Raw genomic sequence first — 57,671 nt, forward strand, 5'->3', positions numbered from 1 at the left:
GATAACTTTCCATCAAAATATTCTTTGCATGCTGCTAGCCTTATTTCTGTCGTATATTTGGACATAAAAATTTCCCCCTAAGTAGATTTGGTTATTTACCTTGTCTACTTAAGGGGAATCATATCATTTGATCCTGCGCTTTCTTTATAGACTTAAGATTATACTCTCTTAAGGTATTCTCCTGTACGTGTATCGATGCTAATTTTATCTCCTTGGTTAACGAATAAAGGAACATAGATTGTAGCACCTGTTTCAACTGTAGCTGGTTTTGTAGCACCTGTTGCAGTATCACCTTTTACACCTGGTTCTGTTTCTGTGATTTCAAGTTCAACAAATAGAGGTGGTTCAATAGCGAATACATCTCCATTATGTGAACACATCTTAACCATATCGTTTTCTTTAACGAATTTCAATGAGTCACCTACTTGATCTTCATTCATTCCGATTTGGTCGAATGTTTCTACATCCATGAAGTGATATAAATCACCATCTGAATATAAGTATTGCATATCTTTTCTTTCAATGTGAGCTTGTGGACATTTTTCAGTTGGTCTGAATGTTCTTTCCACAACACCACCATTTTTAATATTTTTTAACTTTGTTCTAACGAACGCTGCACCTTTACCAGGTTTAACATGTTGAAATTCAATTACTTGATAAATTCCATTATCTAATTCGATAGTCAAGCCGTTTCTAAAATCGCCTGCTGATACCATTATAGTATTCCTCCTTAATGTGTCCTGATCTTAATTCTATTGCGTGATATGGCTTATTCTCAATTCCATACTAGGACAATAGATAATACGTGATAACCCATATTATCAACTCATTTAAGTTTATAATATTATTCGCTATTTTTCAACTGTTTTTTTTAAGTATTACATATTTTTGGTTCCTTTACAAAAAGTTGCAAGGATCAAATACTGCTGATAACACTTACATTATTATAATTCAATTAATTGTTTTTCAGAATGGGTGAAATTCTCAAAGCCATTTTCTGTAACAACTACCAAGTCTTCTATACGAACACCACCAAAATCTTTGATATAGATACCTGGTTCAACTGTTTCTGTAACACCAGCTAAGATTGCATTGTTTTCTCCAGCGGAGAATCTAGGCTCTTCATGAATGAATAAGCCAACACTATGACCAAGTCCGTGACCAAAACAACCTTTGTATTTGGTTGAATCAATTAAATCTCTTGCTACTTTATCAACATCTTTTCCAATTACACCTGCACGAATGACTTCCATTGCAGCTAATTGCGCCTTTAATACCGTATTGTATACTTCTTTTTGTTCTGGTGAAGCTTTTCCAACAACGATCGTTCTTGTCATATCAGAACAATATCCTTGATACAGACATCCGAAGTCCATTGTTACGAAATCGCCTAATTCAATCTTCTTGTTTGATGGAGTCGCATGTGGCATTGAAGAATTCACACCTGATGCAACGATGGAATCAAAGCTTAATCCTTCTGCTCCATTGGTCTTCATGAAAAATTCCAGATAAGCAGCCACTTCTAATTCTGTCATTCCTGGCTTAATTACTTCAAGTATCTTCGTAAAGGCGATATCTCCAATGTGTTCTGCCATTTTTATCTTCTCTAATTCATCTGCAGTCTTAACGATTCTCAATTTGGTTAAGGCATCTTTTACTGGAACCATTTCTTCTTTATGAAGTTTTTCATTCAATGAACTATAATTTGCATAAAGTAAATGATCATCTTCAAAGCCTAGTCGTTTCGTTTGATCAGCGTCAAGTAAATCATTAATTGCAGCTGTATAACCACCTTTACCGATCTCAATTACTTCAAAACCTTGGCTTTGGTTATTTGCTTGAATGGTATAACGGAAATCGGTTAAGATGACACTGCGATTTCTTGATACATATAAATATCCTGTTGCACCAGTAAATCCACTGATATAACGCATATTATAGCCATCAGATACTAATACTGCATCTAAGTTTAATTCATCTAAAACTTTGATAACTCTTTCTTTCATATTCATTAGTATTTCCTCCAATATATAAAAATATAATACCTATTTCTGTTTACTAATCATTGATTTGATTGCTTCTAATGCATAGAGATAACCATCTAATCCCAAACCAACGATCTGACCTGTACAGGCTGGTGCGGTTACTGAAACATGTCGAAAATCTTCTCTTTTGTGCACGTTTGAGATATGTACCTCAATCTTAGGCATTTCTACCGATGCTAGTGCATCACAGATTGCATAACTATAATGAGTATAAGCACCTGGGTTAATGATAATGCCATCCATCTCTTCAAAATATGCTTTTTGAATTCGATCGATGATTTCTCCTTCCCCATTGCTTTGAAATGTTTCAATTTCAATGCCCTCTTCTTTTGCTTTTTGTTCAAGATTTTTTAATAGTTTTGCAAATCCTTCATCCCCATAGATTCCCTTTTCACGAATGCCAAGGAAATTAATATTTGGTCCATTAATTATCAGTATTCTCATCGGAGTGCCATCGTCCTTTCCAAATTCGTTAACGTTTTTTTGACAAATGTTTTCTATAATAGTGCAACACAATACGCTCAAGATAACGTTTGAGCACAATTTGGATTTCTTCTTTTGGATCGATCGGTTTTGCGAGATATGAGGTCATACCAGCACGTTTTGCTCCATATACATCAGTAAATAACTGATCACCAACAAATACAGAATTCTTTGGCGTCGTTCCCATGAGTTCCATCGCCTTATAATAATTCTTTGTACTAGGTTTGTGCGCATTATAGATATAATTAGCTTGAATATCTTTATTAAATCTTTCTACTCGCTCTTTTTGATTATTTGAGATCAGACATACAGAAAAACCAATTTCACGAAGCTTCTCAAACAGATCTTTTGCACGTTGGCTGGCGTCCGCCCCATGTTCTACCAATGTATTATCGATATCAAATAGGATTCCTCTATATCCCATATCATATAATGTTTTATAATCGATTGAATACGCACTATCCACATATTCATCAGGATAAAATTTCTCTAGCATTGAAAACTCCTATCTATTGTAGAAATAAAGCAACTTTTTCCCGTTGCCAAAGGTATTATACAAGCTATTCTCTATTATAGCAACATATTTGTATGAACTCAAGGCAGAAGGTTGTATTTTATCATAAATTTCTTCATATCTTCCGTTAATTGTTCCAAACAGGCTAATGCTTTTTCTGGGTGACTGCTTTCCATAATCATGGTTTCTATTTGTTTGATCTTTTCTGGTAGACGTTCGCATTTGTCTAAGGCAATGGATAACATACGTTTTTCCCCCGGATGAAGGACTTCATTTGCTGCAAATACAAGATCAAAGTACGAAGCCACATATTCTGTTATCCGATGATTAACACTAATATAATCTTTTCTTTTATATGCTTTCTTTATCTGTTCATCAAAAGAAGGAATGTAGCCGGTTAATAATTCATAATTTTTTCGAATGATTGCCTCCTTAAGTTTTCTAGGATAAGGGACACGATATTTCTCTACTAATTTTGAATAACATTTCTCTTTTTCATAAAGTATCTTACTGGTTAATAAATTATTCCACATACAAGTAGTATAACCATTATTCGCATTTCCATAAATCACGGTTTGTATTAATTGTCGATCAAAAGAAGCATAGTCCCGATATATGATTTCCATAACGGTCCCCGTCTTCAATCTGCAATCATCTTCTTCTTCCCAATATGTATTTCCCAATTCTATATAATTACAATAGTTTTCTAAAATCTTCTTCCGCTCCTCTTTTGGAATTGGTTCTTGACAATAAATATAAATATCATAATCCGAATCTTTGTCACTCAATCCTGATGCACGTGAACCTCCTAACGTTATTGCCATAACTTGTTCAAGCTTTGCTAATTCCATCATACATTTTTGAATAATTTCCATAGTCATTCATCCTTTCTCCCCAAACTTATACTTCTGTTGTTACGGTTTTGTGAATACAATGATATCATACCGGTTATTAGTAGTCTATTATGTACTACATATAAGAACAGTATACTATTTCCTAATGGTTCTGTCAATTTTACGTATTGGGCATTTCATCCTTCTCATTTCATCGTTCCCATTTCTTTTTCTGTTCTTTTCCTCGTATACTGTCATATATCGAATCCACTCAACAATATACTAAACTATAATGGAACGAGTTAAAGGATGGTGCTAAATTGACAACTTCTCCTGTTATTGGCGTTTTAGCCAATATAACATTTGCTGATCATATGGGGACCGATCACATGTATGTAAATGATGAATACGTTTTGGCATTGGAAAAGGTTCACGCTACACCAATTATCATACCACCGATTATGCATTATGACCTATTAGATACGTATATTAACTTATGTGATGGTTTTCTCTTGAGTGGGGGGATTGATATCAATCCTATTTATTTTAATCAAGAGCCTTCCAAACGTCTAGGTACGGTTAATAACAAATTAGACGCTTTTCAGATAGCACTTGTGAAGAAGATACTACGTACCAAAAAACCATTTCTAGGCATTTGTAGAGGCATTCAGCTGGTCAATATCTGTTTAGGTGGCACGATTTATCAAGATTTGGATGACGTAGATACACCAACAATTCTTCATATGCAAAAAGCGGAACGATATCGTGGCATCCATAAAGTTACACTTACTACAGGTTCAAAGTTGCATTCGCTTTTTGGCGATGTGATTTTTGTAAACAGCTACCATCATCAAGCAGTTGCTATTCCTGGTAGACAACTGAATGTTGTTGGTGTCACCTCGGATCATATCATTGAGGCTATAGAATTACAGGACCATCCTTATGGAATTGCTGTACAATGGCATCCTGAGATGATGTTCGCACGAACCGATGAGATGCGAGAACTTTTCGAGTCATTTGTAAATGCATGTCATTCTAGATAAGTACAATTAAGTATAGCCCGTAGAAATTGTATCTAAATTTCCTCGGGCTACTTTTTCATTTTCATTATTTACTTTTCCATCATAACTAAGTGTGCTATAGCAATGTCACCACTATCCTCTGTACTGTAACCAAGCGTCATTGCGATGGTATTCACATATCCCATATCCATCTGTAACACCTCTGCTATCTCTGCTACAGTTTTTCCAGTAGGAAGGAGTTCTCTTACACGTTTTACATCTTCAATCGTCTGTAAAAGTTCCTTATTCTCTTTATCAATTCCTTGTACATCTTCTATTGTAGGTTCTTCATCACCTAAATCATACTCTTCTAGCGACTTGATCTTCTTCTCAGGGCCTTCTTCATAAAAGCCAGACATATATTCCCAATCCAAGGTTTCATCAAGATTATTATTATCGCTCATGTTAACACCTCTTTCCTTATTCTTTCTTTTATGATCAGAGCAATCCTTGTAAATCAGACGCTCCTAGTTTGTGAAGCTTAATGTAATAATTATTCTTTCTCGCTAAGGATATAATAAATATTCATGCAAACATGAGTATTATCACCTTTTAACCCTTGTATCATAAAATAAATATGGGAAAAATGCAAGAAAAAAAGAGAAAATCTTGCGATTTTCTCTTTTCTTCCGACTTACCTACTCAGTTAATTTTGGTTTTACTACTTCTTCAAAAAACGTGTTCACTGTCTTTTTGGTCACACTGTATATATGCTCTTCTTCGTTAATCTTTACGGACACCCCATTTTGACAATTTCCTAGGCAAAACACCGCTTTCAGTTCTACTTTATTACCAAGATTATTATCTTCCACTAATTCCTGGAGTTTATCAATCACATCATACGAACCTTTTAAGTGACACGCACTCCCAATACAAACACTAATTAACATAAGCAACAGCCTCCTCAACTCTGGTTACCCCTTATACACCTGTAACCGATCACTCATTATCAGTACGATATTCCACATGCAGTAATTCATGTGTACGATGCTTTAACATTCCGTCATATAAAGCCATCATTAGTGGATTTTCTTCACTTCTCTTGATTTGAGATACTTTATCTGTTTTATAGATTCCTTTTGCACGTTCCTTCTTCTCTGGTTGATGAGAGAATGGTTGACCAGCACCGCTGATACAGCCTCCAGGACATGCCATAACTTCTACAAAATCAAAGTGTTCTTCTCCACTTTCCATCTTTTGAATGAGTTTTTCTGCATTGCCAAGACCACTGACAATACCGATTTTTAATGATGTATCTCCAATTGGTAATTCGCAGACTTTCACACCTTCTAAACCACGAACACCAAGGAATTCAATTTCCTTCAAAACTTGCTGACTCTTATCTTCAACAACTCGACGGATAACAGCTTCTGTAACACCACCTGTTACACCAAAGATTACGCCTGCTCCTGAATATAAGGAGAATGGCATATCTGTTGCTTCTGGTTCCAATTCTGTAAACTGGATACCGATTTCCTTAATCATCTTAACAAGTTCTGTAGTTGTGATGACATAATCTACATCTGGTACTTCATTTCTTACGAATTCTTCTCTTGCTGCTTCTGCTTTTTTCGCTGTACAAGGCATAACAGCCACAGAAATGGTTGTTTTATGATCCATTATATCTCTGGATTTAAAATGTTCCTTGATTACGGTACCGAACATCTCCATAGGTGACTTACAAGTAGAGACGTATTTGTTCAACTCTGGGTGTTTCGTCTGGACATAACGTACCCAAGCTGGACAACAGGAGGTAAAGAGTGGATATGTATTATCACCTGATTCCAATTTTTTCAAGAACTCTTTTGACTCTTCCATAACCGTTAAATCTGCACTGACAGAAGTATCATAGATTTCATCAAAACCTAAACGTCTTAATGCTGCTACAATCTTGCCCATAACATTCTCACCAGCAGCTATGCCAAACTCTTCTCCAAGAGCAACTCGTACCGCTGGAGCTACTTGTACAACAACACGTTTGGAATCATCGTATAAAGCTTTCCATACATCCTTTAAACTACTCTTAACAATAATTGCACCTGTTGGACAGACTGCCGCACATTGACCACAGTTTACACAATTGGTATCTGCTAAATCTCTACCAAAAGCAGGGGATACAACCATCTTTGCTCCACGATGTGCAAAATCAATTGCTCCTACATTCTGCACTTCATTACACATTCTTACACAGTCACCACATAGGATACATTTGCTTGGATCACGAACAATTGCTTTTGAAGAAGTATCCAATTCTACTTCCTCTACTGTATTCTTAAAACGAATATCTTTTAATCCAAAACGATGTGCCAACTCCTGCAAACGACATTTTCCATTTTTCTCACAAACGGTACAATCTCTGCAATGTGCTGCTAATAATAATTCCAGGATCATCTTTCTGTGCTGATGCAACTTTGGTGTATTAGTTTTGACCACCATCTTATCCTTTGGTGGAGTGGAACAAGAAGCAATAATACCGCCGCGTTCATCCTCCACAACGCACATTCTACATGCCCCATAAATGGATAAATCCGAATAGTAACAGAATGTAGGTAAGTCGATTCCAGCTTTACGTACTAAGGCTAAAATGTTCTTCTCGTTGTCGAATTCAACTCTGTTACCATCTATAATCATATACTTTGACATTGTATTCTCTCCTTTCGCACCCTATACTTCTTTAACAGCATGGAAATTACAGCCATCTCTACAAGCACCACACTTAATACATTTGGTCTGGTCAATCTTGAATGGACTCTTAATTTCACCAGATATTGCTCCAACAGGGCACATTCTTGCACATTTGCTACAACCCTTACATAATTCAGGGTCGATTTGAAGAGAAATCAATGCTTTACATTGTCCAGCTGGACATTTCTTATCCACAACATGGGCAATATATTCATCTCTAAAGTATTTTAATGTACTGACAACTGGAGATGCAGCTGTCTTACCAAGTCCACACAATGCTGTAGCAGAAATTGTTTGCGCCAGTTCTTCCAACATATCAATATGTTCTAAGGTACCTCTTCCTTCGACGATATCCGTCAACAGTTCTAACATACGTTTTGTACCTTCTCTACAAGGAACACATTTACCACAAGATTCATTCTGCGTAAAATTCATAAAGAAACGAGCAACTTCAACCATACAGCTCTTGTCGTTCATAACAACAAGTCCACCACTACCGATCATAGCTCCCACTTTCTTAAGAGAGTCGAAATCCAGATTCATATCTAGATGGTCTTCCGTTGCATTGATACATAAACATCCACCTGATGGTCCACCAATTTGAACAGCTTTGAAATTACCGCCCTTAACGCCACCACCAATATCGAAGATTACTTCTCGTAATGTCGTTCCCATTGGAACTTCAATTAAACCGGTATTCTGTACATTACCAGTTAATGCAAATGCTTTCGTTCCATGGTTATTCTCTGGTCCCATTGTTGCATACCATTTTGCTCCCTTATTAATAATTGGAGGAACATTACAATATGTCTCAACATTGTTAAGAACAGTTGGTTTTTCAAATAATCCTTTCTCAACTGTACGAGGTGGTTTTACTCTTGGCATACCACGATTACCTTCAATTGAAGCTGTTAAAGCACTACCTTCCCCACAAACAAAGGCTCCTGCTCCTTGGCTGATACGAAGATCAAAATCAAAACCTGAACCTAAGATATTCTCGCCTAATAAACCGTATTCTTCCGCTTGCTCAATGGCTCTTTGCAATCTTGCTACAGCCAATGGATACTCTGCACGAACATAGATATAACCATGGGTTGCTTTCGTTGCCACACCGGCAATAATCATTCCTTCAATTACACGATGTGGATCCCCTTCCATCATGCTTCGATCCATGAATGCACCTGGGTCTCCTTCATCACCATTACATACAACATATTTTGTTGGTTCTGTCTGACGTAATACTTGTGCCCATTTTCTTCCTGTTGGGAATCCACCGCCCCCTCTACCACGTAAAGAGGATTCTGTGATTTCATCCACGATTTCTTCGGAAGTCATATCGAATAATGCTTTTGCTAAAGCAGAATATCCACCAACAGCTATGTACTCTTTAATTGATTCCGCATTAATGTGTCCACAATGTTCCAATGCAACACGGGTTTGTTGCTTATAAAATGGGATTTCTTCTTGTTTTTGATATGCGTTTCCATCTTTGTCTTTGTATACAAGACGATCGATTACTTCGTCTGCAAGAATACTCTTCTCTAAGATTTCTTCGCAGTCATCTACTTTAACCTTGATATAGAGCCAACCCATTGGTTCAATTCTAAGAAGTGGTCCCATCTCGCAAAAACCATGACAACCACTCTTTTTCAGTCCAATAGATGGTTCATGTGGTTCTTTTTCCAATCGAACTGAACATTTCAAGCCTTTCGCTTCGATCAATTCCTGCATTCTGGCATATATCTCCAGAGAACCACCAGCAACGCAACCGGTACCAGCACAAATCAAGATTTGTTTATATTGGCTATTTAATGCCTGTTTGTATTCCTGGCGTCTTGCTTCCAATTCTTCTCGCGTACTAATTTTCATTTGCGGCTTCCTCCTTCAACTGCTTGATCAAATCTGCTGCTTTTTTTGTTGTCATTGCCGCATGTACGACGTCATTCACGGTACATACAGGTGCTAGTCCACACGCTCCTAGACAAGAAACGGTTTCTACTGTGAACAGCATATCGTCTGTCGTTGGTTTCTTTTCACTAACACCTAATTGTTTACGAAACTCCTCTAAAATTGGTATAGATCCTCGAACGTGACATGCTGTTCCATCACAGCATTTAATAACGTATTTACCTTTAGGTTCCAATGAGAAATTCTCATAAAATGTTGCTACCCCATAAACTTTCGCTTCACTAAGCTTTAAACCTTTGGCTATGTAGCATAATGCATCTTCAGGTAAGTATCTATATTCTTTTTGTACTTCCTGTAAAATAGCAATTACTGCTGTCTGCTGATACTCGTGAGACTGCATGATTGCATCCATTTTGTTCATTTCGTCTTGCGTTAACATGGTAAGCCCCTTTCTCATGTCTTTGATATTTTTTTATCATTTATATGTTATCACTATACAATTTATTAATCAAGATATTTCGTTGGTTTTATTGTACATATTTTGTCGTTTTATCATATCATTGATAGACAGATTTACCACTCCCCATTCCATATATTGTTTTTATCGTTCATATTATATATGCAATTAGCATTATTAACACAGATGTTTATTTTATCATAACTGTCCACGTATCAGTATTTACTAGGATTACATTATAACTTATGACAACCAAACTGCTTTTTCAATTTTTCACAAATAAAAGAAAACTAAATATTTCTAATCTTAATTCTTTTATGGAATATATTTCGCAAATTGTCAAACAAATAAATTTTTCATAAATTTATTTGATAATAAAAAAAATCCTGTACAAGTCATGCGTTCATTCTCTTTCATTCGAATCTGCATACTTGTATAGGACTATATTCCTTGTTTATTTTATAACAAGCTTTACTTTCATTCTTTGATCGATAACCAAAACGGTTATAAAGTATTTTAGGTGCTATACATCCAACTGTAATTGTACCTCTTCTTCCGCTTCCTGCTTGAAGTCTTCTACTACTTCTGGATTAATCACAGGTAGATCTTCCAATGATGTAATACCAAAGCTTCTTAGGAACTCTTCTGTTGTACCTACTAAAATTGGACGTCCTGGAGCATCTAATCGACCAACTTCACAAACCAAATTATATTCGATCAACTTATTAATTGCATGATCTGTCTTTACTCCACGAATCTGCTCAATCTCTAATTTCGTAATCGGCTGTTTATAGGCAATAATCGATAAGGTTTCCAATAGTACATCCGTTAATACATGTTTTTTCGGAATATGCGTCAACTTGATAATCGTTTCGTACGTAGAAACCTTCGTACACATCTGAAAGGAATTATCCAGTTCAATAATCTGAATTCCCCGGTCTTCTGCATCGTATTTGTCCATCATATTGCGGATAACCTTACGAACGGTTGCTTCATCATGACCGACTGCTACTGCAATTCGATCAAGTTCTACTGCTTCTCCCATTGTAAATAAAATTGCTTCAATCGTCGCTTCTAATTTACTTATCTCCATCTTCCTTACTCTCCAACTTCGTTTCCATATTCTGCGAACCAGTGTATTCAATCTCGATGTCTTCAAATACATCTTCCTGAAAGATATGAATTTTCCCCACTTTCATTAATTCCAATATACCAAGGAAGGTAACGATTATCTCCATCTTCGACTGGGCATGTTCTAACATTTTACGAAAACTAAATTTTTTATGTTCTTTTGCATACCGTTCGATATCAACCATCTTGTCACCAAGCGTAATTTCTTCTTTCTCTATCTTTCCGAAATTACTTCGAATCGGGTCAATCTTCTCTTCTTGTCTACGTAAGACAGAATCAAAGATCTCATGCAGTTTTGCGAGGGTTAAGTCTCCCAGTATATCTTCTATACGGACCTCTTCTTTGTATGACGCTATTTCTTTTGGAATCGTCGCATCCTTAAATAAGACTTTTTCTGCATCTACCTGCTTGTCCTTAAGTTCAACGGAGATATAACGAAACATCTTATATTCCAACAGCCGTTCAACAAGTTCTTGTCTTGGATCAATCTCTTCTTCATCTTCATTCTTTTCTTTTGGTAAAAGCATCTTTGCCTTAATATTCACTAAGGTGGCAGCCATTACTAGAAATTCACTCATTACATCCAGGTCTTTTGTCTCCATTGCCTGAATATACTCCATATATTGCCTTGTAATCTCTACGATTGGTATATCGTATATATTAACCTTATTCTTGTCAATCAAATGAAGAAGTAAATCAAGTGGACCTTCGAATGCTTCTAACTTAACGGGTATCCCCATGTTTACACCATCTTTCTTATGTTTTCCTGCAAAGCCTTTCCTATATTTTCTTTGCCTCCACAATACCCATATTCACTCTATATAATAACAAGCAGCGTTTCCATTACCAAACTGCTGATTGTGGAAATTACACCTACCAACACAGTAAATAAAAGAATCATCTTTATATAATGGTCATTCTTAATGATTGAAAAGTATTTACTTGGCGAATATCCCGCAATTAAAAGACCAATATCAAAAGTAGACACTGGAATCAGATTAACCAAAAGCATATTCATACTGATATATGCCATAAAATAAAAAAAGTAAAATGGGATTACGATCGTACATACCTCATGTACACTTGTTAATTGGTTTACATCAACATTAACATTGGTATATCGTAGGCGCAAAATAAAAAGATTTAAGACCACAAGAAATAGTAACGTAGCAAATCCACTTATACCCGCAATTTTATTGGTTTTCCGATCTTTCATTCGATACATATAAGGTTTGGAAAAGCCCGAATACGTTGTCATACATAGCAACAATCCAATGGGATCAATGTATTTCCACAGTTTCCCGATTTCTTTTCGAGTACGTCTTATCCTTTGTTGATAACCTGGTTGTTCTCTCCATTCTGGGCAGCTTCTTACGTAATATATGATTGATTTGGGTAATTCATGTAAGATCATGACCACAATCCCCGCAATCATTGCTGCTCCTACACTAAGTAACGCCTCTCTCATCGCAACCTCCAAGTTGTTATTTTAGTTACACATTATCCATTATAGTAAGAGAACGTGGTTTACGCAATATCCTAATTCTCTTTTTTCCACGTAAATACCATCATCTCTGGGCGATTAAAGATTCTCACCTTAAGTGTATGCACCCCTAGTCCTCTCGATAAAAGCATTGTTGCATGATCCTGTTCAAAACGACCACTATCAAATTTGGGGAACAGAATATACTGGGGAGATATAACGCCACCCAAGAAAGGCAATCGCATGATTCCTCCATGAACATGACCAGACAAAACCAAATCCGCTCCCCATTTTGCATATTCTTCAAAGTACATTGGATTGTGTGCAAGCAATACTGTATAGGTATCTGGATCACACGTTCCAATGCACTCTTTTATATACTCCTGTGTCATCTTTGGTCGGCTTAATTTATTATAATACTCCAACCCAATCTCCAATCCCGTCACTACGATGGAATCATTCTTTCTTTTCAACTCAACCGAATCATTATGCACAAAATGTATCCCATACGCCTTCAATATGTCATGATATTCTTTATAGATGGAATCTTTTGTTTCCTCCATCTCTGCCAACTTTTGCTCATGATTGCCATTCACGTAATAGATGGCATATTCTTCACTTAACGATTCTAAAAAATTTAATGTATCATAGAAATCTGCCTTTTTATGACCAATAAGCATGTCACCTGCTACCATTATATAGTCCGGATGTTCCTGTTCTATTCTACGAATTAGATTTTCATTGTTCTTGCCAAAGGTATTATTATGCAGATCCGTTAAGAATATAACTTTCACATGATCAAAAGCCTCTGGTATCTTATCCGAGTGAATCACATATTTTGAGACAGTCAAATGATGATTTTCTCTATGCATTAGGAATACAAATAGGATTAATAAACAACCAATTCCAATACCCAATTCTACCATTGCAAAACCTCCCTACTATTACACATTTGACTCCTAATGCTACATTATATCATGTTATCACTTACTTGATAAGAAAAACTTCTGAAGAACCTTAGTAAAATAGTCTTTAAATTTTGCTTCTTTCACCTGTTTAGCGGCTACGATCTCAACCGAACCAATCTTCTTATCTCCATATCGATATGTGATTTCACCAATTGTGCATCCTTCTTCAATTGGCGCTTTTACTTCCTCCGCAAGTGTAACTTCTCGCTTAATCTCATCAGGATTCGTATTCGTCAAACACAAATAATGAAATTCTCCATTTACTTTCCCTTCCACCGTTTCTTCTAATCCTCTTTTAACAGGAACAGCTGGTAGTACAAGATCTTTGTGATTATCTACATACAAACTACAATTTGCAAATCCATAATCCAATAATTTCCCCGCCTCAACAAACCGTTGTAATGGGTTTGGATTGCCCATAACGACTGCAATCATATCCATACCATTTCGATTTGCAGATGCAGATAAACAATACTTCGCTTTACCTGTAGAACCCGTTTTTAGACCTGTAATTCCTTTATATGTACGCACTAATTTATTTGTATTAGTAAGTCCGAATTCACTTGACCCTTTTTTAGTTACGTGGGTAATCGTATCCATCCATATTGTTGAATATTTACTAATCTCTGGGTGTTTGATAATCAATTCTCTAGACATTAAAGCAACATCGAGTGCACTGGAGTAATGTCCATCTACGTCCAAACCACAGCAGTTCACAAATTTCGTATGCTTCATACCCAGCTCTTCTGCTTTTTGATTCATTCTATTTACGAACTCTTCCTCTGAACCTGCCACATGCTCTGCCATAGCAACACATGCATCATTGGCACTTGCAATACTGATACATTTGATCATATCATTCACCGTCTGTGTTTCAAAAGGTTCTAGATAAACCTGTGATCCTCCCATAGAGGCTGCATGTTCACTAACACTAACGGGATCTTCTAATTTGATCTTACCAGAATCAATTGCTTCAAATATTAAAATCAGTGTCATGATCTTTGTTATGCTTGCCGGTTCAACTTCTTTATCCATTTCTTTTGCATATAAGATGGCTCCGGTTGAAGCTTCCATAAGTACGCAACTAGATGATTCTAATTCAAAGCCAACATTTAACTGCATGTTCTCTTGTGTAACTGCTTCTTTTTGTGTATCTGTCTTGTCGCTTTGCTCATTTTGTTCATTTTCTTGTTCGTTTTTCTGATTTTGTTCCGTTTTCTTTTCCTTTTTTTCTGTATTTTCTTGTGTATTTACTTGTGTATTTTCTTGTGATAATAAAGTGTTTCCAAAACTTGTTTGCTGCAATGGTATGCTTTTTGCAAATACCGTATTAGTAGCTACCATTATAAAGAAAACTAGGAACGATATCCATTGATACGCTTTCTTCTTACTCATTTTTCCCTCTTCTACGATTTGTAGGTATTACTATATTTTAATCAGCTTATCTTAGAAATATGACTAATTAGGAGATAACTTTTACCCTACATACAAGTTTCTTTCCATAAATGTTTGCAATAATATTGACACGCCCCTTTTTTTTCGCTACTAATTTTCCATTCTTACTTACTGAAACTATACTCGTATTGTCTGAACTCCAACGAGCCTTATGAAATAAGCCATCTCCGTATATTCTTAATTGAAACGATTCTCCCTCTTCCATCGTAAGTTTTTTCTTTGAAAGGGCAATCACTCGAACTTTACAGCGAAATGTTTTCTTTCCCACCTTGGCGGTAATATAAGCAATGCCCGTTTTCTTGGCAAATACTTTCCCATTCAGATTTACATAAGCAACCTTAAAATCACTAGTATGATAAGAGACTCTCTTATTGATTGCATACACCCTTAAGCGGTCCGTTTCTCCACTTTCAAGTACAAGATTCTCCTTATTCAAATGCATAGAAAATGGTAAACGAGGCATTATCATATAATAAAGTGAGGTTTTTTTATATAGAAAATTTCCAACAACCAACAAAACGAGTAAACCGATTATCACTTTTAATCCATTTCTCATACCTTTTTCCCGTCTTTCCTATTTTTTAGATTTTTACTGATACGTTTTGCACAGTATTTTGATTAATTATGCGAAACCCTTGACATTAATTTCTATTCCTTTTAAAATGAAATTTGACTTTCCTATATATGATGCATACGTTTGTCAGGCGATAGCCTAGTAGAGTAATATACTACTGGTTCATGCATCATATAGGTATCCAAAATACATTAGAAAAGGTGGAAATTATGCAGATTATTATTCAACTATTCCTTCTTGTACTGGGATTTCTCCTCTTAATCAAAGGTGCAGACAAGTTTGTAGAAGGATCTTCTAAAATTGCAGACAAATTTCATATTCCCCAATTAGTTATTGGACTAACCATTGTTGCATTCGGAACAAGTGCTCCTGAGGCTGCGGTTAGTATTACTGCTGCACTTAACAAAAACGCTGATATTGCTATCAGCAATGTATTAGGTAGTAATATCTTTAACATTTTAGTCATTATCGGAATAACAAGTATTATACTTCCTCTCACCATTCAAAAGTCCACATTGAAATTCGAGCTTCCTTATGTCATTCTAACAACTTTGGTTCTTTTACTTCTTGGTTTAGATGGAACATTAGGTATTGTTGACGGTATTATTCTCTGGGTTATGTTTATTATCTTCTTTATTTATTTAATCCGTTTATCTAAATCCGGATCTGCTCAAATGGATGATGTCCCAGAAGCTAGTGCAAATGATAAGATTCCTATCCTTTTGTTGATTACAGTTCTTGGAATGGCTGCAATCATCATTGGTAGTGATATAACAGTTGATAGTGCTACAAAAATTGCTGAAATATTGGGTATGAGTCCTCGTTTCATCGGATTAACGATCGTTGCTTTTGGAACGTCCCTTCCAGAATTGATTACTTCAATCACTGCTGCGAAGAAAGGCAAGGATGATATCGCAGTTGGTAATATTGTGGGAAGTAATTTATTTAACATTTTATTTGTATTATCAACTACTGCTTTAATCACTCCTGTACCTTTTGCCAAGAGCTTCATTATTGATGCGATCGTTGCAATATTTGCCGCGGTATTATTATTACTCTGTGTTATTCGAGATCGAAAAGTTGGCAAAAATGGTGGAATTATAATGATTATAAGTTATGTCGCATATTTTGCTTATCTTGTATTTTTAAAATAAGTAATTTTATTAACCAATTCATAAGTTAATATACGGAAACAAACAAAACAATTTTCAATGAATGGCATGTCAAAGGCGGAAATCTTCTCTTCTTTCTTTGGCAACGTTCTTGAAAATTTTTTTGTATAATAATACTATTTATAGATTATGTTATAAATTGTAATTGGGGATAAAATCCATCTTTATATGTATATATTTTCTATATTTTATAATCTGTTACCATTTTATCATTTCAATTCTTATCTATTTTTTGTATAATAGAATGAATCAAAACTACAAAATCAACTACAAAGGTCCTTACCTTAGCAATACCGATTATTCTTATAAAATATATGGGAGTAAGGAGGAAGCATATGAAGATCGTTACCTATCATAACGGACAGAGTTTTTTAGCTATTCATAAAGATCTACTAATTGCCAACGAATCCATTACACAACTTATAATCTTTCAATCTTTAAATAAAAATAATCACTCTGCAAATACGGATTGTCTATTTGGTTCTATACAGCAAGCACAAAAACCTGTTTTGCTTTTTTCTAATGTCTTACCATACAGTCTTCAATTATTTTCACCAGAAGGTGAATCTCCCCAACTCTATAAAGCAATTCATTTACTTGTTACTTATCTAACGAAACACAAGATTCCGATTTACGGAATCAATGCAACTGCAAAAATTAGTCATGTTTTTCTGAAAAGTTATTGCCTGTTGAATCCTACCTTTACATTTAAAGAATATTTTCGTAGTAATATCTTAGAACTGAAATATTTACAATTAACCACGATCAAGCCTGGAATATTTCGTCTTGCTACAAGCAATGACATTGAACTCATTACTTATTGGAATGTACTGTTTGCAAGAGAAACACTTGGGCTTCATTTTGAATATGATCGTCTTTTCTCATCCATAGAGGAACAAATCAAGCTAGGTCAATACTTTTTATTTCTTAATGAGCAACAACAGCCTGTTTCTATGGCATGTTTGACCAGAAAACTTATTCATGGATATTCCATTAGCTATGTTTATACTTCCCTTCCTTATCGAGGAAAGGGTTATGCCACTACAATCATTTATCATCTAAGTAATACAATCTTACAAAATGGTAATCATTATTGTACTTTATTTGTAAATCAAAAAAACCCTATTGCAAATAGGGTTTATGAAAAGGTTGGTTATTCTTACGTTGTTGAAAATATCGAATATCGACACGATTAATTATTGGGTTCATTCGGCTGATTCGGCTCATGTTCGGTGTTGTTTTCATTCTTTACATTCGTAGACTGGGAGGTATTCGGTGTATTAGCTTCATTCGTAGCATTACTTGCATTGGACGCATTTGGTTCATTTACTGTATTTGCACGGTTCGTATCATTCGGTTCATTCACAGCATTGGGATTATTTGCCGCATTAGGATTATTTACAGTATTCGATTCATTTGGTTTATTTGGTGAATTGGGTGTTTCTTTCTCATTCTCACCGTTGGGCGTATTTCCTTCATTTGGTGTGTTGGAATCTGTATTTTCCACCTCCAATGAAGTATTTTCTTCAGATTGCTCACTTTGCTGTCCTACCGTTGTTACTCCTTCATCCGTCTGTACCCCTACGTCTGTTTCCTTATCTTGCGTTGCTTGTTCAATCGCTTCTGCTTGATTATCATTTGAACTCTTTCCTTTTCCATTACTCTGGCAACCAGTTAAGAGAAGCATTGCTGCCAAGCACAATGTAATCTTCCTTCTATTCTTCTTATTCATAATAATTTCTATCCTTCCTATCTAATCAGATGAACCTCTATGGTAAATAATTTGACTTATGATGAAAAACCGTATACAATAGACTTCGACGTATTAACGCATTATTATACGCAATTATTGTAAATTATACATAATATATTACCAACTAACATACTCTTATATATTCAATTGAGAATAGTTTCTAATATTTTATCATATTTTTTATGTATTTTAAATAGCAAAGGAGAATCAGTATGAGTTTCAAACTAGTAAAAGAAGTAATGACACCACAACAGTTAAAAGAAGCTTTACCTATGCCTGCTGAGCACGCCAAATGGAAAGCCAATCGAGATGCGATGATCAAAAAAGTCTTCACAGGTGAATCAGATAAATTCCTTGTAATCATTGGACCTTGTTCCGCTGATAAAGAAGATTCTGTTTGTGAATACATCAATCGTTTAGCAAAAGTTCAAGATAAAGTTGCCGATAAACTAATCATAATTCCTCGCATCTATACCAACAAACCTCGTACTACTGGTGAAGGATATAAGGGTATCGTACATCAACCAAATCCTGAAAAAGAACCTGATCTTCAAGAAGGATTGCTTGCAATGAGAAAAATGCATCTTCGTTCTTTAGCTGAGACTGGATTTGCTGCAGCTGATGAAATGCTGTATCCAGAGAATTGGCCATATGTAGATGATCTTTTATCTTATGTAGCAGTTGGTGCTCGTTCTGTAGAAGATCAACAACATCGACTTACAATTAGCGGTATGGATGTTCCAGCAGGTATGAAAAATCCAACCAGTGGTGACTTATCTGTTATGTTAAACTCTGTTGTTGCTGCGCAAGGAAGCCACACCTTCTTATATCGTGCATATGAAGTTGAAACTACAGGTAATCCTCTTGCCCATACGATTTTACGTGGAGCTGTTAATAAACATGGCCAATCCATACCTAATTATCATTACGAAGATTTGATTCGTCTTGTTGAAATGTATGCGGAACGTGATCTTGTTAACCAAGCCACCATCGTAGATGCTAACCATGCAAATTCTAATAAACAATATGACCAACAGCCAAGAATCATCAAAGAGATTCTTCATAGTCGTAACGTATCCAAAGAAATTGAACAATTAGTAAAAGGTGTTATGATTGAAAGCTACTTAGAACCAGGAAGTCAAAAGATATCTGAACACATTTATGGAAAATCCATCACGGATCCTTGCTTAGGTTGGGATGAAACGGAAAAATTGCTCTATACAATCGCAGAACAGGTGTAAACCGAACCAAAAAACTCTTCTACCCATTTGTTTCAGCTCTGTATCTTAATATACTGAAAGAAATGGACCGAAGAGTTTTCTTTTTCTTTATTCTTTGGCAAACCTTTTGTAATGATTAATGCCCAATAATCCAATTAGCCGCACCTTTAACAATCGCACTATTAATATAAGTTTCTATCAAGCAACCAATTCCTAGAAAAACCAGTAATAAAGCCAATATTGGAATATACTCTTTCAATAAACTACGTCTTGCATGAGGGGAAAGCTTTCCATTAAAATATAAATTCTCACACAATTCGTATCCTTTTTTCACCATGAGAATGTAAACAGGAATGTACAGTATACATTGCGGAAAAATATAAGCAAAATACAAAGTAATCCCTTTGAATCCATAACATAAAATAGAACTCGATAAGGCAAATCCAATACTAATCCCTTTGTACACGATCAGACAGGATAATACTGGTATTCCAAATACCATACAACAGCAGATCCATACAACGCAAAACTCTTTCAAGCGATTCGTAATAATATATTTCATCAAACTTCCATAATCAATATGGATAGCCTTTATATTCGAGCCAAAATATCGATTCAGTATCTCCAAATCATTCAAATAAAATCGTTGCAACAGATTTGCTCCAATTGTACCAAGCACAATTCCCAGTAACAAAAGGATTGCTGCAAGACGATAAATACCCAATCGTTTTGTTATCATATTCATAGTACTCTTCATACAGTTTTCCTCCCTTACAAAATTGTACTAGTTATACTATGATATGTTTTTACAATCGAAAAAATGATACTTTAATAAATTGTTATTGTAATACATAATACAATTAATGTGGTATGAGATTCAACGTATGATGCGATTAAAGTGATAAATTGAACTATATGATACAATTCGATACATAATGTGATTCAACGGTTGTGAATCCTGATGTGATTCGATGCATAACATGAGCCAACGGCTGTGAGCCAGCTTTACAGATTCCTTTTTGCTTTATATGACATGATCGCTGCTATTGTCTTGGCATCTTCTATTGTTCCTTGAAAAATCATTTCCACAAGTTCATCCAAGCTATGTCTTTCAATACTCACAAATTCGTCCTCATCTAGATGCTGTTTCGATGGGATCAACTCTGTTGTATAATAGATACCAATCTTTTCATTACAGAATGCAACCGTCGTATATAGATCAATCAAATGCTCTGCATGTTCTGTTCGATACCCCGTCTCCTCTTCTAATTCCCTCATAGCACATGTTTTCATATCTTCATCTGGATTTTTACCACCTGCAGGGATTTCAAGCGTATATCGATCAATCGCATTTCGATATTGCCGTACCATTAATATATTACCATCTGCATCAACTGGAACAATTGCAGCTGCCCCCTTATGCTTTATAAAATCCCATTGTGCTGTATGATTATTTGGTAAATGCATTGTATCAGAGTACACTTCAACAATCTGTCCTTTATGAATTAATTCTCGTTTCACTCTTTTATATTGTCCCATATCTATTACCTCCATAATTATTAATCCAATACAGTGTACTACGTTAGAAAAGAAAAGTCTATATTTACACCCAAAGCAGGGAATAAATATAGACTTTATATTATATATAATAACAAACTTATGCTAAATCATGAATGAACTGTTCAATACGATCTAAGCCTTTTGTGATTTGTTCCAATGAAATTGCATAGGATAATCGGATATGATCCTCAAATCCAAAATCTCTACATGGAATTACAGCTACATTATAATCTTCAATGAGGATTGCTGCTAGTTTTTCAACAGTTTCAACTTGTGTTCCTTTATAGGATTTATTCAACAATTCACTGATATCAACGAAACAATAAAATGCACCGGTAGGTTCTACCGCATCAATTAATGGCATTTTGCTTAATCTCTCATACATGTATTGTCTACGTTTATTGAATTCATTCTTCATAACATCTACTGTATCTTGTGGCCCTAATAATGCTTCTACTGTTGCTTTTTGGGCAATGGAATTCGGATTAGAAGTTTGATGACTTTGTACACTTCCCATTAATTTTGCTATTTCAACTGATGATCCCGTATATCCAATTCTCCAACCTGTCATTGCATAACTCTTAGCCACACCACTACATGTTATTGTTCTCTTATAAATCTCTTCTCCTAAAGAACCAATACTTACATGTTCGGATTCACCATAAATCAAGTTTTCATACATCTCATCTGCAACTACATAGATATCTTTCTTAATCACAACATCTGCAATCGCTTTTAACTCTTCTCTGGAATAAACCATACCTGTAGGGTTATTTGGAGTATTTAAAATAACTGCTTTGGTCTTATCCGTTATTGCTTCTTCCAATTGTTCTGCTGTTAATTTATAATTTTGTGATTTATCACAACGTACTAGAACAGGAACACCACCTGCTAATTTAACGATTTCTGGATAGCTTAACCAAAATGGTGCTGGAATGATTACTTCATCATCTGGATTAAGGATGGCAGTAAATATATTCGTTAACGAATGTTTTCCTCCATTGCTAATTACAATCTGATTTGGTTGATATGTTAAATGATTAAAGCTCTCAAATTTCTTACAAATAGCTTTTTTCAATTCCTCAATTCCTGAAGCTGGTGTATATTTTGTAAAGCCATCATTAATAGCCTTAATGGCTGCATTATTTATATTCTCAGGAGTATTAAAATCAGGTTCTCCTGCGCCAAATCCTACCACATCAATTCCTTGTGCTTTTAATTCTTTTGCTTTTGCTGTAATAGCTAATGTTGATGAAGGTTTTACAGCTTGTGCCTTCTTGGATAATGTTAAAGCCATATCGTATACCAACCCTTTCCGATGAATTACAATGAAACAAAATGTGATTCGCTTCATTATGTACGCTAGTATGCGTAAATTTTTCTCATTTCTTTGCTTATCCTATTGTAATATAGAACTCTTAATAATGCAAGTTTTTATTTCATAAAATTCTTATTAATTAAACTTATTAATCTTATAACTTGTGTGAAATAAGGCTTTCATAACTTATTATTATCGTAGCTATAATTTATTTTGCAAGTTTAATATTATTATATTGCAAATTTCTAAAATGTTTCTTGTATTTTTTATTATTAAGAAATACTCTTTATTCAATCACTCTTCTTTTTAATTTTCTGCAAAAAAAAAGATATAGTAGAATTAAATCTACTATATCTTTAATATCATTACTATAACTATTTTGCGTAATCAACTACTCTTGATTCACGAATTACATTAACCTTAATTTGTCCAGGATACTCTAGTTCTGACTCAATTTGTTTTGATAAGTCACGAGCAAGCAATACCATATCAGCATCACTGATTGTTTCAGGAACTACCATAACACGTACTTCCCTACCTGCTTGAATTGCAAAAGACTTATCCACTCCCTTAAAGCTATTCGTAATATCTTCTAATTGTTTTAGTCTGTTAGTATAAGTTTCTAAAGTTTCTCGTCTAGCACCAGGTCTAGCAGCAGAAATTGTATCTGCAGCTTGTACGATACAAGCAATCAATGTTTCTGGTTCTACATCACCATGATGTGATTCCACGGCATTGATTACAATAGGGGATTCTTTGTATTTTCTACATAAATCAACACCTATCTGGATATGTGAGCCTTCCATTTCGTGGTCAACTGATTTACCTATGTCATGTAACAAACCTGCTCTCTTAGCCATCTTGATATCAACACCAATCTCAGCAGCTAAAAGTCCAGACAAATGTGCAACTTCGATTGAATGCTTTAATGCATTCTGTCCATAACTTGTTCTAAACTTCATCTTTCCAAGTAAACGAACGAGTTCTGGGTGAATTCCATGAACACCAACTTCTAATGTTGCTGCTTCACCTTCTTCACGAATCATGACTTCAACTTCTTTTTGTGCTTTTTCAACCATCTCTTCAATTCGAGCTGGATGAATTCTTCCATCAACGATCAATTTCTCCAACGCGATTCGAGCTACTTCTCTACGAATTGGATCAAATCCAGATAAAATAACCGCTTCCGGTGTATCATCAATAATTAGATCAACACCTGTCATCGTTTCTAAGGTACGTATATTACGTCCTTCACGACCAATAATTCTACCTTTCATCTCATCATTAGGAAGTTGAACAACAGAAATTGTACTTTCTGCTACATGGTCAGCAGCACACTTTTGGATTGCGGTAACAACATAATCTTTTGCTTTCTTCTCCGCTTCCTCTTTTGCCTTGCTTTCCAATTCCTTAACTAACAATGCTGTTTCATGTTTTACTTCATCTTCAACAGTTTTTAAAAGATAATCTTTTGCTTGTTCGGAGGTCAGTCCAGAAATCTTCTCTAACTCCTGTAATCTTCTGTCATGAAGTTCTTCAACTTCTGCACGAATCTTATCAAGCTCATTCTCTTTTACAGAAAGTTTGGATTCTTTCTTTTCTAGTGCTTCAGTTTTTCTATCTAAAGTCTCTTCTTTAGTTAGAACACGCTTTTCATAACGTTGTAATTCTGCTCTTCGTTCCTTAGTTTCCTTTTCAAGCTCATTCTTAGTCTTTAATGACTCTTCCTTTGCTTCAAGTAGGGCTTCTCGTTTCTTAGTTTCAGCTGTTTTCAAAGCTTCATCTATGATTTCTCTTGCTTTATCTTCTGCATTGCCAACTTTTTCTTCATAAACTTTTTTTCTATAAGAAATTGCAGCAATCCATACAAGAGGAGCGACGATTACCAAGGTAATAACAATAGCAAGTATTATTTTTACTATATCTGGCACAGGAGCACCTCCTTATTCAATTTTCATTGTACGTTAATACAACACTTAAATTTTATACTGTTTTAGAATAGATGTCAAGTATCGTTCTAACAATTTTATGCAAAATGTCTAATTTTCGAGAAATATTAGTTTTTTTTTCATTTTATTAACGATTATGTAAACTATTTTTTACCATTGCGTTTTATCACATAATACGAATATTCCAATATTATTTATATGAAATCTGCTATTTTTTTAATCTTCTTTTATCGTTTAAAGACCCGGTTAGAATCAACGTTCTACCAGGTCTTTTTAACACCTTAACGATATAGCATTCTTATCCCCATGATATATATTCTCTAATTTCGCTTGATGAAAAACCCTTCCGAAACAAATATGCTGCTACTTTTTGTTTTTCCGTATCTGTAAGTTCTTCCAACCGTTCTAAAGAACCAATCTTCTTAACAATAGCGCGTATAATTGCATTTTCCTCATTGTCATATTCTTCTTCGAATGCAAGTTCTATTCGTTCTTTGCTTACACCTTTTTGATTTAAGGTATACATAATCTGCTTTTTACTTTGAGAGTCTTTCTTAAAACGAATATAATTTCTTGCATAGCGTGAATCATCAATATAACCATAACCAATTACATAATCCAATGCTTCATTAATTGCTCTGGGTGGATAATATAGCTTTGCTAATTTGTCACGTAATCCTTTTTCTGAATAATCCATTGATTTAAGTAACTGCATTGCTTTTAATTTCGCACGTCTTAAAACAACATCATGATAGATTTCTTCAACCTTCTCTATCGTAATCTCCATCTCTTCTTCCAAACGGTATCTTCGGATATCTGTGACATACAAAAGAAGTACAAACTCACCATCTACATAAATACGATCTCGTTTCTGGTCAATTCGTTCAATCTGTGTCAGTAACATTCTTACTCTTCATCCATATCTTCGTCAAATTCTTCTGTAGCGGCTTCTTCCGTAGCAGTAATAGCTCCATCAAGATTATACTTATCACGAACCTTTTGCTCTACTTCCGCAAAGATATCTGGGTTCTCTCTAAGATAAATCTTTGCATTCTCACGCCCCTGTCCAATCTTTGCATCATTATATGCATACCATGCACCACTCTTAACAATAATTCCTTCATTCGCTGCAAGGTCAAGTACATCACCTTCACGAGAGATTCCCTGTCCAAACATAATATCAAATTCAGCTTCACGGAATGGAGGCGCAATCTTGTTCTTGACAACTTTAATTCTTGTACGGTTACCAATCATCTCTCCACCTTGTTTCAGAGCTTCAATTCTACGAACATCCATACGAATAGAAGAATAGAATTTTAGTGCTCGACCACCTGTTGTTGTTTCTGGATTTCCAAACATTACACCAACTTTTTCACGTAACTGGTTGATAAAGATTACAATACATTTTGATTTGCTGATGACTGCTGTTAATTTACGTAATGCTTGTGACATTAATCTTGCTTGTAAACCTACATGGCTATCTCCCATGTCACCATCAATTTCTGCCTTTGGAACCAATGCTGCAACGGAATCGACGATTACAATATCAACAGCACCCGAACGAACCATGGTTTCTGTAATCTCTAATGCTTGTTCTCCATTATCTGGTTGAGAAATATATAAGTTATCAATATCAACACCTATATTCTTTGCATACACTGGATCTAATGCATGTTCTGCATCAATGAATCCTGCAATTCCACCTCTTTTTTGAACTTCAGCTACCATGTGAAGGGCAACTGTCGTTTTACCACTTGATTCCGGTCCATATACTTCAATAATTCTTCCCTTTGGAACTCCACCTAGTCCAAGTGCAATATCAAGGCTTAATGAACCAGTAGGAACTGTTTCAATGTTCATGTGTGCACTTGTATCTCCAAGTTTCATAACCGAACCTTTTCCATATTGTTTTTCAATCTGAGCCAGTGCAGACTCCAATGCTTTTAATTTATTTTCATCTTTCATTACATTCTCTCCTTTATGTAGCGAACTAATGTTCTTTTACTATCATTATAGTACCGTATTTTACTTCCTCTGTCAACTGTTATATCGATTCCTTTTTTTTGTATCTTACAATTTTTTTACCAGTATACGCATTTTTTCTTCAACATTATACCCCTACACTTACCCGCTTCCTCCTCTCCTTTCTTTTCATATTATTTTCCCTTAAAGTACTTTCAAAGAATAAACTTCTATAGTCTGCTGTACCTGGACATAAAATCAAATCAATTTATTCCATAGAAAATTCCAAAATTAATAAAACACCTTCACATAATCATAATTACTGTATTACATGTTCCTCGTAAAGATCATTGTAACAGAACGATAACAAATTAATTGGGGATACTTTTTGATCATAGAATTATAGAAATATAAAATATAAGACCTAGAAATATAGACTATTTGCTTTAATGTGCCGAATGATAATTGGGTTATAAAATGTTGAATATGGAACATATTATAGCATATCTGCAACTTCATGTAAACCATATATTTACATATTGATTTTTATTCTAAAGTTTTTCATTAATTTATGTTATAATTCAAACTTTTCACAATTCTTTCTTTAAAATATGTTGCACGATTTTACAAAACCCAGTAGAATAAGTACAATTGCTAGTTATTATCAATACAAAGGAGGCACTTTATGAAACAAAATACTGCTTTTTCCAAAGCAACCTATTCTAAAGTAACAAAATTTTGGCTCGTACTTTACATTCTTATCAATTTCGTCTGGGGTATCCTACCTTTTTACACCAAAACGGTTGTTATTCCATTTATTGCTTTAGCACTGATTAATATATACGGGATTACACTTGTAATAAAAATGAAAAAGCAAGGTGTATACATTCTTACCAGTGCAGAAATCGTTCTTGTTGCTTATTGCTTGATTCGACATCACAGTATGTATTATTTTTTGGGAAATTTCCTTCTAATCTGTATCACCTGGTTCTTAATCCGTTCCAAATGGACAGATCTTGAATAAGTATAGACACAAAACAGCCTTATGTAGTTATTAATCTACATAAGGCTGTTTTATTTACGCGAGCAACGAGCCAAAGTCCAAGTTTACTTGAGACCTTGGCGACTGCCGCGATAACTTGATAAACTCGCAAAGCGTGTTTATCATAGTATTAATTATATAAACTCTTTGGTTGTACAATTTTCGGATTGTATCCATGATTCTTCAACGCACGTACGATCTTCTCTTTGTGATCATGTCCATATGCTTCCATGGTAATCTCCAATTCAACTGCACTATTACGGTTAATGCTTACAAATTGATTATGTTCCAACTTGATCACATTGCCTTGTTCCTGGGCAATTACTGTAGCAACATTAACAAGTTCTCCTGGACGATCAGGTAACTGAACTGTTACTGTAAATACTCTTTCTCTTTGTATCAAGCCATGTTGTACAATAGAAGAAACAGTAATTACGTCCATATTTCCTCCACTAAGAATGGATACCACTTTCTTATTCTTACAATCAAGGTGTTTTAATGCCGCCACAGTTAATAAGCCAGAATTTTCAACAACCATCTTATGATTTTCAATCATATCTAAGAAAGCTACAATCAGTTCGTGATCATCGATTGTAATAATATCATCGATATTTTTTTGTATGTATGGGAAAATCTTCGTTCCTGGTGTCTTTACTGCAGTTCCATCTGCAATCGTTTCAACACCTGGTAATGTAACGACATGACCTGCTTTAATGGATTCCTGCATACAGTTAGCACCTGCTGGTTCAACACCGATTACTTTAATATTGGGATTTAATAATTTTGCTAACGTGGAGACACCTGCCGCTAATCCACCACCACCAATTGGTACTAAGATAACATCTACTGTAGGTAAATCTTTAAAGATTTCCATCGCAATAGAGCCTTGCCCCGTTGCTACTACTTCATCATCAAAAGGATGGATGAATGTATATCCATTTTCTTTTGCTAATTTACAAGCATGTTGATATGCATCATCATATACATCTCCATGTAATACTACTTCTGCACCATAACTCTTTGTACGGTTTACTTTGATCAATGGTGTTGTAGTAGGCATAACGATCGTTGCTTTTGCATTATATATTTTCGCAGCATAAGCAACCCCTTGCGCATGATTTCCAGCTGATGCTGTAATTAAGCCTTTTTCACGATCTTCCTTTGATAATGTACTAATCTTATAGTAAGCACCTCTTACCTTGTAAGCACCTGTGAATTGCATATTCTCTGGTTTTAGATATACTTTATTTCCAGTTGTTTCTGTAAAGTAATCACTATAGATTAACTTTGTACGATTTATTACTTTTTTGACCGCTTCGGTCGCTTCTTCAAATTTGTCCAATGTCATCATAGTCTTATCTCCTTTGTCTATTCAAATTAGCTAGGCTTCAATTCATCACGCTAAAGTCTTACTTCATTCATGATAACACGAATTTATTATCTGTCAAGTTCTTTGTCTTCCACGAAATGAACCACATGCCGGAAATAGCCATTCTTTTTTGTGCGAAATATCTGAATTATAACAGCGATCTATTGTAAATAATGAAATATTTCCCGTCTATTATAACTAAATGAATATTTTATTATTCCTTTTTTGTATACTTAATTATAGCGTAATTAAAGTTATATGTATTATTTTTCTTTCTTTGTTTCAGTATTTTAAGCGTTGAATTTAACGATCCGTATAATGACTCACTTCTTAATAACTTACGTGTTCCTCACACATTTGAAACAATGTCCAGAATAGATTGAAAAAAATCCGCTTCCCTTCTGGGGTTCCAATGACCTAAAAACAGCGGTAAAACAGTTAACCCATTCTACATGTAGCGTTTTTATGTGGTCGTACTCCAGCGGGAAGCGACTCCGTTTATATTGCGTTTGTATGCCATGCAAAACTAGGCAATTTACATTTTTCTATAGTGCTATTCAACTTATTGTTCCACTTCGTTATTATTTGTAAATAACGCATTTACAAATTCATCTGCATTGAATTTCTGTAAATCGTCTATTTTCTCTCCAATACCGATGTATTTAACAGGAATTCCAAGTTCCGATTGTATTGCGATGGCGATTCCTCCCTTTGCTGTTCCATCTAGCTTGGTAAGGATAATTCCATTGATCTCTGCAACTTCACTAAATTGTTTTGCTTGTGCAAGTGCATTCTGACCAGTTGTTCCATCAAGAACAACTAAAGTTTCTTTATGTGCTTCCGGATATTCGCGGTCGATTACACGACTAATCTTACGCAATTCTTCCATTAAGTTCTTTTTATTATGAAGGCGTCCTGCGGTATCACACAATAAAACATCTACATCTCTTGCTTTTGCAGCGGTAACTGCATCGTATACAACAGCTGCAGGGTCAGATCCCTCTTGTTGTGAGATAATTTCAACATTGGCACGATTTGCCCAAGCGGTAAGTTGTTCGATTGCTGCTGCACGGAACGTATCTGCTGCAGCAACCATTACTTTCTTTCCATTGTCTTTCAGCTGACCAGCTAACTTCCCAACTGATGTTGTTTTTCCAACACCATTTACCCCAATCATTAAGATGATTGATTTTTGATTTTCAAATTCGTAAGCAGTTTCATCAACTGACATCTGTTCTTTAATACTATCAATCAATAATTGTTTACATTGACTAGGTTCTTTAATCTTCTGCTCTTTTACCTTTTCTTGAAGATTTTCTATAATTGCAGTCGTTGTATTGATCCCCAAGTCCGCCATAATCAGAATCTCTTCTAGCTCTTCATAAAAATCTTCGTCGATGCTGGAAAATCCTTTGAATATATTATCGATTCCTGTAATAATAGTATTTCTTGTTTTTGTAAGCCCTGATACTAACCGGCTAAAAAAGCCTTTCTTTTCTCCCATATGATCACCTCTATTATTTTTTGTAGTCCTTATGCCTTTTTATCTTCTAATTCATCTTCAATTAAGCTTACTGATACTAATGTAGAAACGCCTTTCTCCTGCATGGTAACACCATATAGGGTATCCACGCTTTCCATTGTACCACGTCTATGGGTAATTACGATGAATTGCGTATGTTTTGTTAATTTATGAAGATAATTTGCAAACCGCTTAACATTTGCATCATCTAGGGCAGCTTCAATCTCATCAAGTAAGCAAAATGGTGAAGGTTTCAAGTTCTGAATAGCGAATAATAATGAAATTGCAGTAAGCGCTTTTTCACCACCTGATAACTGCATCATATTCTGTAATTTCTTTCCTGGTGGCTGAGCGATGATTCGAATTCCTGCTTCTAGGATATCTTCACCCTCCATCAATTCTAATGTCCCTTTACCACCACCAAATAATTCTTTAAATACAAGATCAAATTGGCTTTTAATCTCACCAAATTTTTCATTAAACTGCTTACGCATCTCGATATCTAATTCCTCAATGATCTTCTTTAATGCTTCTTCTGCTTCAATCAAATCATCATGCTGGGTCTTCAACAGTTCATATCGATCTAGTAAGTTTTTATAATCTTCTATGGCATTGACATTTACATCACCTAACGCTTTAATCTGCTGTTTTAGACTTTGTATCATTTTCTTCATCTGAGGAATATTGTCATAAGCTTCATTTTTCTTTTCAAGTGCTAAACTATAGGTTAACTCATATTCCTGCCACATATACGTAACTTGGGCATCGAGTTGTTCCATCAATTTATCTTTTTGCCCACTTAATCGGAAGTTTTCCTTGTCTAATTCATTTACCATATTCGACAATTCTTCTCTACGAGCAAGAAATGCTTTATGATCTTTCGAAAGTTTTTCTTTCTTGATCACCATTTCTTCCAATTCATGGGATAATATAGCAATCCGCTTTTCATCTGCTTCTAACTGTTCCTTCGTATGATTCGTCATGCTGACCTTTGCCTGCATCGTATCTTTTGCTTGTAGAAGCTTACTCTTTGTATCGCTTAGTTCTTCCTCGAATCTAGAAACTTCTTCTTTAACACGCTTTATGTTTTCCACTACATAGGCATTCTGTTGTTCTAATGTAGAACAGTCTAATTTCATGGAAGCAATCTTATCCGTACATGTTTTTTCTGCAGCTTTTTTCTCTTCTAATTGCTTTGTAAATGCTGCAATTGACTCTTCCGCATTTTGATTCTTATTTACGGTATTCTGTTGTTGCTCTTGTAATTGTTGTATAACGTTTTTTAACTCAATCGCTTGCAAATCAATTGAAGTACTTTCTTTCTTTATCTCATCATAAGACGTACGAATCTCTGCTTTCTTGGATTCCATTTGCTGCATCTGCATCTTTACTGTATTTTGTTCTATCGAATACTCTTGCAGTTTCGTCTTATTGGTTTCGTATTGCCTACGATTTGCTTCTCTATCATTCTTGCATTGTTCCACAAATGCAGTATTTTCTTTCATTTGATTCGCAAATGCGGTAACTTTGCTCTCAATCTCTTCAATTTCTCTTCTTCGGCTTAACAGATTACTACTATTCTTGTAAGCACCACCAGACATCGATCCGCCTGGACTTAGTAATTCTCCTTCAACGGTAACAATTCGTAAGGAATAATTGTACCGTTTGGATATCGTAATGGCATGATCAATAGTATCCACAACTACGATTCTTCCCAATAGATAATCTACTAATCCCTTATACTTCTCATCATGATCAACTAAAGAATTCGCTAGACCAATTACTCCTGTTTCATTCAAAACATTACTGTCTTTAAAACCACCTCGTGCGCTTATTGAGGTAAGTGGTAAAAATGTAGCTCTACCAAATTTATTCTTCTTTAAGAATTCGATCATGCTTTTTGCTGTTGATTCATTGTCTGTAACAATATTCTGTATACTTCCACCTAACGCAATTTCAACAGCTGTCTCATATTCTTTCTTTACCTTGATAATATCAGCAACAACACCCTCTATACCTGGATTCTGCTGTTTCTGTTCCATGATTTTACGAATACTGTTTCCATATCCCTCATAACGTTCGGTCATGTTTTTCAAAGAATCCATACGAGATTTTTCTTGATGATATTTTTGTTGAAGTACACGAAATGCATCTTCTTTTTCTTTAATATTATTCTGTAATTCCTGCAGTTTATTCTCAACTTGAATATTTTGTTCCCGAATCTCCTGCATAGAAGCCGTGATGGTCTGTAAAGACTCCTGTTTTTGATTCCATTCTTGCTGCAAAACAGCTTCATCACTTTTATTTTTCAATAGCCGTTGATTTAAACTGGCTTTTTGAATACTACTTTGTTCTACAATTGTTTCATACTTCTGGATTTCTGCCTTGCGGTTTGCATTTTCATCCAGATTTTTATAAATCTCTGAATTACATGCTTCAATGGTTCTTGTTATCTCCTCCATTTCAGACAGAATTCCTTTTAATTCTTCATTTGTCTCATTTTGTACATCATCAAAAGAATCGATTTTCTCATCCAATTTACTTTTCTGTTGATAATATTGGTTTAATTGCTCTTTTTTTAATTGTACTTCTTTGCTGATTGAATCAATCCGTTCCTGATAGTGGGTCCGATTCTGCTCCGATGCTGCAATCTGCTCACGAAATACTTTTATGTCGCCTTCTAATTTCTCTTTATGTAGACGATAATTATTTAAGTCAATTTTCTTTTCTTCTAATGCTGTATCAAATTCTTCGATTTGAGACTCTAATTTCTCATATTCTTCTTTTGTTTGATCAAAAGATTCTTTTGATTGTTTAAGGTTTCCCTGGGCAATCTGTAATTTATCTTCAATACTTTTTTGTTCTTCAAGAATTCGTTCATATTCCACTAAGAACATATTAACATCTAATTCTTTTAATTCTTCTTTGAATTTTAAATATTCTTTTGCAACGCCAGCTTGTTTCTCTAAAGGTTCTACCTGTTTCTCAATCTCCGCGAGAATATCATTAATACGGCATAAATTCTGTTTTTCTTCCTCGAGATTCTTTTCAGCAGTTGCTTTTCTTTTTTTGAATTTAACGATACCAGCTGCTTCATCGAATAATTCTCTACGATCTTCTGGTTTTCCACTTAAGATCTTATCAATCTGGCCCTGCCCGATAATCGAATAGCCTTCTTTACCAATACCCGTATCTAAGAACAGTTCCTGTACATCTTTAAGACGACAATTGGTACCATTGATCATATACTCACTTTCGCCAGAACGATATACACGTCTAGCCACCTTTACTTCATCAAAATCAATGGCTAGTTGATGATCCGAATTATCTAATGTAATGGCAACATATGCAAACCCCAAAGGTTTTCTTGTTTGTGTACCCGAAAAGATGATATCTTCCATCTTGGCTCCACGTAATTGCTTTGCACTTTGTTCACCAAGTACCCATCGTACTGCATCTGCAACGTTACTTTTTCCACTACCATTCGGTCCAACGATACCAGTTATCCCACCTTTAAACTCAAATATTAATTTATTCGCAAAAGATTTAAATCCTTGTATCTCTAAACTTTTTAAATACATGTTATCGCTCCACCACCTGTGTTTGTCGTATCTATTTCTTTTTTCTTAATGCTAATATAGAACGGTATGCTGCCTGTTGTTCAGCTGCTTTTTTCGTTCTTCCAATTCCCATTTCTAACTCCTCAGAACCAATCATCGCTTTTACCGTAAAACGTTTGTTATGATCAGGCCCTTCCTCTGCGACTAATTCGTATGATAATGGATCTTTGTACTCACTTTGAACAATTTCCTGTAAGATAGTCTTGCTATCGAAAAAGAGCTGTTTATTCTCCACGTCAGATAAGATAAATCTATCTATATACTCTTTTGCACTAGTAAAACCACCATCTAAATAAATGGACCCAATTATTGCCTCCATGGCATCAGAAAGGATAGAAGCACGTTCTCTGCCACCTGTAGCTGCTTCCCCTTTACCTAACTGTATATACTTCCCTAAATTAATATCATTGGCGCACAACGATAATGTCTGTTCACATACAATACTAGCTCTTAATTTCGTTAAGTCCCCTTCATGCATCTTACTATTGTTTTTAAAGAGATATTCACTTGTTACAAGTTCAAGTACAGCATCTCCCAAGAATTCAAGGCGCTCATTATTAGCCAGTTTGTCTAATCGTTTTTCATTCGCAAACGAACTATGTGTAAGCGCTTGTCGCAAAAGCTTACTATCGTGATACGTATAGCCAATGATTTCTTCAAACTCATTTAGTAATTCACTAATTTTCATATCCTTACCATAACCTTTTCTCTAATAGTCTTATACATACGTATAAGCTTGTTTATAAAATGCAACGGCGCCAATTAAAACCACGTTCAATTTGGCGCCGTTGTTTTCTATTGATTGAAAGTCACACCGATTAGTTAAGTGCGTTTTTGATTTGTTCTACAGCATCACTTACTGTTACAATATTCTCAGCTGCTTCGTTCGCGATTTCTATATCAAATTCTTCTTCAATTCCCATAATAATTTGGAATATATCCAAAGAGTCAGCTCCTAAATCATCAACAAATGTTGTTTCCATTGTAATTTCATCTGCATCTACATTTAATACTTCACCAATAATTTTTTGTAACTTTTCAAATTCCATTTTAATCACCTTTCTTATCTTTATTCATATTCATGATTATACATATTGCTATGCACACTATGCTCTCGCAATAAAAAATATTCAATTACTAATTAATATTTTCTCTTATCTTTTCATTTATGTTCTGTTCACTAAAGGACACGCATTGAATAATGGCATTATGAATTTCAGTGTTTACAGAACTTCCATGTGTCTTAACTACAAGTCCATTCAATCCAAGCATTGGTGCTCCACCAAATTTTGAGGAATCAAATCCTTTCAATGTTTTCTTCAGTTCCCCTTTGCAAAGAGCAGCCCCAATCTTACTTTTTGTTGTACTCATTAAGCCTTTTTTAATCGTACTCACTAATGCAGCACTTAAGCCTTCATATAATTTTAAGATTACATTACCTACAAATGCTTCGCATACAATTACATCAGCTGCACCATATGGTATCTCTCTTGCTTCTATACTACCTACAAAATTAATATCTTCGCAGTTTTTCAATAAAGGATATGTCTCTTTTACTAGCATATTACCTTTTTCTTCTTCTACCCCAATATTAACAATGGCAACTTTCGGATTTTTTACTCCAACTACATGTTCCATATAGAGGGAGCCCATCTTGGCAAACTGAACCAAATGTGAAGATCTTGCATCTACATTGGCTCCACAGTCAACAAGTAAAGAAACGCCATTAATAGTTGGAATCAGTGGTGCTAGTGGTGGACGTTCAATGCCTTTAATTCTTCCTACGATTAATTGTCCTCCAACAAGGATTGCACCCGTACTTCCTGCAGAAACAAATGCATCTGCATCTCCATTCTTTACCAACTTCATAGCGATTACAATGGATGATTCTTTCTTACGTCGAATCGCCATAACAGGAGCTTCATCATTGGTTATTATGTCACTGGCATGAACTACTTCAATCTGTTCTTTGTTATAAGTATATTGTTGTAGTTCAGAATTTACCATATCTTCTCTTCCAACTAAAAAAACTTTTATGTCATTTCTTTCATTAACAGCTTCAACTGTACCTTTAACAATCTGACCAGGTGCATTATCACCGCCCATTGCGTCAACTGCAACCCTAATTATGTTTTGCATCTTAATTCCTCCCTGTCAGTATCTATACATAATATACTAGAAAAGGTTCTATAAATCAATAAAAAATTTTATAAATTTGCAGGAAAGCTTGATTGTGACATTAATTGAATTATTCATAATTTTCAAGGAAATGATGTTTTATGCCTGCCTGTTCATATGCGATCATCATATCAAGATTCATATGATACGTACTCATAAATATATTTACATCAATATTGGGATTTATTTCACACAATTCCTCGAGTAGTTGTTTCACCTGCTTTTTTTCTTTGTCATGTACTTGATTAGAAGCGTCTTCTGGGCAATTCCTTATTTGTAGTTTTTCCAAAAGATGTTCCATATGATTTCTTTCAGTCCATCTTAATATAGCGTCCTCTTTCACAAGATACAATGGTCGAATTACTTCCACTCCTTCATAAATCTTGCTTTTGCATTTTGGTAAAATGGAATGGATTCTTCCCTCATATAGGATACCCAATAAAACAGTTTCAATTACATCATGAAAGCATTGTTCATATGCAACTTTCCGTGTTTGGATTTCTTTTGATCCCTTTATTGCTCTCACTGGAAGATCGAATTGTCTGCACACATCAAATAACATTGGATCAGATTCCAGTGTAGCAAATTGCAGATCAAAAGCAATCTGACCATGTCGCTTAAGTTCCTGCATACATTTTGCAAGCAAAAAAGAGGCAATGCTTCCTGTTAGTAAGACCGTAATTGAATCATCTGGCTGGATTAATTCATATTCTTCAATTGCCTCCATGAATTTTCTCCAAATTGATTTGCGATATGTTGTAATGATCGTTCGTTCCACATTTTTCAAAATGGTCATTTGTTGTTCCATGCTTTGCTCCTCATGTCTTGAATAGAATAATGTGTACTTCGGTACACTTTCGCGTTAATAACAGCTTCAAAGTACACGTTGTTCTCCCCGCCGAGCACAGTCAGCTTCAGCTGACATCTACCTTATGTGCGAGTGCGCATCCCCCGGAGGGTTTCTATTATAGTATAAAAGGCTATTGCTATCATCCAAGATGCATAATAGCAACAGCCTTTCTTGTAACACAGCTTTCTCATGTTACCGTATCAATACTTATTTGTCAATATCCAATCGAGTTTATGGTAAAAACCACATCTTAATCACCTATCTTTTTATAAAAGAATGATTTATGAGATGCGAAACCAAGTGTTTGTGGTTGAATAATCTGTTCTGTACTTCCAACAAAGAGGATTCCATCTTTTTTCAAAGCACGATTAAACTTTTTATAGATATCCATCTTTGCTTCTTCTGTAAAATAGATCAGTACATTTCTACAGACAATTAGATCACATGAATCCGGATATGGATCTTTTAACAAATTATGGTTTTTAAATTCCACGCAACGTTTTATCTCATCATTTATTTTAAACGATTTTTCACTTAATTGTGTAAAATATTTATTAATGAATTCCTGTGGTAATCCTTTTAAACTCTTATCATTATAGATTCCACCTTGTGCTTTTTCAAGAATCTGTTTATCAATATCCGTTGCAATAACTCGGATCTGGTTAAGCGGCATATACTTCGATAGCAGCATAACTAACGAATATGGTTCATCACCTGTGGAACAAGCTGCACTCCAAACCTTTAATTTCTTACCAAACTGGTTTGTAAGATATGGATAGATATCCTTTTCAAGGATTTCCCACTGTTCTGGATTACGATAGAATTCAGATACATTGATTGTAAGATACGTTACAAATTCCTCATACATTGCTTTGTCATTTTTAAGAGCAGTTACATATGTACTATAGGAACTTATGTTATGCTTCGCAATCAGCGCATCAATTCTTCGTTTCATCTGACGTTCTTTATATGAATTAAGATCAATTGTTGTCAATTTTAATATCTGTTCTTTAAACATCTCATAACTATCTACCATTTCACACACTCACCTTTCTATAATCTATTTATAGCGAGTCCTAGTGGATCTATTAATCTTAAGTAAATATCTTTGTAATAAGAAAAAGACTTTATAATTTGTATGTCTAGATATTATAAGATTGAATACCAATCCTATAATATCTACTATGATACACGAACAAATTAAAAAGTCATTTTATTGCTATCGCTTAATTAGATTTTATTCTTCAACGTTCTCTTGTTCATTATCAGCTTCCAAAGCTTTCATGCTTAAGCTGATCTTCTTATCATCGTTGTTGAAATCTACAACTTTCGCTTTGATTTCCTGTCCAACCTTTAATACATCTGAAGGTTTTTCTACATGTTCTTTTGAAATTTGAGAAACATGAAGTAATGCATCAACACCTGCTTCTAATTCAACGAATGCACCAAAATCAGTCATACGAGCAACTTTACCAGTTACTTCAGTACCTACAGCATATTTTTCAGCTGCATTTAACCATGGGTTTGTATCATCAAATTTTAAGCTAAGAGCAATCTTTTCTCCATCGATATCTTTGATCAATACTTTTACAGTATCGCCAACTTTAAATACTTTCTTAGGATTTTCAACACGTCCCCAAGACATTTCAGAGATGTGAAGAAGACCATCTGCACCACCTAAATCGATAAATGCACCGAAATCTGTTACATTCTTAACAGTTCCTTCTACAGTCATTCCTACGCTAATTTTTTCAAATAAAGCTTTTTGTAATTCTTTTTTCTTAGCAACAAGAAGTTGTTTACGATCACCGATGATTCTTCTTCTTCTTGGGTTGAATTCACTGATAACAAATTCAATTTCTTGTCCAGCATATTTTTCTAAGTTCTTTTCATAACTATCAGATACTAAGCTAGCTGGAATAAAGATTCTTGATTCATCGATTACTACACTTAAACCACCATCTAAAACAGTTGCTACTTTTGCAGTTAATACTTCTTTATTATTAAATGCTTCTTCTAATCTCTTGTTACCTTTTTCTGCAGCTAATCTCTTATAAGTAAGAAGAACTTGTCCTTCTCCATCATTTACTTTAAGAACTTTTGCTTGCATTGTATCACCAACGGATACTACTGTAGTTAAATCTACATTTGGAGTGTTGGTATATTCATTTCTAGTAATGATACCGTCTGCTTTGTAACCTATATTTAAGATGATTTCATCTTCTTTAACATCGATAACAGTTCCTTCTACAACCTCTCCGTTGTGTATTGTAACTAATGACTCCTCTAATAATTGTTCAAAACTCATTTCTGACATAGTCGTATGAACCTCCTTGATTATATTGTTTGGGGTTGATGCCCCTGCGGTAATACCTACGCTACGAAAAGATTTAAATTGATTTAAATCCAGGTCACTGAGTGTCTGTATATAGTAAGTATCTTCACATTCATTTTTACATATCTCATATAACTTCTGAGTATTAGAACTATTCTTACCACCAATAACAATCATAGCATCGGATTGCGTAGCTAATTCGCGCGCCTCTGTTTGACGTTCCTCAGTAGCGTTACAAATAGTATTTAAAACAAGTATATCATAACCCTTTTTTGAAATAATTTCAACTAAATCTTTAAATTTCTTGTAACTAAATGTCGTTTGGGCAACAATGCATAACTTTTTGCCATTTTCTAGGGTAAAATTGTTCGCATCGTCAAAACTTTCAATTACAGAAACTGGCACTTTTGACCATCCACATATTCCTTGTACCTCAGGATGGCTTGCATTTCCAATTATCATAATATCTTTTCCATTTTCAGATTCTTCAGCTACGATACGATGAATCTTTTTAACAAATGGACAAGTTGCATCTATCACAGTCAAACCAGCCTTTTCTATCTGCTCTTGTACTGCTTTGGAAACACCATGGGATCTTATTACTATTGTTCCCTTTCTAACCTTATTTAATTCTTCCAGATTAGGAATAACGATTACACCTTTGTTTTCCAAATCTTTCACTACTTCTTCATTGTGAATGATCGGACCAAATGTATAAACCTGCTCTTGTTTATTAATTTGTTGATAAACGGTATCAACCGCTCGTTTTACTCCAAAACAAAAACCTGCACTATTGGCAGTTTTAACAACATATTCTTTCACTTGTTCCTCCATTAACTATGGGATTTTTGAAAGATTGTAATGATTTCGTTCACAACTTCATCAATCGTCATATTCGAACTATCTACTAACGTAGCATCCTCTGCCTGACGTAAAGGAGCAAACTCTCTAGACATATCTTGATGATCTCTTGCTATGATATCTTTTTCAATCTCTTCCATATTGCAAGTTACGCCCTTCGCTGTCAATTCTACATATCTTCTTCTTGCACGTTCAGAGGAAGAAGCCGTTAAGTATATCTTTACATCTGCATTAGGTAATACATATGTTCCGATGTCTCTTCCATCCATTACAACACTTTGCTTGTTTGCTAACTCTCTTTGTAATTCAACCATCTTCATACGAATATCTTTGTTCTTACTACTAGCAGAAGTCATCATTCCAACTTCTTCTGTTCGTATGAATCCATTGACATTTTCGCCATTCAGGATCACCTGTTGTTCACCGTCTACATATTCGATTGATACATTGATCTTGTTACATGCCTCTACAATCTTCGTACTTTCTTCAGCCTGAATGTGATTTCTCATCAGATATAATGCAACCGCGCGGTACATTGCTCCTGTATCCACGTAGATAAATCCTAATTCTTTTGCTATCTTCTTAGCGATTGTACTTTTTCCAGCTCCTGCTGGTCCATCAATTGCAATACTGTAAACCATAATTAGCTCCATTCCTCCTAGTTATTTGACAGCTAGGTATATATTCTATAACACACATCATAGATGTGGATTACTCATTCGTATACGAATACTTATTCAATTGCGGTTGCTGCTGTATACGCAGTTGACCATGCAATCTGTAGATTAAATCCTCCCGTTAATGCATCCAGATCTAACACTTCACCTGCAAAATATAGCCCTTTTGCATATTTGGATTCCATAGTAGATGGATTAACCTCTTTAACAGATATCCCACCTTTTGTTATCACCGCTTCATTATAACTGCGAATACTTGCTACAGAAAGCTTCATATTCTTTATTGTGTGAACCAAATTCAACCGTTCGTCCTTCGTGATCGTATTTACTTTCTTATACGGATCGATTCCACTCAGAGAAATTATAATCGGTATTAGCTTTCTTGGCAATAGATTATCGATCGCATTTTTAAATTGTTTGTTTCTTAACTCTTCAAAATCACGTAAGATACGTGCATCTAACTGTTCCTCTGTTAAAGCTGGCTTTAAGTCGATGGTCATTGTAATCTCCCCTTTTTTCAAATAAGGGATGACGTAACTGCTAGCACTCAGAATTACCGGACCACTAACACCAAAATGTGTAAAGAGCATTTCCCCAAAGTTACGATAGATTTCTTTGTTCTTACTGTATACTGTTACTTGAATATTTTTCAGTGATAATCCTTGTAACTCTTTGATAAATGACTCTTTTATATTAAATGGCACCAACGAAGGATTACACTCCGTTATTGTATGACCAATATTTTTTGCAAACTTATACCCATCTCCAGTAGAACCAGTTGTAGGATATGACAATCCGCCAGTTGCTACGATTACTGCTTCTGCTGACAGGATCTTTTTCTCTCCTTTTAGGCGGACACCTTTACATACACCGTCTTCCACTAGCAGATCTTCTACCTCACTACCAAAATGTATTGAAACACCCAGTTGTTGTAATTCTTTTTGTAATGCTCCAATTACATCTGATGATTTATCTGACTGAGGGAACACGCGGTTTCCTCGTTCAATCTTTGTTTTCAATCCAAGACTTTCAAATAGATCGATTACATCAAAATTATTATAAGAATAGAAACTGCTGTAGAGGAATTTACTGTTGGTCATAACATGTTCAAACAATGTTTCCATATCACATGCATTCGTAATATTACAACGACCTTTTCCTGTTATATATAATTTTTTCCCTAGCTTTTCATTTTTTTCTAAAATCGTGACACGATGACCATTTCTGGCTGCATAGATTCCCGCTAACATTCCTGCAGCCCCGCCACCAATGATAATTACCTTACTCATATTCGATCTCCTAGTCCTCTGGTGTTGTTTGATTTCCTTCTTCATCGTATCGATATACCTGATACTCATTCCATATCTCTTCTAAAGAGGAAAATGTAGACATTACTTCTTCCTGTTTTTGTTGACATACACCAACAATAATCGCATTGATGATACTCATTGGAGCAACAATCGAATCCGCAATCGATGCCATATCACATCGCGCCAACAAATTACAACCACTGTATCTTGTCATTGGAGATGCATAACTATCCGTAATTGCAATTAATTTGGCGTTCCGCTTACTAGCGAATTCCATTGCCTTCAACGTACTTCTTGAATACCTTGGGAAACTAATTCCCACTAGAACATCCTCTTCATTGATACGATATAATTGTTCGAATAATTCACTCGTACTATTTGAATGGATCATGACAACATGTTCAAAAATCAATCCCAGATAATAACTTAAGAAACTCGCAAGCGGCGCACTGCTCCGTATCCCGATAATATAGATATTCTTTGCTTGTAACAGCATCTCAATGGCATTCTTGAATGCTTCCTCATCAATTTCCTCTGCAGTTAATCGAATTTTTTCAGCATCAGAATGCAATACGGATTTTAATATATTATGTTTATCAATTCGGTCAAAAGTGACTTCCATACGTTGTACCGAATTAAGCTTATTTTTCGCCATTTCCTCTAATGCACGCTGTAATTTTGGATATCCATCATACCCAAGAATGGTAGCAAATCGTACAACCGTTGATTCACTAACGCCAACGATTTTTCCCATCTTCGCAGCAGTCAGATACACTGCTTTATCAAAATTGTTTAAAATATAGTTAGCAAGGAGCTTTTGCCCCTTGCTAAGTGAGTTATATTTATCATTAATATTTTTAACCAAATCTGTTTGCGTATTCATTCCTTAATTCGCATTCCCAGTAATGTATGGTTCATTAATTTCCATCTCAATATGTCCGCTTACATAAGCCTCACCATCTACACGAAATACAACTTTCTTACATGTAGGAAGGTTATCCAATAAGCTGTAAGAGATACATTCAAGCGTTGCTCCTTCAACTGAAGCACCCACACCTGTTACTGGTGCACTCCCTTTCATAAAGTTTACTACGACCGTATCTCCATCTTGAGATACACTTTCAACTTCTACTTCATATGCATTTGCTTCAAAAGCTTTGATCACTTCACCAACGATCAATTCTGCAGTAACTTCCGTATCACCTGAGATATAAGCAATGGCATCTTCCGTCTCTAACGTTTCATCGTTGATCGTATAGATTGGAAGCTCTACTTGCTTCTTCTCTACTACTTCAGTACTATCTTCTTCCTTTGTTGTAGAAGCTTCCTCTTCCTCCAAATCTTCCGTTGGTTTGGCTTCCTGTGTTTCCTCTACTTCCGGTTCCTGTGTAGCTTCTCCTTCTACCATTTCAGATTTGTTGGTTAAATCCCCATCTATCTCTTCCGTGGATGGATCTGTCGTAGAATCCACCACTTCATTTACTTGATTTGAGTTTACAACTTCGTCTTTTTTCTTACAACCTGTAACTGCTAGTACAGACAAAGATGCAATGGTGACAATTGTTAATATTTTCTTTTTTCTCATGTTTGCGCTCCTTTCTATTCACCCCAGAATTACTTATACCCATTCGGAATAGTAATAGCAATCTCATTAACTAGTTTTACAATAAATCAAAACTATGTCATTTTTATGGTAATCCATAAGAAATTGTTCAGTAGAGCACGTCCCATGTATGTTATTTATAATTATCCAAGATGCAGCGACGAAGAAGATCCATTGCATATACAACTGAGCTTTCTCGTACTTTTTGGCGATTTCCTTTGAAATGATATTCTCTTACTAACACTTTTTCATTTGCAAAACAACCAATATATACCAATCCCACCGGTTTTTCTTCTGTCCCACCATCTGGTCCTGCAACTCCTGTTATTGCTATAGCAACATCGGAATCTGTATTAATTGCAACTCCTTTTGCCATTTCTTTTGCACATTGTTCACTTACTGCACCGTATTTTTTCAATGTATTCTTACTCACATCAAGATTTTTCTTCTTTGCCTTATTAGAATACGTAATAAAGCCTTCTTTTAACACATCGGAAGCCCCTGGTACATTCACGATCCTTCCCGTGAACAATCCTCCTGTACAAGATTCCGCAGTCGCTAGTGTCAAGTCATACTTCTTCAAAAGTTTAACGACTGTATCCTCTAGCGTTTCTTCCTCATCTGTTGTATAGATACTCTGACCAAATCTCTCTTTTAGTTCTTTTACAATCGGTTTTACCAATTTCTTTGCTTCCTCAACAGAAGGTGCACTAGCTGTAACACGCATATGCACTTCTCCGCATTTTGCATAGGTTGCGATTGTTGGATTGGTTTGTGCATCGATTAGATCTTTAATCTGTGTTTCTACCATGCTTTCACCTATTCCACATACTTTCACCATTTTGGAAAAGATCACATTTGGCTGAATGGTATTCAAATAAGGAAACACTTTTTTCTCGAACATTGGTTTCAATTCTTCTGGTGGTCCAGGAAGTAGGATGATTCGTTTTCCTTCTTTTGTCTCTACAATCATTCCAGGTGCTGTTCCATTATCATTATCTAGCACTTTACAACCTTCAATGATTTGTGCTTGCTTCCAATTATTATCCGGGATGACCTTATAATTACTATTCTTAAAATAATTTTCTATCCGTTTTCTTGTATGAGAGTCCTCAACTAGAGCCATATTTTGGCTTTTTGCTACGGTTTCTTTCGTGAGATCATCCTGTGTTGGTCCAAGTCCACCAGAAAGAATGATGATATCAGATCGTTTGCATGCCGTCTGAATCGTATCCAGTAAACGGTCTGGATTATCTCCAACCGTAACTTCGTAATATACTGTCATACCTAGTTTGGCACACTTTTGTGACAAGTACGCGGCATTGGTATTTACGATATTTCCAAGTAAGAGTTCTGTGCCTACACTAATTAATTCTACTACCATTCTTATTTGCTCCCTTCCTTAAGTACATTCTTATTCTTTATCAAATAGTCGATAAGGGATATTACTGTCAATGCTAGTGCAAGGTAAATAAAGACTTGTTCTAATGTATTAAAAAAGTCGCCATCAAAATTTACGATCAATAAGATTGACATGATCATCTGGGAAGCTGTCTTAAACTTGCCCCACCAACTTGCTGCCAATACCAGTCCGTTGTCCGATGCGATCAAACGGAACCCACTTATGATGAATTCACGGCTAATAATGACGATAATAATCCAAGCAGGTACTAGATGCATCTGTACAAAGCAAACAAGTGCAGAACAAACCAATAGTTTATCTGCCAGTGGATCCATAAATTTACCGAAATTAGAAATCAGATTATACTTTCTTGCAATATGCCCATCCAGTGCATCTGTTAAACATGCGACTATAAATATTGCTACTGAAACATAATTGGAGTATGGTACCAGATCCGTTAATAAGAAAAATACAAATAGTGGTATCATGCAAATACGTGCAATTGTTAATTTATTAGGTAGGTTCACAAAACCTCACTCCTTTCAGATTTAATTACTGGATAACTTCTGCTGTTAAATCATAGTCTTTTGCACCAGTAACTTTTACTGTCACAAAATCTCCTGATATAAATGGTTGATCTGCATTTACAAAAATGTATCCATCTATATTCGGTGCATCCATGTATGTTCTTCCAATATATACATTATCTTCTGGTAATCTGCCTTCGATCATAACGCGCAATTCTCTACCAACCATATTCTCTGCATGATCAAATGCAATCTCTTGTTGTAAAGACATCAATTCATCTTTTCGAGCAACTTTTATCTCTTCATCAATTTGATCTTCCATATTCGCAGCTGGGGTATCTTCTTCTGGTGAATATGTGAATACACCCAAACGATCAAACTCCATTTGGTCCACGAATTCAAGTAATTGTTCATGATCTTCCTGCGTTTCTCCTGGAAAACCAGTGATTAAAGTTGTACGAAGTGCAATATCTGGAATTTCACGACGTAGTTTCGTTACAATATCAATTAATTCCTGACGATTCGTACGACGTCCCATACGTTTTAAGATTGCATCAGAAGCATGTTGGATCGGCATATCAAGATAATTACAGATTTTTTCTTCTTCTTTCATTACTTGAATCAAATCATCTGTGATTTCTTCTGGATAACAATACAAGATACGGATCCACTCAATCCCTTCAATTTTACATAGTTCACGTAATAATTTATGAAGACTCTTTTCACCGTAAAGGTCAACACCATATAGAGTTGTCTCCTGTGCTACAAGCATTAATTCTTTCACACCTTGTTCCGCAAGATTTTTCGCTTCCGCTAGTAGTCTTTCCATTGGAACACTTCTGAATTTTCCACGAATCTTTGGGATAATACAATACGTACAGTGTTTGTCACAGCCTTCCGCTATTTTAAGGTAAGAATAATATCCGCCTGTTGTTAAGACACGCTTGCTATCAACTTCTGGAGATACATCAATGTCTTCAAAAACTTCTGTTGTCTTTCCTTCTAATGCTTCTTCTATTACTTTTACAATATTCTCATAGCTGGATGTACCTACTACAGCATCTACTTCTGGGATTTCATCCTGAATTTCTTTTTTGTATCTCTGTGCCAGACAACCTGTAACAATCAGTGCTTTTAAATTTGCAGTTTTCTTAAGTTCTGCCATTTCAAGAATCGTTGTGATACTTTCTTCTTTTGCATCATTAATGAAACAACATGTATTTACAACGATAATATCTGCCTCGTTCTCATCATTCGTGATGATATAGCCCTTTTGGTTAATTAATCCTAACATCACTTCACTGTCTACGAGGTTTTTATCGCAACCTAACGATATAAATAATATATGCATTCTAAATCTCCTTCTATTTCTCTTCAATGAAACATGTATATAATAACAGTTTTTTTCAAAAAATGAAACACCAAATTTGCTGTTTATAAAAATTATAGATTTTTCATACCTTTTTTATTGACTTTTCAATAGATCTCGCTAATATTAATGGTAGAGTTGCGTAAAATCCAATAAAACGCATACAACGATCAATAACAAACTATTGGAGGACGTCTATGAAAAAATCGAAAAACATTATTCTAGTTTCCCTACTTGTACTGCTTGTAGGGTTTGTTTATTACTATATTGCCCTTCCACCGATCAATATTCATGCAAGAGGATTTTGGTACTTTATTATCAGTGTAATGGCAATCGTTACTGTCATTTGCTTAATCACAACAGTTGTAAATAATGTTCGTACACACGGGCATACACGGGGCATTCAAGATGTTGTTATCAACGCCTCAGATTTTAAAAGCAAACGAGTTTTACTCTCTTTTTGTGCAACCATTTTCGTAATACTCGTCTTTATTATAGGAAGTGTTCTTTCCTCTCCTATTGTAAATGCTTCAAAATATCAGAAATTGATTCAAATTGAGACCAGAGATTTCTTAACGGATGTAGAGGAGATCTCCTACAACGAGATTCCCTTACTAGATAAAGATTCGGCTACTCTACTAGGTTCTCGTAAAATGGGTAGTATGGTAGAATATGTATCCCAATTTGAAGTTAGTAATGCATATACACAGATTAATTACAACAACTCACCTGTTCGTGTAACTCCTCTTGACTACGGCAGCTTCTTCAAATGGATTAGTAATCGTTCGGAAGGCATACCTGCCTATATTCGTATCGACATGGCGACACAGAATGTAGAATGTATTAAATTGGATAAAGGTATCCGGTATTCCAAATCCGACCATTTTGGTCGTAATCTGTATCGTTATCTTCGATTCAAATATCCAACTTACATCTTTGATGATCCAAGTTTTGAAATTGATGATAATGGTACTCCTTACTGGATTTGTCCTGTCAAAGATTACACCATTGGATTATTCGGTGGTGAAACCATATCCCGTGTCGTTTTGGTTAATGCAATTACAGGAGAACATACGAATTATAAAATTAACGAAGTACCAAATTGGGTCGATCATGTATATTCTGCCGACCTGCTAATCAGCTATTACGATTATTACGGTACATTAAAACATGGGTATTGGAACACGTTATTCAGTCAGAAAGATTGTTTAAAAACAACAGATGGGTACAATTATATCGCTCTTGATGATGATGTTTGGGTATATACAGGAGTTACAAGTGTAGGTGGAGACGAATCGAATGTTGGTTTCGTCCTAATGAATCAACGAACAGCGGAAACTAGGTACTATTCTGTTGCAGGTGCAGAAGAGTATTCTGCTATGTCATCTGCAGAAGGGCAAGTACAGAATCTTGGATATAAAGCAACTTTCCCTCTGCTCTTGAATATTAACAATGAGCCAACGTATTTTATTGCATTAAAAGATGATGCTGGTTTGGTTAAGAAATACGCCATGGTCAACATATCCAAATATCAGATTGTTGCCATAGGAGATAGTGCCTTAGAATGTGAAAAGACGTATAATACCCTTCTTCGTTCAACCGGTATTACGGTAACCGACGAATCACAACTTAAGTCGATAACTGGACAGATTACGAAAATTGCACAAGCCGTGATCGATGGAAATTCCCATTTTTATGTTAAGTTAAGCACTTCTACAGATATATTCGATGTCTCCATTGCGAACCTAATTGACATGATGAAATATGATGTAGGAAGTACCATCACCTTCACTTATACGGAAGGAAGTGATTGTAATACCGTTGCAGCCATTGGCAATGTAAAATAATGAATCCTATCATTCCTATATAAACAAAAAGACAAGACACATTTGTTTGTGAATCTCACATCACTTCAATATGTCTTGTCTTTTATCATATTAAACTATATTTTATTATAGTTATACATGTAGTACTCGTACAATACGTGTACTCTATGTTATTTTTTCACTAATTCCTTATATCTTCCCACAAAGGAATCCTTTAAGAATTTCTGAATGCATCTTACGTCTTTCTTCTTATTTAAAGAACGGTATCCACATTCAAGATTCATGCGAACTCGTTTCATTGCACGATTATGATTAACCGTTGTAACAAGAACTCCTTGGCTAAAAATTAATTCCATAACTTCTTCATAATGATAGCATGGTAAAGGTTCTACTATTGTCGTATCATCATTCATAACAACATTTCGTCCAATTACTACAGAACCTGTATACATATTACCTAGCGGTAATTCATTTTCCTTCTGGCTGTCGCTCTTTAACACTGCACGATATCCATTCATACATAGAATTTCACACATACGAAGATACAGATGATACTCTTTCACTTCAAACTGACAATGATAATTCAAGTGGATCTGATCCAGTCCAAAAACATTATGGTCGAGTTCTTCTATGGCTATATCTGCTTCATTCTCCATCATCAATACATTATATTCCTGATTTCGAAACACTAATTCTGCTTTCATTGAACCGCCTCCTCTTCCTACTGCTCATTTCTGATACTTATTGGTTCTGAATTGTAACTGATTCCATGCAATTATTCATTAACATTGCTATTGTCATCGGTCCAACTCCACCTGGCACAGGTGTGATTGCGCTCACTTTTCCTTCAACAGAGTCAAAATCTACATCGCCACATAATTTATTATTCTCGTCACGATGGATTCCAACATCAATTACCACTGCACCTTCCTTTACATAGTCACTCGTGATAAATCTTGGTTTACCTAATGCAACAATTAGAATATCAGCTCGTCTCGTTACCTCTTGTAAGTTTTTTGTTTTTGAGTGACAGATCGTTACTGTGGCATTCTCACGAAGCATCAACATTGCCATTGGTTTTCCAACAATATTACTACGACCTAAGACTACACATTCTTTTCCCTCAATCTCAATATTGGAGCGCTTTAATAATTGTATTACGCCAGCAGGTGTACAAGACACAAATCCCTTTTGACCGATGGATAAAGCTCCAACGCTCTGTGGATGAAAACCGTCAACATCCTTTTCTGGTGCTATTGTCTTTATTACCAGATCCTCATTAATGTGTTTTGGTAATGGTAATTGAACTAGAATTCCATTCACGTCTTTCCGTTCATTTAGTTCTTTAATCGTATCTAATAAAGCTTCTTGCGTCGTTTCTTCAGGTAATTCATAAGAGAGGGAGCGAATCCCAACGAATTCACAAGCCTTTTTCTTATTCCCAACATAAACTGTTGATGCAGGATCATTTCCAACTTGTATCACCGCTAATGTTACTTCTATTCCTTCTTTTTTATATGCTTCTGCTTTTTCTTTTAATTCCTCTTTTATCTCTAATGATATTGCTTTTCCATCGATAATTTGAGCCATTATACTTCCTCCTCTGGTTATATTTCGAATATTCGGATTACAAGAATGCCTTACACATGCAACCCATCGTCTAATTAGGATTGGTTTCAATAAATAATTTTACCCAACATCATTTTATCTCATTTTATATTGTTTTCCTAGTATGAATTTTAGTTTCTTTTATGTAAAAGATTTTGCTATTAAAAATTGTAATAATTCTTTATTCGTCTCGTCATTAATCTTTTGTTCATGCCAATCTTTGACTCGCAACAATGTATCAGGGCATTCCCCACATATATCAATACCTAACACCTCTTCTTTATCGAGAATAAGGGATAATAATTTTTTCAGCTCCTCAATTGAAAAAATTCCCTGATCCCAATCCGTTATAGCAGAATCGTTATTCAACAAATCCTTATCAATCGATATATAGACCGGTTCTTTCACATATTCCCTAGCGAAAGCCTTCCACCCCTCCTCGTGTTGCAACTTTTCTTGACTATAGACATGGACACGATTCCGATATGATACCGCAACATTCTGGAGCAACTTCTCTTCAGCACCAACTAAAATTACACGTTGTAGATTCGGATTGGTATCCAAGGCTGCTTTCACCCAACACCCACAGGAAAGCAAATTAGAGAACAAAGATGGTTGCATATCCGGATGATGGTCAAACACAATTAACGAGAATGGTATGTATATACGGTCTGTCCAGATTTTACTTACATAATGAAAATTTCCCGAATCAATAAAGTGTATCCCTTCTACAGGAAGCATTGCAATTTGTTTCTCAATCTTTGAAACCGCAGTTTCATCACAATATCCATAAGTACCATTAATTTCTTTGCAATCTACCCATATATGCGGAAACGATTCATAAAAATGTTCCCTTTGATATACATCTGTAAAATTCATAATTACAATCTCATCAATACTTCGTTTTGTTCCATTCATTTGCTACTTTCGCCTCTTTCATTTGTACCAATTAAGCAAATTATTCTAGTTCTTACTCAAACTTCACCGTTCAATTGCTGCCAAAAACCTATCATATAAAAGCGTTTTCAGCAATTAATATATCGAAACGTCTATTGAAATGTGCATATTTATTTATGTCGAGTTTTCTGGCTTTCATCAACTTATAAATCCATATCACTGCTAAACCAAAATGCTGGATATGCTGCTATATTCTGATCCGTTGCTAATCTTCCATATTCATTAAGCACTGTTCCATTATATACAGAAGTTGCTTGTTGCAAGCCTCCCGGTGTACGTAGCCAAGCCATTCTCTTGATACAACTAGAAAGAATTTCTTCGTAACGTTCCACTTCCTCCTTACTTAAAAGAAAGATCTTATCCTGTGTAGTGTTCCCTCCTTTTGTCTGATAAAGCATATTATCCTCTGTAATTACTTCTTTCCTTGTAATACGGGATTGTTCTTCTTCCGTAAATGTCTCTTGTATGAATGTCGTATTAAGATCATGACGGATCTGAGATTCTTCCCATGTCATATCTTGTGCGACTGTCGCATATGGAATATTCTTAATTGCTTTTTTCTTAATACATAATACCTCATTTGCTTGTTTATCCAATATGATCCATGTTGCATCTCCTATTGGTATCTCATCGCCCACTTGTGCGTTTTGAATCAACTTGTCCTCTACCACTAATAACCGTTGTGCACTATCTCTGTACGATACACAAGCATAATAGAGTTCTTGTGCCTCTTCTAGATTTCCTCTCTCTTGCATCCTTTTCGCTTGGTTGTATATAGCTTCCTTATAACGCGCTTTCGAATCCTTGTACTTTCCTAATCCATCATATAGATCCGCTGCCTTTGCGTACCAAGTTATCTTATTACAAACACGAGCTACTGTGTATTGTCCAATATTTGTCTTAAAAAGTGCAAAAATAAGAATGATAATTGCTACATAGCTCCAATGTCTTAATGATGAAATTCGATCTTTTCTCTTTGTCTTTTTCAAGATCATATCACATTGCTGAACCCGATCTGGACTATCCTTATACTCTTTTAACTTTGTAAAGGATTTCTTAACATTTTCAAAATCAGCCTCTGTTTTCGCCCGTTCCATCTGTTCACAATAAAATGTATATTGTGCAAGCTTATAGTCTTTTTGTGTTTTCTTTTGTAAATCCGTGCATTTCTTAACATAATCTTTGCTCTCTTTGTAATCATTTTTCTCTTTAAAGAAACGCACCAAATCTTTACAAAGTTCAATCTTTGATTTAGAAGCATCCATACATGACATGCTTTTTAGCAAACGTACCTTTTTATTATACTGTTCTTCTTGCAGTCTATCCTCTTCTGAAAGTTCCACGTCTTCCATAGGGCAGTCTTTCTTTGTTTCATATGATTCTTCTACCATATTCTTATCCATATAGCACCTCTATTCATTATTTTTACTCTTTTGGTAATTAGCCCGCTTCTGCTAATCATACCTATAAGAATTATACCTTTTCATCCTATTATGTCAATCGCAAGTAATACAAGAACAAATACCATTCTTGTATTTTCTTTCTCTTGTAAACATTTCAAAGTATTTAGCCGATACAGTAAATAGGTAATTGTATCTACTCGTATATTACCAAATGATACAAGGAGGTTTTATATGATTTTACAATATAATCAGGCTGCTGCAACAGCAGCACGATATTACGGGATTAATAGCAATCGACTCTGTAGTTTAACAGAGAAATTATCCTCTGGCTATCGAATCAATCGTGCATCTGACGATGCTGCAGATTTACAAATCAGTGAAAAAATGCGTGCACAGATTCGTGGACTTAACCAAGCTTCTCGTAATGCACAAGATGGAATATCCATGTTACAGACAGCGGATGGTGCATTGGCCGAAACAGAAAGCATTGTACAACGAATGCGGGAATTATGCGTGCAAGCGGCAAATGACACCAATGCTAGCGAAGATCGGGATGCTATTCAAAAAGAATTGGATCAACTAGCTAAAGAGATTACACGTATCTCGAATGACACTGAGTTTAATACGAAAAAGCTGCTTGATGGTTCCGCTTCTGATTCTCATAGTGGTAGTTCCACAGAAGAAGGCATAAAACTACAAATCGGTGCCAATAAAGGGCAAAGCATTACCATCAACATAGAAAGTTCCAGTGCTTCTGACCTTGGTATAGATAATCTATCTGTAAAAGATCATGATGAAGCCGGCGATTCTATTGAAAAATGTGATAAAGCATTGAAAAAAGTATCAAGCAACCGTTCAACCATTGGTGCTTATGAAAACAGATTAGAACATACCATTTCGAATCTTGACAATACTGCTGAAAACCTACAAGATGCAGAAAGTCGAATTCGTGATCTCGATATGGCAAAAGCCATGGTGGAATATGCAAAAGTGCAAATTCTAATGCAGGCAGGTCAAGCAATGATTGCCCAAGCGAACCAAAGTCAAAAGGGAATCTTAACTCTACTACAAGGATAAACCTCACAGAAAGGAATCAATCTATGAAACGATATGACACAAGAACAAACACAAAACCTACTGACCCCGATTATCTTCTCTATACAGATGGTACGAATGTTACTTTTGCAGACCTTTGCCAACAGCTAGATGCCTCTCTCAATCAAATCGTTGGAGGCGAAAAGCAGCGTTCCCAGTATACACAATATAATGGACTTTCACAAATTCATGACGTACTGATTCTATACATTAATCATTCCCCTATAGGTTGTGCAAGCTTTAAAGAATACAAACCTGGAATCGCGGAAGTAAAACGTGTATTTGTTCAAGAATCTGCCCGTGGGAATGGTTACTCGAAGTTACTTCTACAGGAATTAGAAAAGATTGCTGTAGAAAAAGGATATCAATCCTTAATCTTAGAAACAGGAAAGCCTTTACTTGCTGCAAGGGGACTGTATCATTCTCTTGGTTTTTCTAACATTCCGAATTATGGTCCTTACGTGAATATGCAAGAATCGGTTTGTATGGAAAAAATAATTAAGCAATGAGTCAACATTTGCTGTAAGCGGATCGCTTGCCCTTTCCAATCCCAACAAAAAAACAATTTTCATTTGTTGCATGTCAAACTTCCAACACGCAATCGATGAAAATTGTTTTTTCTTCTTTATATACGTATATAAATCTGCTTCTGTCAAGCCAGACTATTATCCTCTATAGTAATTAATCAAACAACCTTTCATGATGATATCTCTTTCATCATCTGTCATTTCACCAATCTTAAGCGTAACAGGTACTAATGTATCACGTACAATATATGCCTGTACTTCACTTGCTTTTTCTGCTATTGCTTTCTTAATATCCTTAATGAAGATAAAATCATCTTTGTGGAATGGAATGTCCTCTTCAAAGATAAATGGAATCATACCCCAATTGATCAAGTTGGAACGATATCTCTTCGTAGCATATTCTTTAGCAATATTCGCTAAACCACCAAGTACTCTTTGACAGCTTGCTGCTTGTTCTCTAGCAGAACCATCACCAGGCTTAACCGCATAGATTGCACTACCTATTTCCGTCTCTCCTGCTTTCAAATCTGGATACGCTTCTTTAATTACAGTAAATACTTTCTTAAACTCTTCATTTTCCTGCATTGGACATGTATTCGTACGACGCACCTCTTCCACTGCACGTACTTCTTTCGCCTTTCCTACATAAGCTGGATCTTTTCTTGATAGAGTGAATTCAGCTAATCCTAAAGGATTTGAACGATAGGATGAAGTTTCACCAGATGGAATCAGTTCATCTGTAGTTGTTACCGGATCATGAATCTCAGAAACAATCTTCAATAGTATGTCATCTGTTAATGCTACCATTGTAGGCCAGTCAACAATACCTGGTCCAAATTTTACTTCTGCTGTTTTATCTGCTTTACCAATACCATTGTAGACACGGTTGTCATAAATCTTACTATCGAAGAAATATTTTGGTTTCGTAAAGTTTACATCAATGTCTTCTGCAGAAGTTAAATATCCCTTATTCGCTGCTGTTGCTGCGATTGAACGCGCATCCATAAGTGCAACAGATGCAACTTGTCCATTTGTAATCTTCGAACCTTCTCGATTAGGGAAGTTACGTGTTGAATGACGGATACTTAAGCCATTATTAGCAGGAACATCACCTGCACCAAAGCAAGGGCCACAGAATGCAGTACGGACAGTTGCCCCTGTTTCCATTAATTTTGCTATACTTCCATTCTTAACAAGTTCTAGATAAACTGGCTGACTGGCTGGATATACACTTAAACTAAACTCGTCTGCCCCAATGTATTTGCCATTTAAAATATCAGCTGCGTCACAGATGTTTTCAAATCCACCACCTGCACAACCAGCGATTACACCTTGTTCTACATATAATTTACCATTCTTCACTTTATCTTTTAAAGTAAATTTGACCTTTGCATTGTCAAGACTTACTAATGCTTTCTTCTCTACATCATCTAATATATCATAAAGATTTGCATTCAACTCATCAATCGTATAAACATTGCTTGGGTGGAATGGCATCGCGATCATTGGTTTAATTTCAGATAAATCTACATAAATCATTCCATCATAATACGCAACTTGTTTTGGTGCTAATTCTGCATAGTCACCTACTCTGCCATGAATTGCATAGAAATCTTTTACCTTTTGATCCGTTTTCCAGATGGAAGACAAACAGGTTGTTTCCGTTGTCATTACATCAATTCCTATACGATAATCCACACTTAGATTATCGATTCCATCACCTACGAATTCCATTACTTTGTTATTCACATAGCCATTTGCAAAAACTGCACCAATAATAGCTAATGCAATATCTTGAGGTCCAACACCTTTTCTTGGTTTACCAGTTAAGTAAACACCAACTACGCCTGGCATATTAATATCGTATGTCTTCTGTAATAATTGTTTCACTAATTCAGGTCCACCTTCTCCAATTGCCATTGTACCTAGCGCACCATAACGCGTATGGCTATCCGAACCTAAGATCATCTTTCCACCAGCAGCTAGCATTTCACGAGCAAACTGATGTATAACAGCTTGATGTGGTGGTACATACATTCCACCATATCGTTTTGCACAAGATAATCCGAACATATGATCATCTTCATTAATTGTTCCACCAACTGCACATAAACTATTATGACAATTCGTTAATACATAAGGAATTGGGAATTCCTCAAGTCCTGAAGCACGAGCTGTTTGAATAATACCAACAAAGGTTATATCATGTGAAGTTAGTTTATCGAACTTAACCTTTAGTTTCTTCATATTCCCAGAAGTATTGTGTGCTTCTAAGATTCCATATGCCATTGTATTCTTCGCTGCGTCTTCTTTTGTTAGCACTCCATCTCCTAATTTTGAAGCTAATGCGGCTTTTGCTTCATTGTTGTCTTCTACGATTTCTGTACCATTTAGTAGATAGACACCATTATCATAAAGTTTAATCATCTGTCTTTCCTCTTCCTTTCATTATGTATGATCTAATATTACATAAGTGTTGCATTGGTTTTGTTTGACCAAATGCAACGTCTTACTTTATATTGTTCTCACTTTAACGTATGAAACTACGCTTTCTTCTTATTATAATAGCTAAATAATTGAAATGCAATTCTTTTTCCAGCCGTTTTGTATTTTTATACAAAAAAGCGATTATTCTATTACAATTTCTGGTTGTAACATTCAATGAGAAGTTCGCCACTTTCATCATTTAATATAGCAACGCTCGTATTGGCTACTAATGTTTTTCCTGTTCCAACTTCTCCTCTTGAAAGCACATGAAGAATGGAATTGATCACACCACCATGTGTTACTACCAGCACATTTCCATCCGAATAACATCTACGATACTCTTCCATAGCTTCCATTACACGGTCGGTAAGATGTTCAAATGGTTCCATATTTGCTTCCTCTCCAGATTCTAAGAAAGCCTTTCTTTCTTCTGGAAGCAAGCCAGATATTTTACCAAAATCTCTTTCTAATAATCGAGCATCCTTTACAACAGACAATGTTGCTTGTACTCCATTCCTTAATTGATGTGCATTAAGGGTTTCGGCTATTAAACTTGCCGTATCGTATGCTCT

At 35.4% G+C, this 57,671-nt stretch carries 53 protein-coding genes (1 of these 53 running past the window's edge); 8 read left to right on the forward strand and 45 right to left on the reverse strand.

Features of this window, described 5'->3' with window-relative positions:
* Nucleotides 1–158: 158 nt before the first annotated feature.
* From efp to HBB17_RS06395, 5 genes are all read right to left on the reverse strand, one after another.
* Nucleotides 159–716 (reverse strand): elongation factor P, encoded by a 558-nt coding sequence (gene efp, locus HBB17_RS06375; protein WP_167956656.1) that lies wholly within the window; start codon nucleotides 714–716, stop codon nucleotides 159–161.
* Between the two features lie 228 nt (nucleotides 717–944).
* Nucleotides 945–2,012, reverse strand: a complete 1,068-nt coding sequence (locus HBB17_RS06380) for a M24 family metallopeptidase (RefSeq protein ID WP_238483688.1) — start codon at nucleotides 2,010–2,012, stop codon at nucleotides 945–947.
* Between the two features lie 33 nt (nucleotides 2,013–2,045).
* Nucleotides 2,046–2,489: a type II 3-dehydroquinate dehydratase gene (gene aroQ, locus HBB17_RS06385; RefSeq protein ID WP_167956657.1), complete on the reverse strand. Its 444-nt coding sequence runs from the start codon at nucleotides 2,487–2,489 to the stop codon at nucleotides 2,046–2,048.
* A gap of 28 nt (nucleotides 2,490–2,517) precedes the next feature.
* A complete protein-coding gene (locus HBB17_RS06390; RefSeq protein ID WP_167956658.1) occupies nucleotides 2,518–3,024 on the reverse strand; it encodes a YqeG family HAD IIIA-type phosphatase in 507 nt (168 codons plus the stop codon).
* Between the two features lie 98 nt (nucleotides 3,025–3,122).
* Nucleotides 3,123–3,917, reverse strand: coding sequence for a nucleotidyltransferase domain-containing protein (locus tag HBB17_RS06395; RefSeq protein ID WP_167956659.1), 795 nt, complete (start codon nucleotides 3,915–3,917; stop codon nucleotides 3,123–3,125).
* Nucleotides 3,918–4,195: 278 nt separating this feature from the next.
* Here HBB17_RS06395 and HBB17_RS06400 point away from each other — a divergent pair, with 278 nt between their 5' ends.
* Entirely contained in the window at nucleotides 4,196–4,918 is a 723-nt protein-coding gene (locus HBB17_RS06400; RefSeq protein ID WP_167956660.1) for a gamma-glutamyl-gamma-aminobutyrate hydrolase family protein, read from the forward strand.
* 68 nt (nucleotides 4,919–4,986) lie between these two features.
* Here HBB17_RS06400 and HBB17_RS06405 read toward each other — a convergent pair whose 3' ends face one another.
* From HBB17_RS06405 to HBB17_RS06455, 11 genes are all read right to left on the reverse strand, one after another.
* Nucleotides 4,987–5,340, reverse strand: a complete 354-nt coding sequence (locus tag HBB17_RS06405) for a hypothetical protein (protein WP_167956661.1) — start codon at nucleotides 5,338–5,340, stop codon at nucleotides 4,987–4,989.
* A 234-nt stretch (nucleotides 5,341–5,574) separates the two neighbouring features.
* Nucleotides 5,575–5,826 carry a (2Fe-2S) ferredoxin domain-containing protein gene (locus tag HBB17_RS06410; protein ID WP_167956662.1) on the reverse strand — a complete coding sequence of 84 codons (252 nt, stop codon included), beginning with the start codon at nucleotides 5,824–5,826 and terminating at the stop codon, nucleotides 5,575–5,577.
* Between the two features lie 49 nt (nucleotides 5,827–5,875).
* Nucleotides 5,876–7,579, reverse strand: coding sequence for a [FeFe] hydrogenase, group A (locus HBB17_RS06415; RefSeq protein ID WP_167956663.1), 1,704 nt, complete (start codon nucleotides 7,577–7,579; stop codon nucleotides 5,876–5,878).
* 21 nt (nucleotides 7,580–7,600) lie between these two features.
* The gene (locus HBB17_RS06420; protein WP_167956664.1) at nucleotides 7,601–9,490 is read right to left on the reverse strand and encodes an NADH-quinone oxidoreductase subunit NuoF; all 1,890 of its coding nucleotides are present in this window, start codon (nucleotides 9,488–9,490) and stop codon (nucleotides 7,601–7,603) included.
* The gene (locus tag HBB17_RS06425) at nucleotides 9,480–9,968 is read right to left on the reverse strand and encodes an NADH-quinone oxidoreductase subunit NuoE family protein (protein ID WP_207717332.1); all 489 of its coding nucleotides are present in this window, start codon (nucleotides 9,966–9,968) and stop codon (nucleotides 9,480–9,482) included. The genes HBB17_RS06420 and HBB17_RS06425 overlap by 11 nt, the downstream gene beginning before the upstream one ends.
* A 541-nt stretch (nucleotides 9,969–10,509) precedes the next feature.
* Nucleotides 10,510–11,079, reverse strand: a complete 570-nt coding sequence (gene scpB, locus HBB17_RS06430; RefSeq protein WP_167956665.1) for an SMC-Scp complex subunit ScpB — start codon at nucleotides 11,077–11,079, stop codon at nucleotides 10,510–10,512.
* On the reverse strand, nucleotides 11,066–11,857 hold the full coding sequence (locus HBB17_RS06435; protein WP_167956666.1) for a segregation and condensation protein A: 792 nt from the start codon (nucleotides 11,855–11,857) through the stop codon (nucleotides 11,066–11,068). The genes scpB and HBB17_RS06435 overlap by 14 nt, the downstream gene beginning before the upstream one ends.
* A 77-nt stretch (nucleotides 11,858–11,934) precedes the next feature.
* Nucleotides 11,935–12,585, reverse strand: coding sequence for a hypothetical protein (locus tag HBB17_RS06440; protein WP_167956667.1), 651 nt, complete (start codon nucleotides 12,583–12,585; stop codon nucleotides 11,935–11,937).
* Between the two features lie 71 nt (nucleotides 12,586–12,656).
* Nucleotides 12,657–13,526 (reverse strand): metallophosphoesterase, encoded by an 870-nt coding sequence (locus HBB17_RS06445; protein ID WP_167956668.1) that lies wholly within the window; start codon nucleotides 13,524–13,526, stop codon nucleotides 12,657–12,659.
* 57 nt (nucleotides 13,527–13,583) lie between these two features.
* Nucleotides 13,584–14,963, reverse strand: a complete 1,380-nt coding sequence (locus HBB17_RS06450) for a D-alanyl-D-alanine carboxypeptidase family protein (RefSeq protein WP_238483689.1) — start codon at nucleotides 14,961–14,963, stop codon at nucleotides 13,584–13,586.
* Nucleotides 14,964–15,030: 67 nt separating this feature from the next.
* Entirely contained in the window at nucleotides 15,031–15,579 is a 549-nt protein-coding gene (locus tag HBB17_RS06455) for an Ig-like domain-containing protein (RefSeq protein ID WP_167956669.1), read from the reverse strand.
* A 227-nt stretch (nucleotides 15,580–15,806) separates the two neighbouring features.
* Between HBB17_RS06455 and HBB17_RS06460 the strand changes: the two genes are divergently transcribed.
* On the forward strand, nucleotides 15,807–16,751 hold the full coding sequence (locus HBB17_RS06460) for a calcium/sodium antiporter (RefSeq protein ID WP_207717329.1): 945 nt from the start codon (nucleotides 15,807–15,809) through the stop codon (nucleotides 16,749–16,751).
* A 353-nt stretch (nucleotides 16,752–17,104) separates the two neighbouring features.
* The gene (locus HBB17_RS06465; RefSeq protein ID WP_167956670.1) at nucleotides 17,105–17,965 is read left to right on the forward strand and encodes a GNAT family N-acetyltransferase; all 861 of its coding nucleotides are present in this window, start codon (nucleotides 17,105–17,107) and stop codon (nucleotides 17,963–17,965) included.
* Here HBB17_RS06465 and HBB17_RS06470 read toward each other — a convergent pair.
* Nucleotides 17,962–18,501 carry a hypothetical protein gene (locus tag HBB17_RS06470; protein ID WP_167956671.1) on the reverse strand — a complete coding sequence of 180 codons (540 nt, stop codon included), beginning with the start codon at nucleotides 18,499–18,501 and terminating at the stop codon, nucleotides 17,962–17,964. The two genes, HBB17_RS06465 and HBB17_RS06470, sit on opposite strands and share 4 nt — an antisense overlap.
* A gap of 233 nt (nucleotides 18,502–18,734) precedes the next feature.
* On the opposite strand from HBB17_RS06470, the gene HBB17_RS06475 reads away from it, so the two are divergent.
* A complete protein-coding gene (locus tag HBB17_RS06475; protein WP_167956672.1) occupies nucleotides 18,735–19,763 on the forward strand; it encodes a 3-deoxy-7-phosphoheptulonate synthase in 1,029 nt (342 codons plus the stop codon).
* A gap of 115 nt (nucleotides 19,764–19,878) precedes the next feature.
* On the opposite strand, the gene HBB17_RS06480 is transcribed toward HBB17_RS06475, so the two are convergent.
* From HBB17_RS06480 to recA, 6 genes are all read right to left on the reverse strand, one after another.
* Complete coding sequence (locus HBB17_RS06480) at nucleotides 19,879–20,499, reverse strand: stage II sporulation protein M (RefSeq protein ID WP_167956673.1); 621 nt, start codon at nucleotides 20,497–20,499, stop codon at nucleotides 19,879–19,881.
* Nucleotides 20,500–20,747: 248 nt separating this feature from the next.
* Nucleotides 20,748–21,281 (reverse strand): NUDIX hydrolase, encoded by a 534-nt coding sequence (locus HBB17_RS06485; protein WP_167956674.1) that lies wholly within the window; start codon nucleotides 21,279–21,281, stop codon nucleotides 20,748–20,750.
* A gap of 118 nt (nucleotides 21,282–21,399) precedes the next feature.
* Nucleotides 21,400–22,656: a pyridoxal phosphate-dependent aminotransferase gene (locus HBB17_RS06490; protein WP_330588168.1), complete on the reverse strand. Its 1,257-nt coding sequence runs from the start codon at nucleotides 22,654–22,656 to the stop codon at nucleotides 21,400–21,402.
* Between the two features lie 338 nt (nucleotides 22,657–22,994).
* A complete protein-coding gene (rny, locus tag HBB17_RS06495) occupies nucleotides 22,995–24,551 on the reverse strand; it encodes a ribonuclease Y (protein ID WP_330588169.1) in 1,557 nt (518 codons plus the stop codon).
* A 316-nt stretch (nucleotides 24,552–24,867) separates the two neighbouring features.
* Nucleotides 24,868–25,473: a regulatory protein RecX gene (locus HBB17_RS06500; RefSeq protein ID WP_167956675.1), complete on the reverse strand. Its 606-nt coding sequence runs from the start codon at nucleotides 25,471–25,473 to the stop codon at nucleotides 24,868–24,870.
* 2 nt (nucleotides 25,474–25,475) lie between these two features.
* Entirely contained in the window at nucleotides 25,476–26,534 is a 1,059-nt protein-coding gene (gene recA, locus HBB17_RS06505; RefSeq protein WP_167956676.1) for a recombinase RecA, read from the reverse strand.
* Nucleotides 26,535–27,216: 682 nt separating this feature from the next.
* Between recA and HBB17_RS06510 the strand changes: the two genes are divergently transcribed.
* A complete protein-coding gene (locus HBB17_RS06510; RefSeq protein WP_167956677.1) occupies nucleotides 27,217–27,555 on the forward strand; it encodes a hypothetical protein in 339 nt (112 codons plus the stop codon).
* Nucleotides 27,556–27,703: 148 nt separating this feature from the next.
* On the opposite strand, the gene ilvA is transcribed toward HBB17_RS06510, so the two are convergent.
* The 16 genes from ilvA to rimO all read right to left on the reverse strand — a co-directional run bounded on the left by ilvA (nucleotide 27,704) and on the right by rimO (nucleotide 47,178).
* Nucleotides 27,704–28,924: a threonine ammonia-lyase gene (gene ilvA, locus HBB17_RS06515; RefSeq protein ID WP_167956678.1), complete on the reverse strand. Its 1,221-nt coding sequence runs from the start codon at nucleotides 28,922–28,924 to the stop codon at nucleotides 27,704–27,706.
* Between the two features lie 580 nt (nucleotides 28,925–29,504).
* On the reverse strand, nucleotides 29,505–30,446 hold the full coding sequence (ftsY, locus tag HBB17_RS06520; RefSeq protein ID WP_167956679.1) for a signal recognition particle-docking protein FtsY: 942 nt from the start codon (nucleotides 30,444–30,446) through the stop codon (nucleotides 29,505–29,507).
* Nucleotides 30,447–30,475: 29 nt separating this feature from the next.
* Nucleotides 30,476–34,045, reverse strand: a complete 3,570-nt coding sequence (smc, locus tag HBB17_RS06525; protein ID WP_167956680.1) for a chromosome segregation protein SMC — start codon at nucleotides 34,043–34,045, stop codon at nucleotides 30,476–30,478.
* Between the two features lie 31 nt (nucleotides 34,046–34,076).
* A complete protein-coding gene (gene rnc, locus HBB17_RS06530) occupies nucleotides 34,077–34,772 on the reverse strand; it encodes a ribonuclease III (protein ID WP_330588170.1) in 696 nt (231 codons plus the stop codon).
* 130 nt (nucleotides 34,773–34,902) lie between these two features.
* The gene (gene acpP / locus HBB17_RS06535; protein ID WP_167956681.1) at nucleotides 34,903–35,133 is read right to left on the reverse strand and encodes an acyl carrier protein; all 231 of its coding nucleotides are present in this window, start codon (nucleotides 35,131–35,133) and stop codon (nucleotides 34,903–34,905) included.
* 88 nt (nucleotides 35,134–35,221) lie between these two features.
* Entirely contained in the window at nucleotides 35,222–36,223 is a 1,002-nt protein-coding gene (plsX, locus tag HBB17_RS06540; RefSeq protein ID WP_167956682.1) for a phosphate acyltransferase PlsX, read from the reverse strand.
* Nucleotides 36,224–36,332: 109 nt separating this feature from the next.
* Nucleotides 36,333–37,070, reverse strand: coding sequence for an adenine nucleotide alpha hydrolase family protein (locus tag HBB17_RS06545; RefSeq protein WP_167956683.1), 738 nt, complete (start codon nucleotides 37,068–37,070; stop codon nucleotides 36,333–36,335).
* Nucleotides 37,071–37,362: 292 nt separating this feature from the next.
* Entirely contained in the window at nucleotides 37,363–38,148 is a 786-nt protein-coding gene (locus HBB17_RS06550; protein WP_167956684.1) for a CheR family methyltransferase, read from the reverse strand.
* A 201-nt stretch (nucleotides 38,149–38,349) separates the two neighbouring features.
* The gene (locus HBB17_RS06555) at nucleotides 38,350–40,269 is read right to left on the reverse strand and encodes a bifunctional 4-hydroxy-3-methylbut-2-enyl diphosphate reductase/30S ribosomal protein S1 (protein WP_238483690.1); all 1,920 of its coding nucleotides are present in this window, start codon (nucleotides 40,267–40,269) and stop codon (nucleotides 38,350–38,352) included.
* An 11-nt stretch (nucleotides 40,270–40,280) separates the two neighbouring features.
* Nucleotides 40,281–40,949 carry a (d)CMP kinase gene (gene cmk, locus HBB17_RS06560; RefSeq protein ID WP_167956686.1) on the reverse strand — a complete coding sequence of 223 codons (669 nt, stop codon included), beginning with the start codon at nucleotides 40,947–40,949 and terminating at the stop codon, nucleotides 40,281–40,283.
* A 92-nt stretch (nucleotides 40,950–41,041) separates the two neighbouring features.
* The gene (locus HBB17_RS06565) at nucleotides 41,042–42,274 is read right to left on the reverse strand and encodes a BaiN/RdsA family NAD(P)/FAD-dependent oxidoreductase (RefSeq protein WP_167956687.1); all 1,233 of its coding nucleotides are present in this window, start codon (nucleotides 42,272–42,274) and stop codon (nucleotides 41,042–41,044) included.
* A gap of 10 nt (nucleotides 42,275–42,284) precedes the next feature.
* Complete coding sequence (locus HBB17_RS06570) at nucleotides 42,285–43,178, reverse strand: MurR/RpiR family transcriptional regulator (protein WP_167956688.1); 894 nt, start codon at nucleotides 43,176–43,178, stop codon at nucleotides 42,285–42,287.
* Between the two features lie 3 nt (nucleotides 43,179–43,181).
* On the reverse strand, nucleotides 43,182–43,880 hold the full coding sequence (locus HBB17_RS06575) for a GerMN domain-containing protein (protein WP_167956689.1): 699 nt from the start codon (nucleotides 43,878–43,880) through the stop codon (nucleotides 43,182–43,184).
* A 151-nt stretch (nucleotides 43,881–44,031) separates the two neighbouring features.
* Nucleotides 44,032–45,282: a competence/damage-inducible protein A gene (locus HBB17_RS06580; protein WP_167956690.1), complete on the reverse strand. Its 1,251-nt coding sequence runs from the start codon at nucleotides 45,280–45,282 to the stop codon at nucleotides 44,032–44,034.
* Nucleotides 45,283–45,284: 2 nt separating this feature from the next.
* Nucleotides 45,285–45,827, reverse strand: a complete 543-nt coding sequence (gene pgsA / locus HBB17_RS06585; protein ID WP_167956691.1) for a CDP-diacylglycerol--glycerol-3-phosphate 3-phosphatidyltransferase — start codon at nucleotides 45,825–45,827, stop codon at nucleotides 45,285–45,287.
* 25 nt (nucleotides 45,828–45,852) lie between these two features.
* Entirely contained in the window at nucleotides 45,853–47,178 is a 1,326-nt protein-coding gene (gene rimO / locus HBB17_RS06590; RefSeq protein ID WP_167956692.1) for a 30S ribosomal protein S12 methylthiotransferase RimO, read from the reverse strand.
* A 215-nt stretch (nucleotides 47,179–47,393) separates the two neighbouring features.
* Between rimO and HBB17_RS06595 the strand changes: the two genes are divergently transcribed.
* Nucleotides 47,394–49,043: a CvpA family protein gene (locus HBB17_RS06595; RefSeq protein ID WP_167956693.1), complete on the forward strand. Its 1,650-nt coding sequence runs from the start codon at nucleotides 47,394–47,396 to the stop codon at nucleotides 49,041–49,043.
* A gap of 149 nt (nucleotides 49,044–49,192) precedes the next feature.
* Here HBB17_RS06595 and HBB17_RS06600 read toward each other — a convergent pair whose 3' ends face one another.
* The 4 genes from HBB17_RS06600 to HBB17_RS06615 form a co-directional block, all read right to left on the reverse strand.
* The gene (locus tag HBB17_RS06600) at nucleotides 49,193–49,726 is read right to left on the reverse strand and encodes a hypothetical protein (RefSeq protein ID WP_167956694.1); all 534 of its coding nucleotides are present in this window, start codon (nucleotides 49,724–49,726) and stop codon (nucleotides 49,193–49,195) included.
* A 37-nt stretch (nucleotides 49,727–49,763) separates the two neighbouring features.
* Entirely contained in the window at nucleotides 49,764–50,612 is an 849-nt protein-coding gene (gene folD / locus HBB17_RS06605; RefSeq protein ID WP_167956695.1) for a bifunctional methylenetetrahydrofolate dehydrogenase/methenyltetrahydrofolate cyclohydrolase FolD, read from the reverse strand.
* A gap of 159 nt (nucleotides 50,613–50,771) precedes the next feature.
* Nucleotides 50,772–51,548 carry an arginase family protein gene (locus tag HBB17_RS06610; RefSeq protein ID WP_167956696.1) on the reverse strand — a complete coding sequence of 259 codons (777 nt, stop codon included), beginning with the start codon at nucleotides 51,546–51,548 and terminating at the stop codon, nucleotides 50,772–50,774.
* A 182-nt stretch (nucleotides 51,549–51,730) separates the two neighbouring features.
* Nucleotides 51,731–52,990, reverse strand: coding sequence for a DUF6273 domain-containing protein (locus HBB17_RS06615; RefSeq protein WP_167956697.1), 1,260 nt, complete (start codon nucleotides 52,988–52,990; stop codon nucleotides 51,731–51,733).
* Nucleotides 52,991–53,221: 231 nt separating this feature from the next.
* On the opposite strand from HBB17_RS06615, the gene HBB17_RS06620 reads away from it, so the two are divergent.
* Nucleotides 53,222–54,067: a flagellin N-terminal helical domain-containing protein gene (locus HBB17_RS06620; protein WP_167956698.1), complete on the forward strand. Its 846-nt coding sequence runs from the start codon at nucleotides 53,222–53,224 to the stop codon at nucleotides 54,065–54,067.
* 23 nt (nucleotides 54,068–54,090) lie between these two features.
* Nucleotides 54,091–54,594, forward strand: coding sequence for a GNAT family N-acetyltransferase (locus HBB17_RS06625; RefSeq protein WP_167956699.1), 504 nt, complete (start codon nucleotides 54,091–54,093; stop codon nucleotides 54,592–54,594).
* 156 nt (nucleotides 54,595–54,750) lie between these two features.
* Here the strand turns inward: HBB17_RS06625 and HBB17_RS06630 are convergent, their stop codons facing one another.
* Together HBB17_RS06630 and HBB17_RS06635 are read right to left on the reverse strand one after the other, a co-directional pair.
* A complete protein-coding gene (locus tag HBB17_RS06630; RefSeq protein ID WP_167956700.1) occupies nucleotides 54,751–57,039 on the reverse strand; it encodes a hydratase in 2,289 nt (762 codons plus the stop codon).
* A 209-nt stretch (nucleotides 57,040–57,248) separates the two neighbouring features.
* Nucleotides 57,249–57,671, reverse strand: the 3' portion of a protein-coding gene (locus HBB17_RS06635) for a histidine phosphatase family protein (protein WP_167956701.1). It continues 168 nt past the right edge of the window; 423 of the gene's 591 nt are visible here — the last part of the coding sequence; its start codon lies off the right edge, out of view; the stop codon is at nucleotides 57,249–57,251.

Source organism: Anaerosporobacter faecicola (genome assembly GCF_012070565.1).
GTDB classification, from domain to species: domain Bacteria; phylum Bacillota; class Clostridia; order Lachnospirales; family Lachnospiraceae; genus Anaerosporobacter; species Anaerosporobacter faecicola.

Coding starts and splice junctions, on each gene's coding strand:
- efp (WP_167956656.1), bottom strand. CDS start 716: ATGGTATCAGCAGGCGATTTTAGAAACGGCTTGACTATCGAATTAGAT.
- HBB17_RS06380 (WP_238483688.1), bottom strand. CDS start 2,012: ATGAATATGAAAGAAAGAGTTATCAAAGTTTTAGATGAATTAAACTTA.
- aroQ (WP_167956657.1), bottom strand. CDS start 2,489: ATGAGAATACTGATAATTAATGGACCAAATATTAATTTCCTTGGCATT.
- HBB17_RS06390 (WP_167956658.1), bottom strand. CDS start 3,024: ATGCTAGAGAAATTTTATCCTGATGAATATGTGGATAGTGCGTATTCA.
- HBB17_RS06395 (WP_167956659.1), bottom strand. CDS start 3,917: ATGGAAATTATTCAAAAATGTATGATGGAATTAGCAAAGCTTGAACAA.
- HBB17_RS06405 (WP_167956661.1), bottom strand. CDS start 5,340: ATGAGCGATAATAATAATCTTGATGAAACCTTGGATTGGGAATATATG.
- HBB17_RS06410 (WP_167956662.1), bottom strand. CDS start 5,826: ATGTTAATTAGTGTTTGTATTGGGAGTGCGTGTCACTTAAAAGGTTCG.
- HBB17_RS06415 (WP_167956663.1), bottom strand. CDS start 7,579: ATGTCAAAGTATATGATTATAGATGGTAACAGAGTTGAATTCGACAAC.
- HBB17_RS06420 (WP_167956664.1), bottom strand. CDS start 9,490: ATGAAAATTAGTACGCGAGAAGAATTGGAAGCAAGACGCCAGGAATAC.
- HBB17_RS06425 (WP_207717332.1), bottom strand. CDS start 9,968: ATGTTAACGCAAGACGAAATGAACAAAATGGATGCAATCATGCAGTCT.
- scpB (WP_167956665.1), bottom strand. CDS start 11,079: ATGGAGATAAGTAAATTAGAAGCGACGATTGAAGCAATTTTATTTACA.
- HBB17_RS06435 (WP_167956666.1), bottom strand. CDS start 11,857: ATGGGGATACCCGTTAAGTTAGAAGCATTCGAAGGTCCACTTGATTTA.
- HBB17_RS06440 (WP_167956667.1), bottom strand. CDS start 12,585: ATGAGAGAGGCGTTACTTAGTGTAGGAGCAGCAATGATTGCGGGGATT.
- HBB17_RS06445 (WP_167956668.1), bottom strand. CDS start 13,526: ATGGTAGAATTGGGTATTGGAATTGGTTGTTTATTAATCCTATTTGTA.
- HBB17_RS06450 (WP_238483689.1), bottom strand. CDS start 14,963: ATGAGTAAGAAGAAAGCGTATCAATGGATATCGTTCCTAGTTTTCTTT.
- HBB17_RS06455 (WP_167956669.1), bottom strand. CDS start 15,579: ATGAGAAATGGATTAAAAGTGATAATCGGTTTACTCGTTTTGTTGGTT.
- HBB17_RS06460 (WP_207717329.1), top strand. CDS start 15,807: ATGCAGATTATTATTCAACTATTCCTTCTTGTACTGGGATTTCTCCTC.
- HBB17_RS06465 (WP_167956670.1), top strand. CDS start 17,105: ATGAAGATCGTTACCTATCATAACGGACAGAGTTTTTTAGCTATTCAT.
- HBB17_RS06470 (WP_167956671.1), bottom strand. CDS start 18,501: ATGAATAAGAAGAATAGAAGGAAGATTACATTGTGCTTGGCAGCAATG.
- HBB17_RS06475 (WP_167956672.1), top strand. CDS start 18,735: ATGAGTTTCAAACTAGTAAAAGAAGTAATGACACCACAACAGTTAAAA.
- HBB17_RS06480 (WP_167956673.1), bottom strand. CDS start 20,499: ATGAAGAGTACTATGAATATGATAACAAAACGATTGGGTATTTATCGT.
- HBB17_RS06485 (WP_167956674.1), bottom strand. CDS start 21,281: ATGGGACAATATAAAAGAGTGAAACGAGAATTAATTCATAAAGGACAG.
- HBB17_RS06490 (WP_330588168.1), bottom strand. CDS start 22,656: ATGAAGCGAATCACATTTTGTTTCATTGTAATTCATCGGAAAGGGTTG.
- HBB17_RS06500 (WP_167956675.1), bottom strand. CDS start 25,473: ATGTTACTGACACAGATTGAACGAATTGACCAGAAACGAGATCGTATT.
- recA (WP_167956676.1), bottom strand. CDS start 26,534: ATGAAAGATGAAAATAAATTAAAAGCATTGGAGTCTGCACTGGCTCAG.
- HBB17_RS06510 (WP_167956677.1), top strand. CDS start 27,217: ATGAAACAAAATACTGCTTTTTCCAAAGCAACCTATTCTAAAGTAACA.
- ilvA (WP_167956678.1), bottom strand. CDS start 28,924: ATGATGACATTGGACAAATTTGAAGAAGCGACCGAAGCGGTCAAAAAA.
- ftsY (WP_167956679.1), bottom strand. CDS start 30,446: ATGGGAGAAAAGAAAGGCTTTTTTAGCCGGTTAGTATCAGGGCTTACA.
- smc (WP_167956680.1), bottom strand. CDS start 34,045: ATGTATTTAAAAAGTTTAGAGATACAAGGATTTAAATCTTTTGCGAAT.
- rnc (WP_330588170.1), bottom strand. CDS start 34,772: ATGAAAATTAGTGAATTACTAAATGAGTTTGAAGAAATCATTGGCTAT.
- acpP (WP_167956681.1), bottom strand. CDS start 35,133: ATGGAATTTGAAAAGTTACAAAAAATTATTGGTGAAGTATTAAATGTA.
- plsX (WP_167956682.1), bottom strand. CDS start 36,223: ATGCAAAACATAATTAGGGTTGCAGTTGACGCAATGGGCGGTGATAAT.
- HBB17_RS06545 (WP_167956683.1), bottom strand. CDS start 37,070: ATGGAACAACAAATGACCATTTTGAAAAATGTGGAACGAACGATCATT.
- HBB17_RS06550 (WP_167956684.1), bottom strand. CDS start 38,148: ATGGTAGATAGTTATGAGATGTTTAAAGAACAGATATTAAAATTGACA.
- cmk (WP_167956686.1), bottom strand. CDS start 40,949: ATGGTTTACAGTATTGCAATTGATGGACCAGCAGGAGCTGGAAAAAGT.
- HBB17_RS06565 (WP_167956687.1), bottom strand. CDS start 42,274: ATGAGTAAGGTAATTATCATTGGTGGCGGGGCTGCAGGAATGTTAGCG.
- HBB17_RS06570 (WP_167956688.1), bottom strand. CDS start 43,178: ATGAATACGCAAACAGATTTGGTTAAAAATATTAATGATAAATATAAC.
- HBB17_RS06575 (WP_167956689.1), bottom strand. CDS start 43,880: ATGAGAAAAAAGAAAATATTAACAATTGTCACCATTGCATCTTTGTCT.
- HBB17_RS06580 (WP_167956690.1), bottom strand. CDS start 45,282: ATGGTAGTAGAATTAATTAGTGTAGGCACAGAACTCTTACTTGGAAAT.
- rimO (WP_167956692.1), bottom strand. CDS start 47,178: ATGCATATATTATTTATATCGTTAGGTTGCGATAAAAACCTCGTAGAC.
- HBB17_RS06595 (WP_167956693.1), top strand. CDS start 47,394: ATGAAAAAATCGAAAAACATTATTCTAGTTTCCCTACTTGTACTGCTT.
- HBB17_RS06600 (WP_167956694.1), bottom strand. CDS start 49,726: ATGAAAGCAGAATTAGTGTTTCGAAATCAGGAATATAATGTATTGATG.
- folD (WP_167956695.1), bottom strand. CDS start 50,612: ATGGCTCAAATTATCGATGGAAAAGCAATATCATTAGAGATAAAAGAG.
- HBB17_RS06610 (WP_167956696.1), bottom strand. CDS start 51,548: ATGAATGGAACAAAACGAAGTATTGATGAGATTGTAATTATGAATTTT.
- HBB17_RS06615 (WP_167956697.1), bottom strand. CDS start 52,990: ATGGATAAGAATATGGTAGAAGAATCATATGAAACAAAGAAAGACTGC.
- HBB17_RS06620 (WP_167956698.1), top strand. CDS start 53,222: ATGATTTTACAATATAATCAGGCTGCTGCAACAGCAGCACGATATTAC.
- HBB17_RS06625 (WP_167956699.1), top strand. CDS start 54,091: ATGAAACGATATGACACAAGAACAAACACAAAACCTACTGACCCCGAT.
- HBB17_RS06630 (WP_167956700.1), bottom strand. CDS start 57,039: ATGATTAAACTTTATGATAATGGTGTCTATCTACTAAATGGTACAGAA.